The 48,319-nt window shown below is 62.0% G+C and carries 44 protein-coding genes and 1 tRNA gene (1 of these 45 only partly in view); 31 read left to right on the top strand and 14 right to left on the bottom strand.

Annotated features, from left to right (window positions below; all coding sequences use genetic code 11):
- Positions 1-13 precede the first annotated feature (13 nt).
- Positions 14-90 (top strand) — tRNA-Met (locus ACQZ5H_RS14415).
- 195 nt (positions 91-285) lie between these two features.
- Here ACQZ5H_RS14415 and ACQZ5H_RS14410 read toward each other — a convergent pair.
- Positions 286-1,059: a TIM barrel protein gene (locus tag ACQZ5H_RS14410; protein ID WP_449098098.1), complete on the bottom strand. Its 774-nt coding sequence runs from the start codon at positions 1,057-1,059 to the stop codon at positions 286-288.
- 172 nt (positions 1,060-1,231) lie between these two features.
- On the opposite strand from ACQZ5H_RS14410, the gene ACQZ5H_RS14405 reads away from it, so the two are divergent.
- Positions 1,232-2,770, top strand: coding sequence for a phospholipase D-like domain-containing protein (locus tag ACQZ5H_RS14405; protein ID WP_449098097.1), 1,539 nt, complete (start codon positions 1,232-1,234; stop codon positions 2,768-2,770).
- On the opposite strand, the gene ACQZ5H_RS14400 is transcribed toward ACQZ5H_RS14405, so the two are convergent.
- The gene (locus tag ACQZ5H_RS14400) at positions 2,720-3,688 is read right to left on the bottom strand and encodes a lysylphosphatidylglycerol synthase domain-containing protein (protein ID WP_449098096.1); all 969 of its coding nucleotides are present in this window, start codon (positions 3,686-3,688) and stop codon (positions 2,720-2,722) included. The two genes, ACQZ5H_RS14405 and ACQZ5H_RS14400, sit on opposite strands and share 51 nt — an antisense overlap.
- A gap of 68 nt (positions 3,689-3,756) precedes the next feature.
- On the opposite strand from ACQZ5H_RS14400, the gene ACQZ5H_RS14395 reads away from it, so the two are divergent.
- Complete coding sequence (locus tag ACQZ5H_RS14395) at positions 3,757-4,557, top strand: endonuclease/exonuclease/phosphatase family protein (protein ID WP_449098095.1); 801 nt, start codon at positions 3,757-3,759, stop codon at positions 4,555-4,557.
- On the opposite strand, the gene ACQZ5H_RS14390 is transcribed toward ACQZ5H_RS14395, so the two are convergent.
- The gene (locus tag ACQZ5H_RS14390; RefSeq protein WP_199628888.1) at positions 4,520-5,575 is read right to left on the bottom strand and encodes a LacI family transcriptional regulator; all 1,056 of its coding nucleotides are present in this window, start codon (positions 5,573-5,575) and stop codon (positions 4,520-4,522) included. The two genes, ACQZ5H_RS14395 and ACQZ5H_RS14390, sit on opposite strands and share 38 nt — an antisense overlap.
- A 314-nt stretch (positions 5,576-5,889) precedes the next feature.
- On the opposite strand from ACQZ5H_RS14390, the gene ACQZ5H_RS14385 reads away from it, so the two are divergent.
- From ACQZ5H_RS14385 to ACQZ5H_RS14370, 4 genes are all read left to right on the top strand, one after another.
- Positions 5,890-7,146, top strand: a complete 1,257-nt coding sequence (locus tag ACQZ5H_RS14385) for an ABC transporter substrate-binding protein (RefSeq protein WP_112537114.1) — start codon at positions 5,890-5,892, stop codon at positions 7,144-7,146.
- 83 nt (positions 7,147-7,229) lie between these two features.
- On the top strand, positions 7,230-8,183 hold the full coding sequence (locus ACQZ5H_RS14380; RefSeq protein ID WP_112719834.1) for a carbohydrate ABC transporter permease: 954 nt from the start codon (positions 7,230-7,232) through the stop codon (positions 8,181-8,183).
- On the top strand, positions 8,180-9,124 hold the full coding sequence (locus ACQZ5H_RS14375; RefSeq protein WP_199628891.1) for a carbohydrate ABC transporter permease: 945 nt from the start codon (positions 8,180-8,182) through the stop codon (positions 9,122-9,124). The genes ACQZ5H_RS14380 and ACQZ5H_RS14375 overlap by 4 nt, the downstream gene beginning before the upstream one ends.
- Before the next feature lie 3 nt (positions 9,125-9,127).
- A complete protein-coding gene (locus ACQZ5H_RS14370; protein WP_203427929.1) occupies positions 9,128-10,243 on the top strand; it encodes an ABC transporter ATP-binding protein in 1,116 nt (371 codons plus the stop codon).
- 4 nt (positions 10,244-10,247) lie between these two features.
- Here ACQZ5H_RS14370 and ACQZ5H_RS14365 read toward each other — a convergent pair whose 3' ends face one another.
- The 3 genes from ACQZ5H_RS14365 to ACQZ5H_RS14355 form a co-directional block, all read right to left on the bottom strand.
- The gene (locus tag ACQZ5H_RS14365) at positions 10,248-12,491 is read right to left on the bottom strand and encodes a glycoside hydrolase family 2 protein (RefSeq protein WP_449098094.1); all 2,244 of its coding nucleotides are present in this window, start codon (positions 12,489-12,491) and stop codon (positions 10,248-10,250) included.
- 105 nt (positions 12,492-12,596) lie between these two features.
- Positions 12,597-13,586, bottom strand: a complete 990-nt coding sequence (locus ACQZ5H_RS14360; RefSeq protein WP_112719830.1) for a LacI family DNA-binding transcriptional regulator — start codon at positions 13,584-13,586, stop codon at positions 12,597-12,599.
- A gap of 109 nt (positions 13,587-13,695) precedes the next feature.
- Positions 13,696-14,700 carry a Gfo/Idh/MocA family protein gene (locus ACQZ5H_RS14355; protein ID WP_449098093.1) on the bottom strand — a complete coding sequence of 335 codons (1,005 nt, stop codon included), beginning with the start codon at positions 14,698-14,700 and terminating at the stop codon, positions 13,696-13,698.
- Between the two features lie 199 nt (positions 14,701-14,899).
- On the opposite strand from ACQZ5H_RS14355, the gene ACQZ5H_RS14350 reads away from it, so the two are divergent.
- The 6 genes from ACQZ5H_RS14350 (at position 14,900) to ACQZ5H_RS14325 (ending at position 20,305) form a co-directional block, all read left to right on the top strand.
- Complete coding sequence (locus ACQZ5H_RS14350) at positions 14,900-16,192, top strand: ABC transporter substrate-binding protein (RefSeq protein ID WP_112719828.1); 1,293 nt, start codon at positions 14,900-14,902, stop codon at positions 16,190-16,192.
- 87 nt (positions 16,193-16,279) lie between these two features.
- On the top strand, positions 16,280-17,167 hold the full coding sequence (locus ACQZ5H_RS14345; protein WP_112719827.1) for a carbohydrate ABC transporter permease: 888 nt from the start codon (positions 16,280-16,282) through the stop codon (positions 17,165-17,167).
- 1 nt (position 17,168) lies between these two features.
- A complete protein-coding gene (locus ACQZ5H_RS14340) occupies positions 17,169-18,080 on the top strand; it encodes a carbohydrate ABC transporter permease (RefSeq protein WP_449098092.1) in 912 nt (303 codons plus the stop codon).
- 19 nt (positions 18,081-18,099) lie between these two features.
- Positions 18,100-19,179, top strand: coding sequence for an ABC transporter ATP-binding protein (locus tag ACQZ5H_RS14335; protein ID WP_449098091.1), 1,080 nt, complete (start codon positions 18,100-18,102; stop codon positions 19,177-19,179).
- Between the two features lie 14 nt (positions 19,180-19,193).
- Positions 19,194-19,940, top strand: coding sequence for a ThuA domain-containing protein (locus tag ACQZ5H_RS14330; protein WP_130282331.1), 747 nt, complete (start codon positions 19,194-19,196; stop codon positions 19,938-19,940).
- A 71-nt stretch (positions 19,941-20,011) separates the two neighbouring features.
- Complete coding sequence (locus tag ACQZ5H_RS14325) at positions 20,012-20,305, top strand: MurR/RpiR family transcriptional regulator (RefSeq protein ID WP_112719823.1); 294 nt, start codon at positions 20,012-20,014, stop codon at positions 20,303-20,305.
- Positions 20,306-20,308: 3 nt separating this feature from the next.
- Here ACQZ5H_RS14325 and ACQZ5H_RS14320 read toward each other — a convergent pair whose 3' ends face one another.
- The 3 genes from ACQZ5H_RS14320 to ACQZ5H_RS14310 all read right to left on the bottom strand — a co-directional run bounded on the left by ACQZ5H_RS14320 (position 20,309) and on the right by ACQZ5H_RS14310 (position 23,421).
- Complete coding sequence (locus ACQZ5H_RS14320; RefSeq protein WP_449098090.1) at positions 20,309-21,220, bottom strand: SMP-30/gluconolactonase/LRE family protein; 912 nt, start codon at positions 21,218-21,220, stop codon at positions 20,309-20,311.
- A gap of 101 nt (positions 21,221-21,321) precedes the next feature.
- Positions 21,322-22,143 carry an SDR family oxidoreductase gene (locus ACQZ5H_RS14315; RefSeq protein WP_449098089.1) on the bottom strand — a complete coding sequence of 274 codons (822 nt, stop codon included), beginning with the start codon at positions 22,141-22,143 and terminating at the stop codon, positions 21,322-21,324.
- A gap of 90 nt (positions 22,144-22,233) precedes the next feature.
- Positions 22,234-23,421 (bottom strand): phytanoyl-CoA dioxygenase family protein, encoded by a 1,188-nt coding sequence (locus ACQZ5H_RS14310; protein WP_449098088.1) that lies wholly within the window; start codon positions 23,419-23,421, stop codon positions 22,234-22,236.
- 95 nt (positions 23,422-23,516) lie between these two features.
- Between ACQZ5H_RS14310 and ACQZ5H_RS14305 the strand changes: the two genes are divergently transcribed.
- The 3 genes from ACQZ5H_RS14305 to ACQZ5H_RS14295 all read left to right on the top strand — a co-directional run bounded on the left by ACQZ5H_RS14305 (position 23,517) and on the right by ACQZ5H_RS14295 (position 26,588).
- On the top strand, positions 23,517-24,578 hold the full coding sequence (locus ACQZ5H_RS14305) for a LacI family DNA-binding transcriptional regulator (protein ID WP_449098087.1): 1,062 nt from the start codon (positions 23,517-23,519) through the stop codon (positions 24,576-24,578).
- Between the two features lie 15 nt (positions 24,579-24,593).
- A complete protein-coding gene (locus tag ACQZ5H_RS14300; RefSeq protein ID WP_449098086.1) occupies positions 24,594-25,817 on the top strand; it encodes an adenylate/guanylate cyclase domain-containing protein in 1,224 nt (407 codons plus the stop codon).
- A gap of 123 nt (positions 25,818-25,940) precedes the next feature.
- Complete coding sequence (locus ACQZ5H_RS14295; protein WP_449098085.1) at positions 25,941-26,588, top strand: methyltransferase family protein; 648 nt, start codon at positions 25,941-25,943, stop codon at positions 26,586-26,588.
- Between the two features lie 29 nt (positions 26,589-26,617).
- Here ACQZ5H_RS14295 and dgoD read toward each other — a convergent pair whose 3' ends face one another.
- Both dgoD and ACQZ5H_RS14285 read right to left on the bottom strand, forming a co-directional pair.
- Entirely contained in the window at positions 26,618-27,766 is a 1,149-nt protein-coding gene (gene dgoD / locus ACQZ5H_RS14290; RefSeq protein ID WP_449098084.1) for a galactonate dehydratase, read from the bottom strand.
- Positions 27,767-27,821: 55 nt separating this feature from the next.
- On the bottom strand, positions 27,822-28,577 hold the full coding sequence (locus ACQZ5H_RS14285) for a FadR/GntR family transcriptional regulator (RefSeq protein WP_112719816.1): 756 nt from the start codon (positions 28,575-28,577) through the stop codon (positions 27,822-27,824).
- Positions 28,578-28,789: 212 nt separating this feature from the next.
- Between ACQZ5H_RS14285 and ACQZ5H_RS14280 the strand changes: the two genes are divergently transcribed.
- From ACQZ5H_RS14280 to ACQZ5H_RS14240, 9 genes are all read left to right on the top strand, one after another.
- The gene (locus ACQZ5H_RS14280) at positions 28,790-29,773 is read left to right on the top strand and encodes an arabinose ABC transporter substrate-binding protein (protein ID WP_449098083.1); all 984 of its coding nucleotides are present in this window, start codon (positions 28,790-28,792) and stop codon (positions 29,771-29,773) included.
- 69 nt (positions 29,774-29,842) lie between these two features.
- Positions 29,843-31,348, top strand: a complete 1,506-nt coding sequence (gene araG, locus ACQZ5H_RS14275) for an L-arabinose ABC transporter ATP-binding protein AraG (protein ID WP_449098082.1) — start codon at positions 29,843-29,845, stop codon at positions 31,346-31,348.
- 16 nt (positions 31,349-31,364) lie between these two features.
- Positions 31,365-32,315, top strand: a complete 951-nt coding sequence (araH, locus tag ACQZ5H_RS14270; RefSeq protein WP_449098081.1) for an L-arabinose ABC transporter permease AraH — start codon at positions 31,365-31,367, stop codon at positions 32,313-32,315.
- Positions 32,316-32,329: 14 nt separating this feature from the next.
- Positions 32,330-33,184 (top strand): aldose 1-epimerase, encoded by an 855-nt coding sequence (locus tag ACQZ5H_RS14265; RefSeq protein WP_449098080.1) that lies wholly within the window; start codon positions 32,330-32,332, stop codon positions 33,182-33,184.
- Positions 33,185-33,194: 10 nt separating this feature from the next.
- On the top strand, positions 33,195-33,974 hold the full coding sequence (locus ACQZ5H_RS14260; protein ID WP_449098079.1) for an SDR family oxidoreductase: 780 nt from the start codon (positions 33,195-33,197) through the stop codon (positions 33,972-33,974).
- A 121-nt stretch (positions 33,975-34,095) separates the two neighbouring features.
- The gene (locus ACQZ5H_RS14255) at positions 34,096-34,527 is read left to right on the top strand and encodes an OsmC family protein (protein WP_112719810.1); all 432 of its coding nucleotides are present in this window, start codon (positions 34,096-34,098) and stop codon (positions 34,525-34,527) included.
- A 143-nt stretch (positions 34,528-34,670) separates the two neighbouring features.
- Positions 34,671-35,276 carry a TetR family transcriptional regulator gene (locus tag ACQZ5H_RS14250; RefSeq protein ID WP_112719809.1) on the top strand — a complete coding sequence of 202 codons (606 nt, stop codon included), beginning with the start codon at positions 34,671-34,673 and terminating at the stop codon, positions 35,274-35,276.
- Positions 35,277-35,325: 49 nt separating this feature from the next.
- Positions 35,326-36,462 carry an efflux RND transporter periplasmic adaptor subunit gene (locus ACQZ5H_RS14245; RefSeq protein WP_449098078.1) on the top strand — a complete coding sequence of 379 codons (1,137 nt, stop codon included), beginning with the start codon at positions 35,326-35,328 and terminating at the stop codon, positions 36,460-36,462.
- Between the two features lie 24 nt (positions 36,463-36,486).
- Complete coding sequence (locus tag ACQZ5H_RS14240) at positions 36,487-39,627, top strand: efflux RND transporter permease subunit (protein ID WP_449098077.1); 3,141 nt, start codon at positions 36,487-36,489, stop codon at positions 39,625-39,627.
- A gap of 40 nt (positions 39,628-39,667) precedes the next feature.
- Here ACQZ5H_RS14240 and ACQZ5H_RS14235 read toward each other — a convergent pair whose 3' ends face one another.
- Genes ACQZ5H_RS14235 through ACQZ5H_RS14225 form a run of 3 tightly spaced genes read right to left on the bottom strand, consistent with a single transcriptional unit; the run spans position 39,668 to position 42,629 of the window.
- Positions 39,668-40,579 (bottom strand): ROK family protein, encoded by a 912-nt coding sequence (locus tag ACQZ5H_RS14235; RefSeq protein WP_449098076.1) that lies wholly within the window; start codon positions 40,577-40,579, stop codon positions 39,668-39,670.
- Between the two features lie 59 nt (positions 40,580-40,638).
- Positions 40,639-41,973: an ATP-binding protein gene (locus tag ACQZ5H_RS14230; RefSeq protein WP_449098075.1), complete on the bottom strand. Its 1,335-nt coding sequence runs from the start codon at positions 41,971-41,973 to the stop codon at positions 40,639-40,641.
- Complete coding sequence (locus ACQZ5H_RS14225) at positions 41,970-42,629, bottom strand: response regulator (protein WP_130282305.1); 660 nt, start codon at positions 42,627-42,629, stop codon at positions 41,970-41,972. Before ACQZ5H_RS14225 ends, ACQZ5H_RS14230 begins: the two co-directional genes overlap by 4 nt.
- Before the next feature lie 268 nt (positions 42,630-42,897).
- Here ACQZ5H_RS14225 and ACQZ5H_RS14220 point away from each other — a divergent pair, with 268 nt between their 5' ends.
- The 6 genes from ACQZ5H_RS14220 to ACQZ5H_RS14195 form a co-directional block, all read left to right on the top strand.
- Entirely contained in the window at positions 42,898-43,476 is a 579-nt protein-coding gene (locus ACQZ5H_RS14220; protein WP_449098105.1) for an exopolysaccharide biosynthesis protein, read from the top strand.
- Between the two features lie 139 nt (positions 43,477-43,615).
- Positions 43,616-44,569, top strand: coding sequence for a sugar-binding transcriptional regulator (locus tag ACQZ5H_RS14215; protein ID WP_130282301.1), 954 nt, complete (start codon positions 43,616-43,618; stop codon positions 44,567-44,569).
- A gap of 145 nt (positions 44,570-44,714) precedes the next feature.
- Positions 44,715-46,025, top strand: coding sequence for an ABC transporter substrate-binding protein (locus tag ACQZ5H_RS14210; protein ID WP_199628914.1), 1,311 nt, complete (start codon positions 44,715-44,717; stop codon positions 46,023-46,025).
- Between the two features lie 139 nt (positions 46,026-46,164).
- Positions 46,165-47,037 (top strand): carbohydrate ABC transporter permease, encoded by an 873-nt coding sequence (locus ACQZ5H_RS14205; RefSeq protein ID WP_112719801.1) that lies wholly within the window; start codon positions 46,165-46,167, stop codon positions 47,035-47,037.
- A 1-nt stretch (position 47,038) separates the two neighbouring features.
- The gene (locus ACQZ5H_RS14200) at positions 47,039-47,869 is read left to right on the top strand and encodes a carbohydrate ABC transporter permease (RefSeq protein ID WP_449098074.1); all 831 of its coding nucleotides are present in this window, start codon (positions 47,039-47,041) and stop codon (positions 47,867-47,869) included.
- Positions 47,870-47,887: 18 nt separating this feature from the next.
- A protein-coding gene (locus tag ACQZ5H_RS14195) for an ABC transporter ATP-binding protein (protein WP_112719799.1) crosses the window boundary here: on the top strand, positions 47,888-48,319 show its 5' portion. Its footprint extends 567 nt past the window's final position; 432 of the gene's 999 nt are visible here — the first part of the coding sequence; it begins with the start codon at positions 47,888-47,890; its stop codon lies beyond the right edge, outside the window.

Below are 48,319 nucleotides of genomic sequence, written 5' to 3'. Positions count from 1 at the left end.
GTTTTGCGCTGGACGCGGGGTGGAGCAGCCCGGTAGCTCGTCAGGCTCATAACCTGAAGGCCGCAGGTTCAAATCCTGCCCCCGCAACCAAATCTCCCCGGAATCCTATCGACCTATCGATGGCGCAAAAGCTTCGCTTTCCCGGGCGATCGTAGATCATCGTCCTACGGACAATAACCTCAAGGCAGAAGGTTCAAAGCCTGACAGCCCGCCATCCGGCGGGTTTTACGCTTCTGGGGATGGCGGAGACAACTCCGTGCGTGCCGGCATGGGCCTATTCAAACACTATTCAGTCCCGAGCGCCCGCAGCGCCGCCTTCACTGCCGCCGCATCCGCCGTCAGCGGCCGGTACTCCATGCCAACGGCGCCGCGATACCCCTGATCAAACAGCCAATCCAGCCGATGGCGCAGGTCTATGCTGCCGGTGCCCGGGTCATTCCGGCCGGGGTGGTCGGCCACGTGGACGTGGATGATGCGGGAGATGCGGTTGGCGATGACGTCTTCGGTTTTCTCGTCCATCACGGCGGAATGGTAGATGTCGTAGGTGAGGCCGATTTCGGGGCGGTTTACCTCGTCGATGATGTCGAGTGCCTCGCGGGTTGAATCGAGGTAGTAGCCGATATGGTCGATGCGGGTGTTGAGCGGCTCGACGCCGAGGCGCACGCCGGTGCCCTGAAGGATGTCGGCGGCGGCGCGCAGCGTGCCGATCAGGGCTTCGCGCTGTTCCCGCCGGGAGAGGCCAGGAAGATCGTCTCCGGCCTGGGCGATCAGGACGAGGGCGCCGAGGCGTTTGGCGACGACGACGGATTGGGTGAGACCTTGGAGCCAGGTCTCGCGGTTGTTGACGTCGGTCAGCGGGATCATCGGTTCGGCGACAAGGCTAGAGACCTTGAGGCCGGTGCGGTTCAGCGCGGCCTCGATCGCGTCGAGATCCTTGTCGGTCCAGCGCCAGAATTCGATGAAGCCGAGGCCGGCCGCGGCGGCGCGGGCGATGCGGTCTTCGAAGCGGTCGTCCGGCGTGGCAAAGAGCCATTCGATGCAGGCTGAATAGTTTCGCATAGCGTGGTCCTCCCGATTTTCTCAAGGGATGGGCGAAATTTGCTGCCGGGGCAAGGCCGCTATTGCCGCAAGGCCTTGGACATCAGGAATTTTTTGCATCACGCGCCGGAACTTCGGCGAAGCCTCGCACGTTAAGGGACGCATCGAAAAAGCGTGGGGCAGCGGGCAAGGGATGACGGATTTTCAGGCGATCGGCGCAAGCCGCAAGACGGCGAATACCATGGAACTGATCGCCAGCGCCGCCCGGCGCACGGTGAAGGCTGCCATTCCCGCCGTGCCCGGCGGCATCATTCGCACCGGCCGCAACGCCTGGCGGTCCGGCAAAGCCTCGAAAGTCGCGTTCCTTGTCGATGGTGCTGCTTATTTCTCGGCGCTCGATCAGGCGCTGCGGCAGGCGCGCCAGACGATCTGGATCGTCGGCTGGGATTTCAATCCCGATATCCGGCTGCGGCCGAAGCAGAGCTCGGAAACGCTAGGCGAATTGCTGCTGTCGCTCGCCGATGAGAACCCGGCACTGCAGATCCGCATTCTCGTCTGGGGAATGGGGCCGGTTTACTCGGGCAAGTCGCTGCGGCTCTTCCGCGAGAGCGGCTTTTCTTCTCATCCGCAGATCACCATGCGTTTTGACCTCCGCCATCCGCTGCGCGGCTGCCATCACCAGAAGCTGGTGTCGATCGACGACAGTCTCGGTTTTCTCGGCGGTATCGACCTGACGGCGCGGCGCTGGGACGAACCGGATCACCGGGTCAGCAATCCGGTTCGCCGCTCTCCTGACGGCACGCCTTACGAGCCTGTGCATGACATGCAGTCGATGGTTTCCGGGCCGGCGGCAAGCCTGATCGGCGATGTCGCCCGTCGCCGCTGGAAGAAGGCGACCGGTCAGACGATCGAGCCGTCGCCGGTGCGGGATGCCGCGTGGCCGCTTGCTGTTGCCGCGGAGATGACTGATGCGACGGCGGCCATTGCGCTCACGGAGCCCGGCCTGATCGGCAAGCGCGGTCACTATGAGGCGTTTCGCCTGACGCGCGATGCGATCCGCGCGGCACGCAAGCATATCTATATCGAGACGCAGTATCTCGCTTCCTTCGGCGTTGCCCGCGAGCTTGCCAAGCGGCTGAAGGAGATCGAAGGGCCGGAGATCGCGGTGCTGGTCACCAAGAGTTCGCATGGTCTCATCGAGAAGCTGACGATGGGCAATAATCGCGACCGGCTGATCCGGCGGCTAAAGCGGATCGATCGCTATGACCGCCTTCGGGTGATGTATGCTGTGGTCCCCGATGAACGGGGTGGTGAGAAGGAAATCGTCATTCATTCCAAGCTGATGATCATCGACGATGCCTTCATCCGCATCGGTTCCTCCAATCTCAACAATCGCTCCGAGGGGCTGGATACGGAGTGCGATCTGGCGATCGAGGCGGAGACGGACGGACATCGCCAGGCTATTACCGCGCTGCGCCACCGGCTGATTGCCGAGCATCTCGATGCGGCGCCGGAGGATGTTCGGCAGATTGAAAGCGAAAAGCGGTCGTTGCTCGAGACGATCGAGGTGCTGAACTGCCGCGAGCGCGGGCTGCGCCATTTTGCCGTCGATATCGCCCATGGCGGCACGACGCCGTTGCCCGGTACCGCGATCGTCGATCCGCGCCGTCCTTACTGGCCGCTACATCGGCTGCGCCTGCGCGTTGGCCGTCTGGTCGGCGTGTTCTTCTGACGATGGTTTCCGGTTGCGGAGCACCAGCTCGCTGATCCCGAGGATCGGCAGGCCGATGAAGAGCGGCAGCAGGAAGTAGATCACCCGGAAAGCGACGAGAGCACCGATCGAGGCCGCACCCGGCAGCACGTGGCTGACGGTGGCCTCGAGGACGCCGAGGCCGCCGGGAACATGGGTCATGAGAATGGCGATGTTGGCGAGGACGAAGGCGGTTGCCGTCTGTACGAAGCTTGCCTCGCCCTCAGCTGCCAGCATCTGATGCAGGCAGGCGGATACGAAGATGAAGTTCAGCGTTCCGATGACGACCTGCCCGATCGCCAGCTTCAGCGCCGGCATCTCGAAACTCCATTTCCAGAGCCGGAGCGGGGCGCGGACCGTTGCCGACAGCACGACATAGACGGCGGGTATCGCCAGGCAGGCGAGGCCGAGACCGAACCGGCCTGATGGGCTAAGCTTCAGCAGATTGGCGGCATCCTCGGGATTGACGAGCAGCGCGATGCCGGCGAGGGCAGCAAGGCCGATACCGACGGTGACGCCGCAGAACAGGATGACCTTGGCGACCTCCTCCGTGCTGAGGCCCCAGCGCGAGTAATAGCGGTAGCGGACGGCGCCGCTGCTCAGCGCCGCGACACCGAGATTGTGGCCGATGGAGAGGCCCGTGAAGGAAGCGATTGCTGCCTTGGGGTAGCTGAGCGGCTTGCCGGCATAGCACAGGCCCATCCAGTCGAAACCGGTGAGGCAGAGGTAGGAGAGGGCGGCAAAGCCGATGCCGGCGGCCAGCCGTGATACCGGGATGGCGGCGATCGAGTCCATCACCTCGTCGAGCGAATAGCGGCTGAACACCTTATAGAGCAGATAGGCGGCCAGCAGCAGCCCGAGAACGAGGCTGGCGTTGATGATGAGGCGCTTGCCCGGCATGAGGTTTCCGTCTTGCTACGCAGTTTCCGTTGATGGAACGAAACAACGTGAAAACGGGTTCCCACGGCATGAGCACATTCTCAGACCCCGCGGCCGTTCAAGACGCCAAACTCATCAAGGTTCTCACATACAATGTTCATAGCTGCATCGGCACCGACCGGCGGCTCGATCCGCAGCGGGTTGCCGATGTCATTGCCGCATCGGGTGCGGATATCATTGCCTTGCAGGAGCTCGATGTCGGCCGCAGGCGGACGGGCGGGATCGATCAGGCGCATCTGATCGCCACGCTCCTGAAGATGGAGGCGCATTTCCATCCGGCCCTGCATGTCGAGGAGGAAAAATACGGTGACGCGATCCTGACGGCGCTTCCGACCAAGCTGATGCGCGCGGGTCCATTGCCGTCAGTTGGTGAAACCCGTGGTGCGATATGGCTGCAGGTCATTGCGAACGGGCTGCAGTTCAATGTGCTCAACACGCATCTCGGCCTGCGGGGCATCGACCGGTCTAGGCAGGTCGCGACGCTGCTTGGGGGTGAATGGATCGGCTCGCCGGAGTTTCAGGCGGCACCGGCAATCATCTGCGGCGATCTCAACGCCATCCCCCTGTCGCCTGCCTACCGGATGTTGGCGCGGCAGTTTCGCGATGTTCAGCTGCTTGCGGGCGGTAAGCCGCGTCCAACATATCCGTCGCGGCTGCCGGTGCTGCGGATCGATCATGTCTTCGTTTCAGAAGGCCTCGGCGTCAGGCGGGTGGCGGCGCTTGCCGATCCGCTCGCACGGCGGGCGTCCGACCACCTGCCGCTGCTGGCGGAGATCGAGCCGTCGGCGGCGCTTATAAGGGCGGGAATGCGATCTGCGGCGTCTGCATGAGCTGCATGCCGGTGGTCGCCTCGGGATCGTTGATGCGCTGGATCAGCATGCGGCCGAGCTCTTCGCCGGCGGCGACCAGATCCTCGTAGATCGTCTCGACCTTGGGCTGCAGCTGCGTCAGCAGGCGCGAATGTTCCTTGGCGACGATGTCGTAGTCCTCGGCCAGCTGCTTTCCGGCGTCGCTCATGCCGGTGATGGTGGCGAGAGCAGAGACTTCGCCGGGACAGATAAAGCCGTCGGGGGCGTCAGGTCCGGCGGCGCGGCTGCGCACATAGTCTCGGATATCGCTGGCGGAAGAATCAAGCGTGATCGCCTCGGAGATTTCGTAGCTCGCGCCTGCTTCCCTGACTGCGGTCATGAAGCCATGCAGAAGGTGCTGGTAGAAGGTCAGCCGGCGCGGCGGCAGAAGGATGGTCACCTTCGTGCGGCCCTTGGCGATCAGCCGGGCGGTTGCCTCGTAGGCGAAGGCGTAGTTGTCGTAATCGACATAGGGATGCTGCGTCGAGAATTCGGTGCGGCCGTGGCTGACGAAGGGAAAGCCCGTCTCGATCAGCATGCGCACGCGCGCATCGAAGGGTTCGGTGCGGGTGAAGATCACGCCATCGGCGAAATTGTTGCGGACGATGTATTCGGCGGCCTCGAGCTCGGTCGTCGACAGGAAGTTCGGCGCGACCACCAGATGGTAAGAGGTTTCTTTCAGAGCCTTGGCGATACCGTACATGATCGAGGTGCCGAAGCCGACGACCTCCTGATGGGAGTCGAGCAGGATGCTGATGACATTGGTGCGGCCGGTCTTCAGGCGCTGTGCGGCGCGATCCGGCAGGTAGCCGATCTCGCGGGCGATCTTGTGCACGCGCTCGCGGGTTTCCAGCGAGATCTGCGGCGCATCGCTCAGCGCGCGCGATACCGTCGTCACCGCCAATCCCGTCAGGTTGGCGATCGTGCGCAATGTCGGCTTGCCACGTCTCAGCAGGCTGTCTTGGTTTTCGCCGCGGGGCGGCTTTATCGGATCGGTCAACTTGGCCTTCCTGGGGCTGCGGCAATCAACATAACGGGCAGATGCATTGCAAGCAATAAAGTTATGAAAACGTTTTAAATTTTTGGGATTTCTGACGAAAAATAGGCATTACATAATAATTTCAGTATCTTGTGTCATTAATAATCTTTTTTCTCGGAAGTCGAGAAAGACTTGACGGCGGGTAATTTATATCGTTTTAAATTGTCAACCGCGGCCGGATCGGCTTCGGCATGTTTTCCCGCCCGGGGTGGCGGGAGGCATTCAGGGTGGCGGAGGGAGGCTTTCGCTGCCGACTTGCAAACGGGAGGAAGACTATGCGCAAGTTTTTGGGCTCGGTGGCTGCTGCTGCCGTGATGATGGCTGCGTTCGGCGCCCATGCTGCCGACGTCAAGGAAGTGCAGATGCTGCACTGGTGGACTTCGGGCGGTGAAGCTGCTGCTCTCAACGTGCTGAAGGGCGACCTTTCCAAGGAAGGCTACGCCTGGAAGGACGTGCCGGTTGCCGGCGGCGGCGGTGACGCTGCAATGACCGCACTCAAGGCAATGGTTGCTGCCGGTACGTATCCGACCGCTTCCCAGATGCTCGGCTACACCGTCCTCGACTACGCTCAGGCCGGCGTCATGGGCGACCTGACCGAGACCGCGAAGAAGGAAGGCTGGGACAAGTCCGTTCCGGCGGCTCTGCAGAAATTCTCCGTCTATGACGGCAAGTGGGTCGCTGCACCCGTCAACGTTCACTCCGTCAACTGGCTCTGGATCAACAAGGCCGTGATGGACAAGATCGGCGGCACCGAGCCGAAGACCTTCGACGACCTGATCGCCCTGCTCGACAAGGCAAAGGCAGCCGGCGTCATCCCGCTCGCTCTCGGCGGTCAGAACTGGCAGGAAGCCACGATGTTCGACTCGATCGTTCTGTCGACCGGCGGTCCTGAATTCTACAAGAAGGCCTTCAACGATCTCGACGAAGACTCTCTGAAGTCGGACACGATGAAGAAGTCCTTCGATAACCTCGCCAAGATCATCAAGTATGTCGACCCGAACTTCTCGGGCCGCGACTGGAACCTGGCAACCGCCATGGTCATCAAGGGTGACGCGCTCGTTCAGGTCATGGGCGACTGGGCGAAGGGCGAATTCGTCGCCGCCAAGAAGACCCCGGACAAGGACTTCCTGTGCTACCGCTTCCCGGGTACCGATGGCAGCGTGATCTACAACTCCGACATGTTCGGCATGTTCAACGTTCCTGAAGACCGCAAGGCAGCCCAGGTCGCTCTCGCAACGGCAACGCTGTCGAAGAGCTTCCAGTCGGCCTTCAACGTCGTCAAGGGTTCGGTTCCGGCCCGTACGGACGTTCCGGATACGGCCTTCGACGCCTGCGGCAAGAAGGGTATCGCCGACCTGAAGAAGGCAAACGACGGCGGCACGCTGTTCGGTTCGCTCGCTCAGGGTTACGGCGCGCCTCCGGCAATCGCCAATGCCTATAAGGACGTCGTTTCGAAGTTCGTTCACGGCCAGATCAAGACCTCCGACGAAGCTGTGACCCAGCTCGTTCAGGCGATCGACGACGCTCGCTAATACCTGTTCGACATCCGGCCTCCCCGCACAGTGCGGGGAGGCCTTTGCGCCCTGCAGGAATGATGCGGGGAGGAGATTGATTTATGAGCACTGTTGCGACCACCGATCCGGTCCTGACGTCCAATCCTTCGACCCGCGCGTCCATTCGCGGCCGGTTGCAGGATGCCCTGCCGAAGATCGTGCTGGCGCCGAGCTTCCTGATCACCATCATTTTCGTCTACGGCTTCATCGTCTGGACGGCCTATCTGTCCTTCACCAATTCCAAGACCTTCCCGTCTTATGACCTGACCGGGCCGCGCGCCTATCAGCGGCTTTGGCGCTGGACCTTCGAGAGCGATCCGCCGTCGTCCTGGTACACGTCGATCACCAATATGGGCATCTTCGGGTTCCTCTATATCGGTATCTGCCTGGCGCTCGGGCTATTCCTGGCGATCCTTCTCGATCAGAAGATCCGCGGCGAAGGCATTCTTCGGCCGATCTTCCTCTATCCAATGGCTCTGTCCTTCATCGTGACGGGCGTTGCCTGGAAGTGGTTCCTCGATCCGGGTCTCGGCCTGGAACAGACGCTGCATCAGTTCGGCTGGACGAGCTTCCATTTTGACTGGATCAAGAACAAGGATTTCGTCATCTACACCGTCGTCATCGCCGGCGTGTGGCAGGCGTCCGGCTTCGTCATGGCGATGTTCCTGGCTGGCCTGCGCGGCATCGACGGCGAGATCATGAAGGCGGCCCAGATCGATGGCGCCTCGACGCTGCAGCTCTATCGCCGGATCATCATTCCGCTGCTGCGGCCGGTGTTTCTCTCGGCCTTCATCGTTCTCGCGCATATGGCGATCAAGTCCTACGACCTTGTCGTGGCGCTGACCTCGGGCGGCCCCGGCGGCTCGGCCTGGCTGCCGTCCAACTTCATGTATGAATACACGTTCAAGCGAAACGAAATGGCCGTCGGCTCGGCGAGCGCGATCATCATGCTGATGACGATTTCGGCGATCATCGTTCCCTATCTCTATTCCGAACTGAAGGAGAAGGCGCGATGAGCAGCGTGACCTCCTCGACAATCGCCGTCTCGCAGGGTAACGGCAGCCGGTGGATCAGCCGTACGGCCATCTACGGCCTGCTGATCATCTTTGCGGTTCTCTACCTGATGCCGCTCTTCGTCATGCTGGTCACCTCGTTCAAGACCATGGACGAGATCCAGAACGGCAACATGCTGTCGCTGCCGCAATCGCCGACACTCGATCCCTGGTTCAAAGCCTGGGGCGAGACCTGCGTCGGCCTGACCTGCGCCGGCATCAAGGGCTACTTCTGGAACTCGATCAAGATGGTGGTGCCGGCGGTGGCAATCTCCACTGTACTCGGCGCTCTGAACGGCTACGTGCTGACCAAGTGGCGTTTCCCCGGCCATACGCTGGTCTTCGGGCTGATGCTGTTTGCCTGCTTCATCCCCTTCCAGTCGGTGCTGCTGCCGATGGCAACGATCCTCGGCGCCTTCGGCCGGTTCGGGATGACGCTGCAGAATGCGACAGGCATGAGTTTCGGTTTCGGCAATCCGACCGTGAACCTGGTTTTTGTGCATGTGGTCTACGGTCTCGGCTTCACGACGCTGTTCTTCCGGAACTTCTATGAGGCCTTCCCGACGGAACTGGTGCGTGCAGCGCAGGTCGATGGTGCAAGCTTCTTCCAGATCTTCCGCCGCATCATGCTGCCGAATTCGCTGCCGATCATCGTCGTCACGGTGATCTACCAGTTCACCAATATCTGGAACGACTTCCTGTTCGCCTCGGCTTACGCAGGCACCGGTGAATCCATGCCGATGACCGTGGCGCTGAACAACGTCGTCAACACCTCGACCGGGGTGGTCGAATACAATGTCAACATGGCTGCTGCGATGATCGCCGCCGTGCCGACGCTTATCGTTTACATTCTCGCCGGCCGCTATTTCGTGCGCGGTCTCATGGCGGGCGCCGTCAAAGGGTGATCCATGGCTTTCCTTGAAATTTCCGGTCTCAAGAAGCGCTTCGGCGCCGTCGACATCCTCAAGGGGATCGACCTCGAGCTCGAAGAGGGCGGCTTCCTCGTGCTCGTCGGCCCTTCCGGCTGCGGCAAGTCCACGCTGCTCAACACCATCGCCGGCCTGGAGTCGATCACCGAGGGCGAGATCCGCGTCAACGGCCGGGCGATCAACGACCTGCATCCGTCGAAGCGCGATATCGCCATGGTGTTCCAGAGCTACGCGCTCTACCCGAACATGACCGTTGCCGGAAACATCGCCTTCGGCATGGAAATCCGCGGCGTGCCGAAGGCCGAGCGCGACAAGGCGATCAAGCAGGTTTCGGAAATGCTGCAGATCGGCCATCTGCTCGATCGCAAGCCGAGCCAGCTTTCCGGCGGCCAGCGTCAGCGTGTTGCCATGGGCCGCGCGCTGGTGCGCAATCCGCAGGTCTTCCTGTTCGACGAGCCACTCTCCAACCTCGATGCCAAGCTGCGCGTCGACATGCGCACGGAAATCAAACGCCTGCATCAGCGCATGGGCACGACGATCGTCTACGTCACCCATGACCAGATCGAGGCAATGACGCTGGCGACCAAGATTGCCGTGCTGCGCGATGGCGTGCTGCAGCAGTTCGGTACGCCCGCCGAGATCTATAACAGCCCGGCCAATGTGTTCGTGGCCGATTTCATGGGTTCGCCGGCGATGAACCTGCTGAATGCCACCGTCGAGAACGGTTCGGGTGGCCTGCAGGTCTCGCTCGACCGTCCGAATGGCGAGCCGCTGAAGCTGCCGGTTCCGGCAGGCAATAACAGCCTGACCAGCTACAATGGCAAGCCGGTGATCTTCGGCATCCGCCCGGAAGCGCTGACCGATCTCGACGGCGTCGATCGCAAGGCGAAATCGGTGTCGCATGGTGATTGCATGATCGAAGTTGTCGAGCCCGCGGGCGCGGATACGTTTGCCGTTACCAAGCTTGGCGGAAAGTCCGTCGTCGCGCGCCTCGGCGCCGATGCCGGGATCGAAGCCGGGCAGAACACCCGCCTTGCCTTTAATCTCGACAAGGCGGTGTTCTTCGATCCGCAGAGCCAGCTGCGGATCGCCTGATCTCTCAGCCGGCGGTAACGCTGAAGCTGACGGCGGGGAAGCGGCTTGAGGTCGCTTCCACTGTGATCGTGCCTGTAAGCCCGGTCGCCTCCAGCCAGAAGCCGGCCGTGCCGCCCTGCAGCGGCACGCTCGTCGGGCCGACGATCTTTGCCGGCCCCTCGACGCGCAGGCTGATGCTGTCTTCCATGAAGGGCAGGCGCTGGCCGCGCTGATCGAGCGCGCGGATGATGACGCGCGTGCTGTCGCGTTCGCGGGCCTTCAGGACGGTGCTGTCAGGCGCAAGTTCCAGTTTTGCCGGAAGCGGATCGGCTGCAAGCGTCAGATGGGCGACCGGCTCGCCATCGATAAAGCCCGTAAATTCGCCATCGATCCATTCCAGACCCCAGGTGCCGAGCTCGTCCGCCGTGAAATGCCGGTGGTCGAGAACGACGGGCGGATGCGGCAGGTGCGGATAGTTCTCGCGGTCCGGGCCGATGCGCTTGGTCAGCGTTCCGTACTTGAGCTCCACCTCTTCGCAGTTGGTGAGGATGATCAGCGGCAGTACGCCGCCGATGCTGCGTTCGCCCCGCGCCCAGAAGGTCACCGGCTTCATGATGATCTCGTCGGACGGATCACACTGGCTGGAATAGACGTAGGCTGCGAATTTTGGCTCGCGGAACATGTCCATGACGCCGTGGTAGCAGATGCGGTCGCCCGAGCCAAAATCCTTGTGGGTGTTGTAGTCGAACATGCACCAGCCGATCGCGCCTGAAATATCCGGGTCGCCATAGGCGGCGTTCAGAACTTCGAGATGGCGGCGGACATGCTCGGCCTGGCGCTGCTCGGGATCGTGCATCTTCGTCGGATGCATGTGGCCGTTATATTCGGTGATCAGGTAGGGCACTTTGTGGGCGAGGCCGGTGTTTTCCTGCTGCGGGCGAAGCGCGGTGCGCGGGCGGTTGGCGCCGGGCAGTTCCTCGTTGCCGAGGATGAAGTCGTTCATCGTGTAAACGTCTTCCAGCAGCTCGCTTTCCGTCAGATAGCGGACGCCACCGGTCTGGCGGGTGGTATCGAGCTCGCGGGCGAGGCGGTTGGTCTCGGCGTAGAAATCGTGGCTGTCGAGCGACTCGTTGATGCGCACGCCCCAGATGATGATCGACGGGTGGTTCCAGTCGCGCTCGATCATGCGGCGGACGTTTTCGATCGATTCCTTCTGCCACTCGAGATCGCCGATATGCTGCCAGCCGGGGATCTCCTCGAAGACGAGCAGGCCGAGCCGGTCGCACTGATCGAGGAACCACTTCGACTGCGGATAATGCGAGGTGCGGACGATATTGCACTTCAGCACCGTCTTCATGATCGTCGCGTCGAGTTCCTGCGCGGAGCGGCCGGCGGCATAGCCGACATAGGGATAGGCCTGGTGACGGTTGAGGCCGCGCAGTTTCAGCGGCTGGCCGTTCAGCAGGAAGCCCTCGGGCGTGAACTCGGCGGTGCGGAAGCCGAAATTCGAGGCGAGGCGATCCGAGCCGTGGCTGGTCTTCAGATCGACGGTGAGCTCATAGAGCGCCGGATTGGCGATATCCCAGAGGGCGATGCCTGTCAGGTCACCGAAGGCGAGCGTCACGTCTTCGCCGGTGGTCTCGGCCGTCGCGGTGGCGATCACCACGCCTGAGGCGTCACGGATCGTGCCCGTGACCGTACCGAGGAAGGTGGCATGCTGTGGGTTCGACAGTTGGCAGCGCACCGTTGCCGATTTCACGTCGGCGAGCACGTCCTGCGTCTCGATCTTGATATTGCGCAGCGAGACAGTGCCGGTGACTTTCAGCCAGACGTCGCGGTAGATGCCGGCATAGGTGAGGTAGTCGATGCGGCCGCCGAAGGGCGGGATGGCGGGGTTTTCGCTGCCGTCGATCTTGACGGTGATAAGGTTGTCGCCCTTGACGAGCTTGCCTGTCAGGCGCGCCTCGAAAGGCGTGTAGCCATCCTTGTGGGCGATGATCTCTTCGCCGTTTAGATAGACGACGCTATCGGCCATGGCGCCATCGAAGACGATCGAGACTTCGCGGCCGTCGAATTCCGGCATCCAGCGCAGGACCTTCTGATAGGTGAAGGCGCGCTGATAGCTCTTCTCGTCGAAATAGTTGAACGGCAGCTCGACGGCGGTATGCGGCAGGCTGATCGTGGTATTGCCGTCGAAGGCGTCGAGCAGGCGCTGGCCGAAGCCCTCGTGAAAGCTCCAGGATTCGTTGAAGGAGACGACGGAACGCATATCAGACTTCCTTGCTGCAGCCGTGGGCAATGGTTCGGCGCAAAGTGCGCGCGCATGAAATGATGGTCACGGAAATTCCTCCTCGATGCAATGAAAAGCGCTGCCTCAGGCGGTGGAGCCCCAGCGGGGCGTGCAGGCAAGCGTGATGTTGTGCGGGCCTTCGATATCCTGCTCGTGGCGTTCGATCACCTCGACCACGGCGTCGATGAAGGCGACATGGTCCAGGCCGAGCGTCGTGAGGTCGTTGCAGTCCCAGGCGGCCATGGCGATGCCGTCCTGGCCGACGATGGCGATATCGCCGGGCGTGTTCTTGCCGAGCACGCGGCGGGCCGCGTCGCGCGCACCGATCGCCATCACGTCGTTGCCGCAGATGATCGCATCGACCTTCGAGCGGTGCAGCAGCATGACGGCTTCCTTGAAGCCTGAATCGTAGGAATAGTCGCCGAAGGCTTCGGCCTCGAAATCGAGACCGTGCTTGGCCAGCGCATCGGCAAACCACTTGCGGCGCAGCTTGTCGATCCAGCTCGACTTGGTGCCGGAGAGATAGGCGAAGCGCTTCTTCCCGTCCTTGACGATCTTGTCGATGATCTCGGCAGCGCCGACGGCGCCATCGATGCGGATGCTCGAGACGTTCTCGTTTTCCAGCGGCTCGAAGGAGACGATGATCGGCTTGGTCGTGTGAAAGATGTCGACGGCATCCTGCATCGAGACCATGTCGGAGAAGACGACGACGTGATCGACCTGGTAGGTCGAGGCGAGCCGCATCAGCTGCAGGCGGTCGGAGTGATCGGCGCAGCAGAGAATGATCGGCAGGAGCTGGCGGGCCTGCAGGCGGTGGACGAGCAGCTGCTGTTCTTCCGCCTCGCAAGGGTTGCCGATCGCGTTGACGACGAGGGCAACGAGCCGCGAGCGCTGGTTGTTCAGCGAGCGGGCAATGGCGTTAGGCTGGTATCCGTGTTCACGGGCGACCGCCAGGATGCGGTCGCGGGTGGCGCTGCCGATGCGGGAATCCGGCGAGAAGGCGCGCGAGATCGTTGCCGAGGATACGCCGGCGAGCTTTGCCAGCTCCTTGGAGGTGATGCGTTTCCTGCTCATGCCTGCTCCCGTCCAGACCCATTCCGCTCTTCTTCGAGTGGCGGAACGGTGTATCCCTTGTTACGCAATTCCGGACGCAAAACCGCTGCGCAGTTTTGCTGGAATTGCCTTAGTCGGCGATCCTGACGGGCACTCCCTCCGCCGCTGCCGATTCCTTGATTGCGTCCCAGAGCTTAGCGAATCGCAAACCCATTTCAACGGAGCCGGAGTTTTCCATGCTTCCGGCGCGGATTGCGAGGAAGTTCTTCATGGGATTGCCGAGGATTTCGGCCTCTTCGCGGGCTTCGCTGGTGCGGCCGAAGCTTATTTCACGCCAGCCGCCCCAGGCGTCGATGCGAACGATCGCCTTGGAATAGAAGAAGGTGATGTAGGAGGCGCAGCCGGGAGGGCCTTCGCCGGCGGCCGTCAGCGTCGCCAGCGCGCCGTTCTTCAGCCGGGCGGAGACGGCGGTTGCGATATCCACCTTCCGGCCGTGATTGTGCATGTAGGCCGAGACGCTCTCGAAATCCGAGTTCGCCAACAGGCAGACGGTGTTCATCATGTGCGCACCGGTATCGAACATGAAGCCGCCGCCGGAGACTTCCGGCTGCTGCTTCCAGTGGCCGCTATAGTTCGATGCCCAGTTTTCCCAGATCATGCCGGAGATGGCGATGAGATCGCCGAACTCGCCGGCCACCGCGCGCTTGCGGGTGTCGAGGACCAATGGCGAGAGCCCGCCCTGGAAGGCGGTGACGATGGTGACGCCGGATTTCTTCTGCGCCGCGATCAGCCGCTCGGCTTCGGCAACCGTCGTCACCATCGGCTTTTCGAGGAAGAGATCGAGGCCCGCTTCGGCGACGGCAACAGCCTGTTCGCCGTGGAAGGCGTGCGGCGTGGAAATGTAGATGATATCGAGCGCATCACGGCGCGTCGCCAGCATCTCGCGATAGTCCTCAAACGCCTCGGGCGCCGGTGCTCCGGCTGCCGTGCAGACGTCCATCAGCCGCTGGCGTGAGGCCGGAATCGTATCGGCGAGAGCGACGAATTCGATCTCGGGCATGCGTGCCCAGCTGGCCGCATATTCGGCCGCTTTCAGCCCGGCGCCAATGACGCCGAGGCGCAGTTTCTCAACCATGAAAAATCCTCCCGAAACTCATTGTGCAAACGATTACACAAAGCAATCACGACTGGCAAGCTATAAATAATAATTGAAAATCAATGCATTAAAATTTGGATAGAGATCGCCGTGAAAATCGACTTGTCAGATATAGGAATGCGTGTACATTTTCCGCAGGTGCTGGAGGGCGCCATGTTTTAAAGAGGGAGGACTTCCGTTGAAGAAGACGGTTATCGGTGGCCTTTGCGCCATTTTGCTCAGCGCGGTTTCGACGCTGGCGCATGCTGAAACGATCCGCATCGCCAACCATGGTCAGTCGGGCATCGACGCCATGAAGTCGACGGTCGAGCGCATCGAAAAGAAATATGGCGTGACGGTCGAAGTCGTCGAATATCCGGCGCCGGACAAGGATTATCTCACCAAGCTTCTGACCGAACTCGGCGCCGGTAATGCGCCCGACCTGTTCTCGATCCCGACGGCATCGGCCGTTGCCGATATGGTCGAGGCGGGCTACCTCGCTCCGGTCACCAAGGAATTCAAGGCCTGGGAAGGCTATAACGGTCTTTATGACGTCGCCAAGCAGCTGGCCGTCAGCCCCGATGGCGAGACCTATGTGATGCCCTTCATGCTGGGCATTCAGGAAATCTACTATCGCAAGGACGTTCTCGAAAAGGCCGGCATCTCGACTGACCAGCCGAAGGACTGGAAGGACCTGCTCGACCGCGCCGCTGAGATCAAAAAGAAGACCGGCGCATACGGCCTGCTCTTCCCGGCCGGTGTTGCCTGGGGAGGCGGTGCGTTCGACGAAGGCTTCCAGCATCTGATCGTCGGCTCCAAGACGCCGCAGATCGTCGATGCCGACGGCAAGCTCGATCTGAACGGCGAGGGCGTCAAGGATGTCTTCGACGTCTACAAGCAGCTGATTGATAACGACTTGATGCCGGTTCAACCGCTGCTCGGACCGGAGCCGTGGGTCGTGCCGAAGTATGAAATGTTCCCGCAGGGCAAGCTTGCCGCCACCACTTGCGGCTCCTGGTGCTACATCTTCGACTGGGGCCGCGAGAGCAAGAACCCGATCCCTGACGTGACCAAGGTCGTTGGCACCTGGACCGTTCCGGGCCAGAGCGGCGGTCAGTACGTTCTCGCCAACCTTGCCGCCCCGTGGGCCGTCAATGCCAAGTCCGCCAATGCCGAACTGGCGATCAAGGCGCTGATGGAAATCGGCTCGGTCGAAACGCAGGTCTCCTACGCTGCCCGCATCGGCAACATTCCGGCCAGCAAGGATGCGGCCAAGAATGCCGACTTCCAGAAGCTGACGGAGCTCGTGCCGATCCATGCGGCTGCCGGAAACGGTGTGTTCCTGAAGCAGGCTTCCGGCTTCGGCACCGTCTCGGAAGGTGTTGCCCGCGCAACCGAAGCGCTGCTGCGCAAGGAAACCGATGCGGCTGGCGCCCAGAAAATCCTGGTCGACTATGTCAAGGAAACGCTCGGCGACGACGCCGTGAAGTAAGCTTGGGTTACTTTCTCCCGCCCAAGATTGGGGAACGCGGCGCTCTTGCCGCGTTTCCCGGTTCATTCGATAAGGTTGTGAGCTTCGATGATCAGAAACTCTCATGAACGCCGCGCCGAGCGCCAGCTTCTCATCATCCTGCTGCCCTCGCTCGTGCTGCTGCTGGCGTTCGTCATCTATCCTGCGCTCTATTCGCTCTATCTGAGCTTCACCAACGAGGCCCTGACGGGTGCTGCAGCGCTCCGCCCGCGCTTCGTCGGCCTGCGCAATTACGCGCGGCTTTTCAACGACGCGAAGTTCTGGAACTCGCTGCTCGTCACCTTCTTCTTCGTCATGGGTTCGGCGATCATCGGGCAGTTCGTGCTCGGGCTCGTCTCTGCCATGGCGCTTCGCCGCGAAATCCGTTTCCGGCGCATCTTCTCGTCGATCATCCTGCTGCCGAATGCGGCGCCTGAAGTCGTTGCCGGCTTCATGTGGATCTCGATGCTGGCCGGCGGCGAACACGCGACGCTGTCGCGCATCGTCAGCTTCTTCGGTATCACGCCCGCCGACTGGCTGAATACGTTCCCGCTGGCGATGATCATCATCGTCAATACCTGGCGCGGTATCGCAACCGCCATGATCCTGCTCACCGCCGGTCTCAGCACCATTCCCAACGAAATCTACGAGGCTGCCCGTATGGATGGCGCGACCCCGTCGCAGATGTTCCGCCGCATCACGCTGCCACTGATGATGCCGACGATCCTGCTCTACATGTTGATCTCCGCCGTCTCGACGATTGCCGTCTTCGGTCTCGTCTATGCGCTGACCCGCGGTGGTCCGGGTGGAGCGACTGAGCTCGTCAGTATCTATATCTACAACCAGTCCTTCACGGCTTTCCAGCTCGGCTATGGCGCTGCGGTCGCAGTGGTTGCCTTGGTCATCTCGCTGATCCTCGGCATTGCCTATGTGCGGGCCATGAAGGTGGAGATCTGATATGGCCGTCATCTCTCCAAGCGAAAGCGCCAACAAGACGCGTTCCGACCTTCTCGCCTATGCGACGCTGTCGCTGATCTCGATCTTCTGTGCCGTGCCCTTCTTCTGGGTGCTGCTCGCCTCCTTCGATGGCAATGCGCAGCTTTTCCTGCGCTGGCCGGAGCAATGGACGCTTGCCAATTATGCCCGTGTCTTCGTCAAGGAGGACGGCGCGAAGTGGCTGTTCAACTCGCTCTTCGTCGTTGGCGGCGCGACCTTCATCGTCATGGTGTTGGCCGGTCTCGGCGGCTACGCGCTGTCGCGCACCCGGGCCTGGTGGAAGCTGCCCTTCCTCTATGCCATCCTGCTGATCCGCGTGCTGCCGCCGACGGCGCTTGTCGTGCCGCTCTATAAATTCCTGCTGACGCTGAACAATGCCGAGGGCGCGGTGCTGCGACCGGTGTTCTTCAGCTTTGCCCGCGACATCATGCGCTGGACCGGCTTCATCGATGGTTATCTCGGCATCATGCTGGTGCTCGCCACCATGCAGCTGCCCCTGGCGCTCTGGATTATGAAGACATTCTTCGATGGGCTGCCGCGCGATTATGAAGAAGCGGCTGTCATGGACGGCGCCACCATGATCCAGCGCATCCGCCGGGTGCTGATCCCGCTGGCGCTGCCGGGTCTGGCCGCTGCCGGTCTCTTCACCTTCATGTCGGCCTGGGGCGATTTCCTGCTGCCGCTGATCTTCCTGTCGTCGCCGGAGCTGCAGACGCTGCCGCTCGGTCTCTTCCGCGCCTTCCTGCGCATCAACGAGATCGATTACGGCCTGCTGGCGGCCCTTGCCTTCATCTACCTCCTGCCTGCCGTCATCGCCTTCGGCTTCGCGCGGCGCTTCCTCGTCCAGACATTCTCTGGCGGCGTGAAGGGCTGAGACAAGAAAGAGAAACCGAATGATCAATCTCAAGAACGTCCGCAAATTCTACGGTGCGCTGGAAGTCATCAAGGGCGTCGACATCACCGTCGAGGATGGCGAGTTCGCCGTGTTCGTCGGCCCGTCGGGCTGCGGCAAGTCCACGCTGCTGCGCATGATCGCCGGTCTGGAAGGCATCGACGAGGGCGACCTGATCCTCAATGGCCAGCGCATCAACGACGTGCCGCCGGACAAGCGCGGCATCGCCATGGTGTTCCAGTCCTACGCGCTCTATCCGCATATGACGGTCGCCGAGAATATCGGATTCTCGCTCAGTCTGAAGAAGGTGCCGGAGGCGGAGATCCGCAAGCAGGTTGAGGGTGTCGCCGAGATCCTGCAGCTCACCGATTACCTCGATCGCCGCCCGGCAGCTCTCTCGGGTGGTCAGCGCCAGCGCGTGGCGATCGGCCGGGCGATCATCAAGAAGCCGTCGCTGATCCTGTTCGACGAGCCGCTCTCCAACCTCGATTCCGCGCTCCGCGTGCAGATGCGCGCCGAGCTGCAGCGGCTGCACCGCGAGCTCAAGGCGACCGTCGTCTATGTCACCCACGACCAGGTCGAGGCGATGACGATGGCTGACCGGATCGTCGTCCTGAACAAGGGCACGGTTGCGCAGCAGGGCGCGCCGATGAGCCTCTATCATCAGCCGGAGAACGAATTCGTCGCGACCTTCATCGGTTCGCCGAAGATGAACGTGATCCCGGCGACCGCAACGCGACAGGCGGGCCGGATCGCACTCGATAGCCCGATCGGGCTGAGGATGGACATGCCCGATGCCGCATCGGTGCCGCAGGGCGAAGTGCGCCTCGGCGTGCGGCCCGAACATCTGAAGATCGTCGGCGAGGGGCAGGGCAATTTCAATGCGGAGGTGGCGATCGTCGAGCGGCTCGGCGTCGAAACCTACATCACCGTTGGCACCACGCAGGACCCGATCATCGTTCGCGCCGATGGCGATATTGCCGTCCGGCCCGGGGATCGGGTCTCGCTTTCGGCCGATCCGGCTGCCTGCCACCTCTTCGACGCGTCGGGCCGGGTCATCCGCTCGGCCAATCTTTCTTAACATCGAGGACTATCATGACGATCAAGGTAACGATCTGGAACGAGGGCCGGCACGAGCAGGTGCACAAGGAAGTGCAGGATATCTATCCTGACCGGATCGATGGCGCGATCGCGGCCGGCATCAAGCATCCCGACTTCGAGATCCGCCGCGGCACGCTGGATGATCCGGACGAAGGTTTGCCGGATTCATTGCTCAACGATACCGATGTGCTGCTCTGGTGGGGCCACATGGCGCATGAGGAGGTCAGCGATGGGCTGATCGACCGCATCCAGCAGCGGGTGCTGAAGGGCATGGGTTTGGTCATCCTGCATTCCGGCCATCACTCCAAGCTCTTCCGCCGCCTGATGGGCACCAATGCCAATCTCTCGTGGCGCGAGTCGCCGGCGGGCGATCTGGAGCGCGTCTGGGTCATCAATCCCTCGCATCCGATCGCCGAGGGTCTGCCGCCCTTCTTCGAGGTCAATGCCTCGGAAATGTACGGCGAGCCCTTCGATATCCCGCAGCCGGACGAGCTGGTCTTCATCTCCTGGTACTCAGGCGGCGAAGTGTTCCGCAGTGGCTGCACCTGGCAGCGCGGCCGTGGGCGCATCTTCTTCTTCAGCCCAGGCCACGAGACCTATCCGATCTATCACGACAAGACGATCCACAAGGTCATCTCCAACGGCATCCGCTGGGCGGAGCAGAAGCACAGGGATGGCCGGATCCTGGAAAACTGGCACCGCGCCGAAGCGCTGCATCCGCGCCCTGACGGCAAGGTCTGAGCTTCCTCCCGTGTGGGCTGGGGCGGTCTCGCCCCGGCCTCCGCGGGCGGCATTCATCGAGGAGGAATGCGATGCAGCTGATTTCGCTGAAGGCTGAAAGCGACGTCCACGAATTCCTGATCAGCAAGAATTTCTGGGCGGCGGTGCATCGCAACGTGCCGGAGCGGCTGGCCGCACTCGCCCGGCTCGCGGCCGAACGGCCTGACGTTTTCGCCTTCGAAAGCAGCCAGAAGATCGCCGAGCGCTGCAAGGTCTCGCAGACCAGCGTTGTGCGGTTCGCCCAGCATCTCGGCTTCGATGGCTTTGCCGAGATGAAGCAGGGCTTTCAGCACGGCCTGCGCCAATCGGCCCGCCGCGCCTCCTGAGCCTTACGGATACTGCGCGCCGTTGGTGGTCGTGTAGATCGAATAAACGGACTGGGTGGCCGTGATGAACAGCCGGTTCGTCTTGAAGCCGCCGAAGCAGATGTTCGAGACCGTCTGCGGGATGAGGATCTTGCCGAGCAGGGTGCCATCGGGCGCAAAGCAGTGAACGCCGTCGGCCGCGCTACTCCAGAGATTGCCTGAAACATCGAAGCGGAAGCCATCGGGAACGCCCTTGTCGATCGTGCAGAAGAAGCGGCTGTTGGCCAGCGTCTTGCCGTCGATCACGTCGAACACCCGGATGTGGCGCGGAACCTCGTGGTTGGACGAGCCTGAATCGGCGATATAGAGCTGCTTTTCATCCGGCGAGAAAGCGAGGCCGTTCGGCTGGATGAAATCTGTCACCACGGCTTCGACTTTGCCGCTCTGCGGATCGATGCGGTAGACGTTGCGCGTCTCCTGCTCCTCGTCCGCCTTATGCCCTTCATAATCCGACATGATGCCGTAGCTCGGATCGGTGAACCATACCGAACCATCCGACTTGACGACGACGTCGTTGGGCGAGTTCAGCCGTTTGCCGTTGTAGCTGTCGGCGAGAACGGTGATGCGGCCGTCGGCCTCGGTGCGGGTAACCCGCCGCCCGCCATGTTCGCAGGAAACCAGCCGGCCTTGGCGATCCCTGGTGTTGCCGTTCACATAGTTGGACGCCGAGCGGAAGACTGAGACGCCGCCGTCCGGAACCCAGCGCATCATCCGTTCGTTCGGAATGTCGCTCCAGATCAGGCAGTTCATGTCGGAGAACCAGACGGGACCCTCGGCCCAGCGGCAGCCGCTATAGAGTTCCTCGAGCCGGGCGCTGCCGGCGATCAGGCCACGGAAACGTTCGTCACGGATGTCGTAGAGCGGGGTTTCGGACACTGAATTGCTCCTCCCAAAGCGATTGGCCGTGTCTTTCGTAAACGCAAACGGTGAGCGGTGCCAGAGCCCGGTGCCGAAAATTACCGGGCTCCGGCAGTCACTTAGAGGGCGGCGACCGGATGCGGCGAGCCGTCATAGGCGCCCCAGATCGACTGGTCGAAGCAGATGACGGAGCCGGTCATCAGGCCGGATTCGGCAGAGGAAAGATAGGCGCAGGCGCGGGCCACCTCTTCCGGGTCGACAAGGCGGCCGAAGGGCTGGCTTGCGGCGGCCTTTGCCAGCCAGTCTTCCGCCGCGCCGTGATACTCCCGCTGAATGCGGTCCTCGCCCTCTGAAGACATCCAGCCGATGTTGAGGCCGTTGACGCGGATGCAGTTGCGCAGCAGGGCATAGGCGGTGTTCTTCGTCAGCGTTTCCAGCGCGCCCTTGGATGCGCAGTAGGCGGCGATGAAGGGCTGGCCGGCTTTTGCCGACATCGAGCCGATATTGACGATCGTTCCCTCGATCTTCTCGCGCCGCATCACCTTCACGGCCTCCTGCATCAGGAAGAACGGGGCCTTCACGTTGACGGCGAACATCTGGTCGAAGAGTTCGGGGCTGGTGTCGAGGATCGTGCCGCGGTCGGTGATCGCCGCGGCATTCACCAGCGCATCGACGCGGCCGAAAATCTCGTCGCAGGCGCGCACGACATTCTGCGCGTCCTCGACCTTGCCGAGATCGGCCTTGACATAGACGACCCTGGCGCCGGTCTTCGATGAAAGCTCCTCGGCCTTCGCCTTGCCCTTCTGTTCGTTGCGGCCGCAGATGACGATGCCCTTGGCGCCGCGCTCGGCGAACAGGCGGGCGATGGTGGCGCCGAGGCCCTGGGTGCCGCCGGTGACGATGGCGATCTTGCCGTCGAGGCGGCTGGTATCTGTGCTCATATGGTTCCTCCGATGTGTTGAATGGTGATCTCACGGCAAAAGCCCCTCGTCGAAACGAGAGGCTTCAATGGTGTCGTTCTTATGAGCTGATCAGGTCAGCTTCTTCTCCGCCTGATCGGCGAGTGCCTTGGTGAAGGCCTCGTCGCTCCAGCCTTCCTTCAGCGCCTCATGCATCAGCTGCGCCTGCGTCTTCGGCGCCAGGCCGCCGACTGGCGGGTCGCGGTCGAGATTGGTGGGGAAGGAATAGCCTTCGGCGCAGGAGGCGACGGCGTTGGCGATGCCCGTTTCCGAGAGCTTGCCTTTCAGCGTCTTCAGCGCCGGGAAGAGTTTGGCGCTCATCCGCTCGCGGTTGACCGTCTCCATGGCGCGGCCAAAGGCGGAGGAGACCTGCAGCAGGTTGGCGACGCGCTTGATGTCCGCCGAGCGGTTGGTGCCTGCGGCATGGAAGAGCGCCGGATTGAAGAACACGACGTCGCCCTTTTTCAGCGGCAGTTGGATGTGGTGCTTGTCGAAGTAGTCGCGGAACTCCTGGCGCTTGAGCGCGAGGTAGCCGGGCACATAGGTCTGGCTGTGCGGCAGGAAAAGCGTCGGGCCGCTTTCGATCGGCATGTCGCAATGGGCGACGGCGCCCTGCAGCGTCAGCACCGGCGAGAGCTTGTGAACATGAGCGGGAAACTGCTCGATCACCTTGGAGGACTGGAAGCCCAGGTGATAATCGCGATGCGCAGACTGCGCGGCCCCGCCTGGATTGACGCGGTTCACCTGCGCCGTCATCTGATAGCTCGGGCCGAGCCAGGCTTCGCTGGCGATCGCGACGATCGGGTTGGCGTAGTAGAGCGCGAAATTCTTGGGATCGGCGAGGCAGTGCTTTTCGAGCGAGTTCCAGATGCGGTCGTTGGCGCCGGGCTTTGCGAAATGGTCACCGCCGCCCGTCGAGGTGCGGTGCTGCTCCTCAATGATCTCGTCGAAAATCTGGCTGGCGCGGTCGATGATCGAGGTATCCTCGTAAGCGCGCTTGAAGACGACGACGCCTGGGCCTTCGCCAAAGGCTTCGCAGATCTCTGCCAGCACGGCGCGGCGGCCTTCCGGATCGGCGATCGCTTCGGTGACCTTGCGGCTGTCATAGATCAGGACGTTCTTCTCGACGCTGTCGGCGGTGGGGTAGTCGGCCAGTGCCGTGGTCTTTTCGGCCAGCGCGCGGAAATCGCCGAGATCGCAGGCATCTTCCGTCAGCCAGACGCGGTCGGCGCGCATTTTCTGCAGGTTGTCGGTTTTCATCAGGTGCTCCTCCAAAATCTGATGAAGCAACTATACGCCGCAGGATTTGCTGATATAGATCAGAAATCCATCAAAAAACCATCAGAACAGCAGCCATGGCCCATCCCTTTCTCGTCAAGGACATCGCCTTTCAGGCTGGTCTCAGCACAGCAACCGTCGACCGGGTACTGAATGGACGGGCCGGCGTGCGCCGCCAGACGGAGCAGCGGGTGAAGGCGGCGATTGCCGAGCTGGAGAAGCAGCAGGCCGGTGCCGAAGTGGCAGGGCGAAAGCTGGCGATCGATATCGTCATGGAAACGCCGGTGCGGTTCAGCGATGCCGTCCGCGCCGCCTTTGAGGCGGAAGTCGCAACGCTGCTGCCGACCGTTTTCCGCTGCCGGTTCCATTTCGCCGAGGTGATGAAGCCCGCTGAACTTGTGCAGCTGCTCGACCGCATCCGGCTGCGCGGCACGCATGGCATCGTCCTGAAGGCGCCGGATGTCCCGGAAGTGGTCGCCGCCGTCCGGCGCGCCGATGAGGCCGGTATCCCCGTCGTGACGCTGGTGACCGATCTGCCGAACTCGCCGCGAGTTGCTTATACCGGTGCGGACAACAGGGCTGCGGGCGAGACGGCGGCCTATCTGATCGGCTCGGTCTTCGGGGGCACTCCGGGGCATGTGCTGGTTACTCTCTCGAGTGGGCGGTTCCGCGGCGAGGAGGAGCGGGAGATCGGCTTTCGCCGCGTGATCCGCGAACGTTACCCGGCTATCGGTATCGCCGAGATCAGCGAAGGGCATGGCACGGATGCGGCAACGGGCTCGTTGGCGGCAAGGGCGCTGGCATCGGATGCGACCATCGATGCCGTCTATTCGATCGGTGGCGGCAACCGCGCGGTGCTGGCAGCCTTCGAGGCGGCGGGCCGGAAGCTTCGCGTTTTCGTGGCGCATGATCTCGATGCCGATAACCGGTCGCTGCTTGCATCCGGAAAGATCAATTTCGTGCTGCACCACGATCTGCGCAGCGATGCGCGATCGGCGTTTCGCGCCATTCTCGACCGGTCGTCGAAGCCGGTGCGCAGCGGACATGGGCCGCTCTCCGCGGTCGAGATCGTCACGCCGTTCAACATGCCGGACCACCATGCTTCCGCAAAGGGTGAAATCGGGGTAGTGGTGGGCTGAAGCGAGGTGGACGGGATGGAATATAGCGACATCGGAACCATTGCGACCTGGTTGACGGAGCAGGGGCTCAAGGGCGCGACCGAGTCCGAGTTGCTCGACGGCTTCTGCATCGCCTGCCGCGAGAAGGGCCTGCAGATCGACCGCGGCATGGCGCTGATGGATACGCTGCATCCCGTTCACGAGGGGCGCGCCTTCCGCTTCGACAGCGAGCAGGAGGTCGAGTCCGAATTCGAATATGGCCCGACCGGCGAAGGCGAGGCGCTGGAGAGCTGGAAGCGCTCGGCCTTCTACTATCTCTGGGCCGGCACCGAGAATGAGGTCCGCCGCCGTCTCGGCTTCGGTGATCCCGCCGATTTCCAGATGCTCGAGAAGATGGCCGAGCTGGGTCATACCGACTATGTCGCGATGATCCACCGCTTCGAGAAGCAGGGCACGATCGGCGAGATGGACTGCTTCTTCTCGCATTTCTCGACGCGCCATCCCGAAGGCTTCTCGGACCACGATCTCGTCATCCTGCGCAAGTTGGTGCCGGTGCTCGGTCTTGCCATCAAATGCATCGGGCTCGGCCGCATCGCCCGCACCATTGCCGAGGTCTATCTCGGCGAGGATGCGGCTCGCCAGGTGATGGAAGGGAAGATCAGCCGCGGTAAATCGGAACGGATTTCGGCGGCGCTGTGGTTCTCAGACCTCTTGAACTACACGAAGATTTCGGACAACGCCTCGCCCGAGGAAATCCTGCCCTTCCTCAACGAATATAGCGAAGTCGTCATCTCGGCGATCCATGAGGCGGGTGGCAATGTCTTGAAGCTGATCGGCGACGGCGTGCTGGCGATCTTCAAGGCGGATGATCCATCGGACGCCTGCTGTGCGGCGCTGGAGGCGGAGCGGCTATTGCGCGGCAAGCTCGCGGCGCTGAACGCGGCGCGCCAGATCGATGGCCGCCCGACGACCGATGTCTATCTCGGCCTGCATATCGGCGATGTCTTCTACGGCAATATCGGCAGCCAGGAGCGGCTGGATTTCACCGTCATCGGTCCGGCAGTCAACGAAGTCAGCCGCATCGCATCAATGTGCCGGTCGGTGGATTTCAACGTGCTGATATCCTCGGAATTCGCCGAGACCATTCCGCAGGCGGATCGCGACGTGCTTGCCTGCATCGGCCGCTACGCGCTGCGCGGCGTCAAGCGGGCGCAGGCGCTCTATACGCTGGAGACGGCGCGGCTCGGCGCCGATCTCTGAGCGATCGTCATTCTGTCCATGCCTGCCCGCTTTTCCCTGGCGGCGATAGGGAACAATACGGTGCGGCGAATGGTTCGGTGTTCGTGATCATCGCATAGCAAGGCCATGGAAAATTCATCTGCATTGACACTGACGCTTCTGTCGCTGTTCGGGACCTCCGTCTTTCTCATTCTCGCGATTACGGGGCTCGGAGGTTTCGGAGCGTTCTTCAGTCACCCGCCGCTGGTGGCGCTGACGGTGGTGACCATTGCGCTGGCGGTCGCGGCCGGTTTCAGCAAGGGCAATCTCAGTGGTGGCGAGCGGGAGGACAGATCGAACCGCTGGGTGCTTGTGGCATTCGCTATCCTCGGTTTTCTGCTCGGCTACCTGCCTGCCTACACGGACAGGCTGGATTTCTGGACATTCGGCGGAGACGGCGTGCGTTGGGCCGGCGTCATCATCTATGCCGTCGGCGGCTCGTTGCGGCTCTGGCCGGTCTTTGTGCTCGGCCGCCGGTTCAGCGGCCTTGTGGCCATCCAGCCAGGGCATGAACTGGTGACGGCAGGGCCTTACCGGTTTATCCGGCATCCGAGCTATGTCGGGCTGCTGGTCACATCGCTCGGCTGGGCGCTGGCCTTCCGTTCGATGGTTGGAGTGATCCTGGTGCTTGTGACACTATGGCCGGTGATCGCGCGAATCCGTGCGGAAGAAGCCTTTCTGAAATCGCAGTTCGGTGCAGAGTATGAAGCCTATCGCAGCCACACCTGGCGGCTCATCCCCGGCATCTACTGAAAAGGGCCGCTTTCGCGGCCCTTCCTGTCTTACCATTCGGCGAAGCTGCCATCTTCGTGGCGCCAGATCGGATTGCGCCAGCGGTGGCCTTGCTTGGCGCGCTCGATGACATAGGCTTCGTCCACCTCGACGCCGAGGCCGGGGCCCTGGGGGATCGAGACGAAACCGTCGGCATACTGGAACACCTCCTTGTTGGAGATGTAATCGAGGATGTCGTTGCCCTTGTTGTAGTGGATGCCGAGGCTCTGTTCCTGGATGAAGGCGTTGTAGCTGATCGCGTCGACCTGCAGGCAGGCGGCAAGCGCGATCGGGCCGAGCGGGCAATGCGGGGCGAGCGCCACGTCATAGGCTTCCGCCATCGACGCGATCTTGCGGCATTCGGTGATGCCGCCGGCATGACTGAGATCCGGCTGGATGATGTCGACATAGCCGTCAGCCAGGACCGACTTGAAGTCCCAGCGCGAATAGAGCCGCTCGCCGAGCGCGATCGGCGTCGAGCAATGATTGGCGATTTCCTTCAGCGTCTCGCGGTTCTCGGAGAGGACGGGCTCTTCGATGAACATCAGCTTGTAGGGCTCGAGTTCCTTGGCGAGCACCTTGGCCATCGGCTTGTGGACACGGCCGTGGAAATCGACGCCGATGCCGACATGCGGGCCGATTGCCTCGCGGATGGTGGCGATGGTCTCGACCGCCTTGTCGATCTTCTCGTTGGTATCGACGATCTGCATTTCTTCGCAGCCGTTGAGCTTGATCGCCTTGAAACCGCGGGCGACGACTTCCTTAGCGTTGCGGGCGACATCGGACGGGCGGTCGCCGCCGATCCAGCTGTAAACCTTGATGCGGTCACGCACCTGGCCGCCGAGCAGCGAGTGGATCGGCTGGCCGAGCGCCTTGCCCTTGATATCCCAGAGCGCCTGGTCGATACCCGACAGAGCCGACATGTGGATGGCGCCGCCGCGATAGAAGCCGCCGCGATACATCACCGTCCAGTGGTCTTCGATCAGGAAGGGATCCTTGCCGATCAGGTAATCGGCGAGCTCATGCACGGCGGCCTCGACGGTCAGCGCACGGCCCTCGACGACAGGCTCGCCCCAGCCGACTACGCCCTCATCGGTTTCGATCTTCAGAAACAGCCAGCGCGGCGGAACGATGTAGGTCGTGAGCTTGGTGATCTTCATGGAATGGGGCTTTCGCTATTGTCGTGTTGCGTCTGCGGCGGTGCCGCCTACCTGTCTATTTGGTCCGGCCGATCGCCTTTTCGGCAGCCGCGAGGTCGCGCACGGCAAGATCCAGCATGCGGTTGGCGCATTCGCGGGCCTTGGCGCGGTTGCGCAGTCGCAGGGCCTCGACGAGCTCGCCGTGGACGGCGACGGCATCCTCGCGGCTCTCTACGGCGATGTTCGAGGCGTGGAGCGCATATTTGAGTGCGGCGTGGATGGCGCTCAGCAGCCGGCGGAAGACCTGATTGTGGCTCGCCTTCAGCAGCACGGCGTGGAACATCACGTCGGCATCGGTGAAGGCTTCGGGATCGCCGGCGGAATCGCGCATCTGGCGCCAGGCGCTGTCGAGATCGGCGATCTCCTGGGTGGAGGCGCGCTCGGCGGCATATTCGGCAGCAGCAGGCTCGATCGTGCGGCGCGCCTCGAGGATGCAGCCGAGCAGGTCGAAGTCCTTGATATAGGGACCCATCCATTCGAGCACTTCGGCATCTAGGATGTTCCAGTCGTCTCGGTCGCAGACCGAGGTGCCGATCCGCGGCTTGCCGCGCACCAGGCCCTTCGATTCCAGGACCTTCAGGGACTCGCGGATGACGGTGCGGCTGACACCATAGATCTCGCAGAGATCGTTCTCGCGCGGCAGCGGCGAGCCGGCCGGATAGCGCTCCGAGAAGATGTCTTCGGCAATGGCCGCCGTTACGCTTTTGCGCACGCGTGGACGGCTTCCCGTGCGTGGATTTGCATCCCCACTCTGCCGCTCGATGGAATCCAAAATGAACCTCTCCGCTTTCTCTGCCCGCGAAGCAAACCGAACCCTCTTAGCTGAATTCGATTGCCTTTGCGACGCCTCCTCCTGGCAGGCTTGATATTATCTTATTATTCCAATCATCATACAAAGGCAATTGACTGGTATGATGATTTAACTTAATTCTAGCGCACTGCCTGGGAGGCAGATGCTCATTTTTGAGAGTTAGGGAGAGAGACATGCGCTTGTTCAAAGCAGCCATCCTGGCTGGCACGTTTGCCATTCTGGCCGCCGGCTCCGCATTCGCCGAGGACGTCAAGATCGGCTTCATCGTCAAGCAGCCGGAAGAGCCGTGGTTCCAGGACGAATGGAAGTTCGCCGACCAGGCCGCCAAGGAAAAGGGTTTTACCCTCGTCAAGATCGGCGCTGAGGACGGCGAAAAGGTCCAGTCGGCGATCGACAACCTCGGCGCCCAGGGCGCGCAGGGCTTCATCGTCTGCACGCCGGACGTCAAGCTCGGCCCCGGCATCGTCGCCAAGGCCGCTGCCAACCAGCTGAAGCTGATGACCGTCGATGACCGTCTCGTCGATGCCGAAGGCAAGCCGCTGGAAGACGTTCCGCATATGGGTATCTCCGCCACCAAGATCGGCGAAACCGTCGGTCAGGCGCTGGTCGACGAAATCAAGAAGCGTGGCTGGGACATGAAGAATGTCGGCGCCATCCGCATCTCCTACGATCAGCTTCCGACCGCCGTCGACCGCGTCGAAGGCGCGATCTCCGTGCTGAAGGCTGCCGGCTTCCCGGCCGAGAATATCTATGACGCGCCGCAGGCAAAGACCGATACGGAAGCCGCCCTCAACGCCGCGACTACCGTTCTCAACAAGCATGCCGACGTGAAATATTGGGTTGCCTTCGGCCTCAACGATGAAGCCGTTCTCGGCGCAGTCCGCGCTTCGGAATCGGTCGGCATTGCCGCCGACAACATGATCGGCGTTGGCATCGGCGGCGCGGATTCGGCGATCAACGAGTTCAAGAAGCCTTCGGCCACCGGCTTCTTCGGCACCGTCATCATCTCGCCGAAGCGTCACGGCTACGAAACCGCGCTCAACATGTACGACTGGATCGCCAACGGCAAGGAGCCGGCAAAGCTGACGCTGACTTCCGGCTCGCTGGCGCTGCGCGGCGACTATGAAAAGGTTCGCAAGGACCTCGGCATCCAGTAATCATCCTCCCAAGGTGATTTCACCCCGGCGGCCTTGAAAGCCGCCGGGCTCTTTCTCCATGGAGCTGGCATGGCTTTCCTCGAATTCAACAACATCTCCAAAGGCTATCCCGGCGTCCGGGCGCTTTCCAATGTCTCCTTCGACGTTGAAAAAGGTGCCGTCCACGGGCTGATGGGCGAGAACGGCGCTGGCAAGTCGACGCTGATCCGCGTGCTCTCCGGCGACCAGTCCGCCGACGAGGGCAGCATCGTCATCGATGGCGAGGAGCAGAAATACGGCTCCGTGCGCGATGCCTTCCATGCCGGCGTCATCGTCATTCACCAGGAACTGCAGCTGGTTCCGGAACTGACGGTTGCCGAAAATCTCTGGCTCGGCCGCTTCCCCGCCAAGGGCGGCGTCATCAACAGCAAGACGCTGATCGAGACCGTTCGCGCCAAGCTTGAGGAAATCGGCATCGATGTCGATCCGTCAGCGAAGGTCGCGACGCTGTCGATCGGCGCGCGGCAGATGGTCGAAATCGCCAAGGCCGTCATGCTCGATGCGCGGGTCATCGCGCTCGATGAGCCGACGTCGTCGTTGTCGTCGCGGGAGAGCGAAATCCTCTTCTCGCTGATCGAGAAGCTGAAGGCCAAGGGCACCGTCATCCTCTATGTCTCGCATCGGCTGGATGAAATCTTCCGGCTTTGCGACAGCCTCACCGTTCTTCGCGACGGCAAGCTTGCAGCGCATCATCCCAAGGTCGCCGAGACGACACGTGACCAGATCATCGCCGAAATGGTCGGACGCGAGATCAGCAATATCTGGGGCTGGCGCGAGCGCTCGGTCGGCGAAATCAGGCTGGACGTCAAAAACCTCTCCGGCTCGAAGCTTCGCAATCCGATCAGCTTCTCCGTCTGCAAGGGTGAAATTCTCGGCTTCTTCGGCCTGATCGGTGCCGGGCGCAGCGAAATGGCCCGACTGCTCTATGGCGCCGATCATCGCCATCAGGGCACGGTCGAGATCGATGGCGTCGCCGTCTCTCCCGACAATCCGAAGGCGGCGATCAATGCCGGCATGGTGCTCTGCCCCGAAGACCGCAAGTTCGACGGCATCATTCAGGGGCGATCGATCGAGGAGAATATCGCGATCTCGTCACGCCGCCATTTCTCGCCCTTCGGCATTCTGAACCCGAAGAAGGAAGCCTCGGTCGCCGACCAGTTCATCGCCAAGCTCCGGGTTCGCACGCCCTCGCGCAAACAGGACATCATCAATCTCTCCGGCGGCAACCAGCAGAAGGTCATTCTCGGCCGCTGGCTTTCGGAGCAGGGCGTCAAGGTGCTGGTAATCGACGAGCCGACGCGCGGCATCGATGTCGGCGCCAAGTCGGAGATCTACGAGATCCTCTATGAGCTCGCGGCGGGTGGCATGGCGATCGTCGTCATCTCCAGCGAGCTGCCCGAGGTTATGGGCATTTCCGATCGCATCATGGTCATGTGCCAGGGCCGCGTCGCCGCCAATGTGGCGCGCGCCGATTTCGACGAACGCAGCATTCTGACCGCGGCTCTGCCCGACAAGAATGCCGCCGGCACACTCTAATTCAGGAACGGTAGTGATGAACTCGTTGAAAAAAATCCTTCTCGGCGAACAGGGCCTCGTGGTGATCTTCGCGATCGCCTTCGTCATCGTCTCGCTGACCGTTCCGAGCTTCCTGACGGAACGCAACATGCTGGGCCTGCTACAGTCCGTCGTGACGATCGGCATCGTCGCTTGCACCATGATGTTCTGCCTGGCCTCGCGCGACTTCGACCTCTCGGTCGGCTCGACCGTCGCCTTCTCCGGCATGATCGCCGTCATGGTGTCGAACTCGACGGGTTCGATCCCACTCGGTCTGCTGGCAGCGCTGATCTGCGGCAGCATCGTCGGCGTCGTCAATGGCGTGGTCATCGCCAAGTTTCGCATCAACGCGCTGATCACGACGCTGGCGACCATGCAGATCGTTCGCGGCCTGGCGCTGATCGCCTCGGATGGCCGCGCCGTCGGCATCAACGATCCGGCATTCTATCAGCTGGCGCTGTCGCGCGTCCTGACGGTGCCGACGCCGATCTGGATCATGATCGCGCTGTTCATCGTCTTCGGCTTCGTGCTGAACCGCACGGTCTTCGGCAAGAACACGCTGGCGATCGGCGGCAATCCGGAGGCCTCCCGGCTTGCCGGCGTCAATGTCGTCAATATGCGCATCTGGATCTTCGCGCTGCAGGGGCTTGTCTGCGCCATCGCCGGTATCCTGCTTGCCTCGCGCATCACGTCGGGCCAGCCGAATGCGGCGACCGGCCTCGAACTCTCGGTCATTTCGGCCTGCGTTCTCGGCGGTGTGTCGCTGGCCGGCGGGCGCGCGGCGATGACCGGCGTCATCGTCGGCGTTCTGATCATGGGCATTGCCGAGAACGTCATGAACCTGCTGAATATCCAGGCCTTCTACCAGTATGTCGTGCGCGGCCTGATCCTGCTGATCGCGGTGCTGCTCGACAATCTCCGGTCGTCCGCAGCGGGCCGGCGCGGGTGAGCGGGGTCGCGGGCATGGACGAGATCAGGATCGCCGACGGCGGTCTCGAAATCTCCGTGTCCCGGCAGGGCGGCGCGATACGCAGCGCAGCATTCCGCGGCCGTCCCTTCCTGCAGCCGCGGGGCGGACCTGATGGCGGCATGGCGAGCTTTCCGCTGCTGCCCTTCGGCAATCGCGTCGAATACAACGTGATGACCGTTCATGGGCGCGACTATTCGTTCCAGCCGAATACGGATGATCCGCTTTACCTGCATGGTGATGGGTGGCTTGGGCTCTGGAATATCCAAGCGCAGGACGAGCGATCGCTGACGCTGAGCTATGAGCATGAAGCGGGGCGTGTCTCGCCCTATCGCTACTCGGCATCGCAGGGCTTTTCGGTTTATGACCGCCGTCTTGAGAATGTCCTGTCCGTAACCAATCGCGGTGACGCGTCGATGCCCTTCGGGCTCGGCTTTCATCCGTTCTTTCCGCTGACGCCGAACGCGACGCTGCTCGCTCCGGCATCACTGCTCTGGACGGAGCGGCAGGGCTATCTGCCGGATGAGCCGGTTGCCATTCCCGCAGAGCTCGATTTCTCGACCCCGCGACCGGTGCCCGATCGATGGATCAACAATGCCTTCGAGGGTTGGAATGGCGCTGCGTCGATCCGGTGGCCGGAGCTTGATCTCGGCGCCGACATCGAGATGGATGGGATCTTCGGAAACTACATGATCTATACGCCCGGGAATGCGGACTTCTTCTGCTTCGAGCCGATGAGCCACTTGCCGAACGGCCATCATATGCGGGATTTTGGCGGGCTGGTTTTGCTGGCGCCGGGTGAGAGCCTTGCGGGGCGAATGACGATCAGCCTTTCGGCTGCGGGAATTTGAGGAGAGAGCTTTGGTAGGACGTCTGGCAGGCAAGCGCGTGTTCATCACTGGCGCGGCGCAGGGCATCGGGCTGGCGATCGCCGAGGCTTTCGTTCGCGAAGCGGCGGCCGTCTTCCTCATCGATATGGATGGCGCCCTCCTTGCGGCTGAGGCTGAAAGGCTTCGGGCACAGGGCGCTGCAGTCGGCCATATGGCGGCTGATATCACCGATGCGAAGGTGATCGGCGACGCAGTTGCCCAAGCCGAACGCGAGATCGGGCGGATCAATGCGCTGGTTAACAATGCCGGTGTCAACGTCTTTGCCGAACCGCTGGAAACCAGCGACGAAGAATGGAACCGCTGCTTCGATATCAATCTGAAGGGCGCCTGGAACTGCTCGAAGGCCGTTCTGCCGGGGCTGATCGGGAAGGGGGGCGGCGTCATCCTGAATATCGCCTCGACCCATGCCTTCACGATCATTCCACATACCTTTCCCTATCCGCTCGCCAAGCATGCGCTTCTCGGGATGACCAAGTCCCTTGGTCTCGAATATGCGCCGAAGAATGTTCGCGTGAATGCGCTGGCACCGGGCTATGTCGCGACGCAAAAGGTCATCGACTACTGGAACGGCTTTGCCGATCCGGAGGCGGCGAGGGCCGAGACGATGAAGCTGCATCCCGGCGGGCGGATCGCAACACCGCAGGAGATCGCCATGGCGGCTGTGTTCATGATCTCCGACGAGTGCCCGTTCATGAACGCCACCTGCCTGACCGTCGACGGCGGCCTCAGCGTCCAGCAGCATCCCGCCTGAATGATTTTCGTATAGCTGTGTTCAACACGCGATAGAGCCTTATATTGCCGGGCAGGAAGGTTTCGCCTTCCCAGGGTGGCGGCGTTGACCGCCTTAAGCTTCAATCGCAACGGAGGACGGCATGCAGATCAATCGTACAGCTTCAGCCCAATGGTCCGGCGGGCTCAAGGACGGCAAGGGCAAGATTTCGACGCAGAGCGGCGCGCTCAAGGAGCAGCCCTATGGCTTCGCCACCCGCTTCGAAGGCGTTCCCGGCACCAACCCGGAAGAACTGATCGGCGCGGCCCATGCGGGATGCTTCACCATGGCGCTGTCGCTGATCCTCGGCGAAGCCGGGCTGACGGCGGAAAGCATGGAAACCACGGCAAAGGTGACGCTTGAAAGCGTCGAGGGCGGCTTTGCGATCACCGCGATCCATCTGGCTCTCACCGGCAAGGTACCCGGTGCCGACCAAGCGAAATTCACCGAGCTTGCCAACAAGGCAAAGGCCGGTTGCCCGGTCTCCAAGGCGCTGTCGGCGGTTCCGATCACGCTCGACGTCACGCTCTCCTAACTGCTTCAAAACCGCCTGTTGAATGCCGCGCGCCTTTGGCCGCGGCATTTTTGTATTCGCCAATTCTATTGACATCTGACGGGTGATATCTTACGACTGACGAAATTCAAAAATCGTCAGTCGTAAGTGAGGCCGCCGAAAATATGATCGAAACCGCCGAGAACATATTGGACAGCACCCGCCAGGAGAATGTCACACGCATTCTCGACTCGGCTGAAAAGCTGTTCCGGCACTACGGATACGCCAAGACGACGGTTGCCGATGTGGCGCGCGATCTCGGCATGTCGCCAGCCAATATCTATCGCTTCTTTGCCTCCAAGGTGGAAATCCACCAGGCGGTTTGCGGACGCATGTTGGTTGCGAGTTACAAGCAGGCATACGACGTCTGCCACATGCCGATCAGCGCTTCCGAGCGGCTACGGCTCTTCGTGCATGGGCAGTATCAGATGACCGTGGACACCATGCTCGACCGGGAAAAGGTTCACGAGATGGTCGTCGTCGCGATCGAGCGCGACTGGCATGTCATCGACAAGCATATCGACAGCATTCAAGCATTGACTGCCGACGTGATCCGCGAGGGGATTGCCGCCGGTGAGTTTGCCGAACAAGACGCGGATGCGGCTTCGCGTTGTTTCGGTGCGGCGACGGTGACCCTGTGTCACCCGCAGATCGTGGCCCAGTGTCTTGCAAAGACCAATCGGGCGACGATCGACGAACTCGTCGAATTCTCTCTGAAAGCACTGAAATAACAGGCGGCTCGGCCGTCTGAGAACATCAAAAAAGATTGGGAGTGCGAACATGATTTCGCAAGAAAGCCGCCGCGTGCCGTCCATCCTCAGCATTGCGCTCGTTGGCGCGCTCGGCTTCGGGCTTGCCGCCTGCAGTGACGAGAAGAAAGCCGAGGCTCCGGAGATCATCCGTCCGGTCAAGGTCGTTGAGATCGCCAAGGCCGGTGACACGCGGGTCCTCGATTATTCCGGCGCCGTCAAGGCGCGCACCGAGATGAACCTCGGCTTCCGCGTTGCCGGCAAGATCACCGAGCGCCGCGTCAATATCGGCGACAGGGTGAAGCCCGGCGATATCCTCGCCACTATCGATTCCACCGATTACGAACTTGCCGTGAAGAGCGCCGAGGCCAATCTGGCCGCCGCCGAAAAGGGCGTGCAGACGGCCGATCTCGCCAACAAGCGTGCCGAGCAGCTGTTCGACAAGAGCGTCGCCTCCAAATCCCAGCTGGAACAGGCTTCGCTGAGCTACGACCAGTCGGTATCGACGCGCGATGCGGCGCTCTCCTCTCTCGATCAGGCCAAGAACCAGGTTAGCTATTCGCAGCTGAAGGCCGACCAGAACGGCATCGTCACCACGATCAACGCCGATACCGGTCAAGTGGTCTCGGCCGGTACGCCTGTTGTCACCGTCGCGGTCGATGGCGAAAAGGAAGTGCAGATCGCGGTGCCGGAAAACGACATCGCCGAGTTCAAGCCGGGCAAGAAGGTCAAGGCGAGCTTCTGGTCCGATGACAAGCTGGTTCTCCAGGGCAAGGTTCGCGAAGTCTCGGGCGCTGCCGATCCGCAGTCACGCACCTTCTCGGTCCGCGTCAGCCTGCCGAACGATCCCCGTGTGCTCCTGGGCATGACGGCGACTGTCGAAGCCAACGTCACCAATGCCAATCCCTACGTCGCCGTGCCGCTCAGTGCGCTGGCCGAGAAGGAAGGCAAGAAGATCGTCTGGGTCGTCGACCGCCAGGCGGCGACGGTTCATGCCCGCGAGATCAAGGTTGCCGATTTCACCGGTGACGGCGTCAACGTCACGGAAGGCCTTTCGACTGGCGACATCGTCGTTGCGGCCGGCACGCAGTTCATGAGCGAAAACCTCAAGGTCAAGCTGCCGGAATTGCAGGCCGCCTCGGCCGATGTGACGAGCTCCGTCGAGTAAAGCGCCGGGAGAGGGATCAAGGTCATGGACAACAACACCACCGAGAAGCGCCCGTTCAACCTGTCGCGCTGGGCAATCGGCCATCCGAGCATCGCCCGCTTCCTCTTCGGCCTCATCCTGATCACCGGTGTGCTCGGGCTGATGCGCATGGGCCAGAAGGAAGACCCGGATTTCACCTTCCGCGTCATGGTCGTGCAGGCCGTCTGGCCGGGCGCCTCCATTCAGGAAATGGAAGACCAGGTCACCAACAAGATCGAGCGCAAGCTGCAGGAAACGCCACACCTCGACTGGGTGAAGTCCTATACCCGCGCCGGCAGCTCGATCATCACCGTGCAGGTGAAGGGCGATACCAACGCGGCTGACGTTGCCGACGCCTTCTACCAGGTGCGCAAGAAAGTCGGCGATATCTCCAGCGAGCTGCCGCAGGGTCTGCTCGGGCCGTATTTCAACGATGAGTTCGGCGATACATTCATCACGCTGCATTCGATCAGCGGCGATGGCTATTCCTATCCGGAGCTCAAGAAATTCGCGATCCAGGCGCGTGACATGCTGCTGACGACGCCGGGCGTCGAGAAGGCGGTTATCATCGGCGACCAGCCGGAGAAGATTTATATCGACGTGTCCTCCAAGGCGCTGGCCGAGCGCGGCCTGACGGTCGTCGACCTGCAGAACGCTATCAAGGGTCAGAACAGCGTCGATCCCGCCGGCTCCGTCGATACCGGTCTGCGGTCTGTGCGGATTTCCGTCGAGGGCGATGTGCGCAAGCTGGACGATATCCGCGAGCTGCGGCTGCGCTCCGGTAATCAGGTGACCCGCCTTGGCGATATCGCCACCGTCTATTCCGGTCTCGAAGATCCCTATCAGCGCAAGTACCGCTTCAACGGCCACGAAAGCGTCCAGGTCGGCGTCGTCATGGCCAAGGGCTTCAAGGTCACCGATGTCGGCAAGGATGTCGAAGCGACCTATGAGCGCTTCGAGAAGTCGCTGCCTTACGGCGTGGCTGTCGATCAGATTTCCAACCAGCCCGATGTCGTGACCGATGCGATCAGCGAGTTCATGCATGCGCTCGGCGAGGCACTGGTCATCGTTCTCATCGTGTCGTTCCTGTCGATCGGCTGGCGGTCGGGTCTGGTGATTGCGATCGCAATCCCGCTGGTGCTCGCCGCGACATTCGCGATCATGTACGAACTCGGCATCGATCTGCAGCGTATCTCGCTCGGCGCGCTGATCATTGCGCTCGGCCTTCTGGTCGATGACGCGATGATCGTCGTCGAGATGATGGAGCGAAAGCTCGAAGAAGGGCTCGTCAAGATCGAGGCGGCAAGCTTTGCCTATTCGTCGACCGCCTTCCCGATGCTGACCGGCACGCTGATCACCACGGCGGGGTTCATCCCCGTCGGCTTCGCGGCCTCGACGGCCGGTGAGTATGTGCGCTCGCTGTTCTATGTCGTCGGCATCGCTCTCATCGTTTCGTGGTTCGTCGCGGTCTATTTCACGCCGTGGCTCGGCTACATGATCTTGAAGCAGCGCCACCATGCGGGTGAGCATCACGATGTTTTCGATACCCGCTTCTATCGCGGCCTGCGGGGCAGCGTCGGCTGGGCGGTGCGCCATCGCGCGATCGTGCTCTTGATCACTGTCGGTGCCTTCGTCACCAGCCTCTGGAGCTTCCAGTTCATTCCGCAGAACTTCTTCCCGCAGTCCTCGCGGCCGGAAATCCTGGTCGATCTCTGGCTGCCAGAGGGTACCAGCATCAAGGATGTCGAGACCAAGGCAAAAGCCCTCGAAGCCAAGATGATGGACGACAAGGACAAGAAGTTTATCGCCACCTATATCGGCGAGGGTGCGCCGCGCTTCTTCCTGCCGCTCGACCAGCAGCTTGCCAATCCGAACTTTGCCCAGCTGCTGATCATGGCGAATGACGAGCCGGCCCGTGAGCGGCTTATCACCAAGCTGCGCACCATCCTGGCCGAAGACTTCCCGGATATCCGTGGGAAGGTAGATCGCCTGTTCCTGGGACCGCCGACCGGCTGGCCCGTGCAGATGCGCGTCATGGGTCCGGATCGCCAGGAAGTGCGGCGCATCGCCGATCAGGTGAAGGCGAAGTTTGCCGAGAACCCTGAGCTTGGCGCCATCCACGACGACTGGCTCGAGCCGGTGCCGGCCATGAAGCTGGTCATCGACCAGGATCGTGCCCGCTCGCTCGGTGTGACCTCGCAGCGCGTCCGCCAGATGCTGCAGACGGCAATGTCGGGTGCACCGCTCGACGACTTCCGCGATGGCGAGGAGACGGTTTCGATCGTTGCCCGTGAGCCGGAAACCAGCCGCTCGCTGCTGTCTGCCGTCAACTCGGTCTATGTGCCTACGGATTTCGGTGGTTTCGTGCCGGTCTCGCAGATCGCCAAGGTCGTGCCTGTGATGGAGCAGGGCGTCGAGTGGCGGCGTGACCGTCTGCCGACGATCACCGTCCGCGCCACGTTGCCTGACGGCGTTCAGCCGAACGACGTGGCGATGAAGATGTATGCAGACATGAAGGGTCTGCGTGACAGCCTTCCGGCCGGCTATCAGGTCCAGATCCAGGGCGGGGCGGAAGATGCCGCCGAGAGCCAGGATTCGATTGCCGCCAAGGCGCCGATCATGCTGGTGGTGATCATGATCCTGCTGATGGCGCAGCTGCAGCACTTCGGCAAGGCGATGCTGGTCTTTGCGACCGGTCCGCTCGGTATCATCGGCGCGGCAAGCGCGCTGCTGATCAGCGGTGCCCCGTTCGGCTTCGTGGCGATCCTCGGCGTCATCGCGCTGCTCGGCATCATCATCCGCAACTCGATCATCCTCGTCGACCAGATCGACCAGGATATCAAGGCGGGGATGCATCGCCAGGAAGCGATCGTCGGCGCTGCAGTCCGCCGTTTCCGGCCGATCATGCTGACGGCGCTGACGGCCGTGTTGGCGCTGATCCCGATCTCGCGGGGCGTGTTCTGGGGTCCGCTTGCCTATGCGATGATGGGCGGCATTCTGGTTGCCACCCTGCTGACGATCTTTGTTCTGCCCGCAGGCTACGCACTGTTCTTCGGCCGGGAGCCGAAGGACGCGACGAGCGGGCAGGCCAGCGCCGACCAGGAAGACGCGGATGAGCATCATCCGCCGGCGATGGCTGCTGAGTGAAGATGGCGCGGCTTCGGCCGCGCCGTTTTCGCTTTTGGCGTTAGGCGGCCTCGGCCTTCAGGCCGAGGATGGCCGCACCGATGAGGCCGGGCTCGACGCGGCATTCGCTGCGAACCACCAGCGGACGGTTGAACTTGCGCAGGATCCGCTGGCGGACCGCTTTATCGAGTTCGGCAAGCAGCTGCTCGACATTCGACAGGCCGCCGCCGACCGGCACGATGGTCGCGCCGGTGATGTTGACCGTCAGCGCCAGCGGCGAGGCGACGAGGTCGGTATAGACGTCGATCGTGTGCGTCGCTTTCTCATCGCCCTGCTGCCATTGCGTGATGATCTCCTCGCTGGAGAAATCGAGATCGTGCAGCGTCTTGTGCAGACGCTCGAGGCCGCGAGCGCCGCCGACCGTGTCGACGCAGCCCTTCTGGCCGCAGCCGCAGGGATAGGCGGGGATCTTCGCAGGCGGGTTTCCGGCTTCCGACGCGATGATCGGGCCATGGCCCCATTCGCCGGCAAAGCCGCCCGAGGCGTTGATCAGGCGGCCATCGGAAACCAGACCGCCGCCGACGCCGGTGCCGAGGATGGCGCCGAGAACGATGCGGTGACCGCGACCGGCGCCGAGCTCGGCTTCGGCCATGGCGAAGCAATCCGCATCATTGGCGATCAGCACCGGCAGGCCGAGTTCGGCCTGGAGATCGGCGGCAAGGTCGCGGCCATGAATGCAGGGGATGTTGGCGCACGTCAGCCGCTGCGTATCGGGATCGACGACGCCGGCGATCGACAGCGCGACGCGCGTGGGCTTTTCGCCGCTCTCGGTAATGAAGCTGCGGATGGTTTCGACGAAGGCGGCAAAATTATCCTTCGGGGTCGGCTTGCGGCCCATGGGAGTGATGTCCGCTTCCGAGCGGGCGATGCCGCCCTTGATAGCCGAGCCGCCGATATCGAAGGAAATAATCATGTCTTGCCGCCTCGCGATTGCTGGCGTCTGCTCGCACCGTTTGATGTGATTTGCAAGTCCTATGCGGGGAGCGTGATCCGCGCTTCGAAACCGGATCGGCTGCCGCTCGCGGGCGAGATCAGCTCCAGCGTGCCGCCCATCTGCGTGGTGATGCGGTCGGCGATCGCCAGGCCGAGGCCGGAGCCCGGCGCGTTGGTCGCGCCGCGGCGGAAGCGGCGCTTCAGATTTGCAAGATCGGCTGCGGCGATGACGGAGCTGTCGTTGACGACCCGGATCGTGCCATTGCCATCGATCGAGACCTCCACCGGCTGTTCGGGATCGCCATGAGAGAGCGCGTTCTCGACGAGATTGCGGATGACGATGCCGAAGGCGTCGATATCGGCATTGCGCACCATGGCAGCACCGGGTTCTGCCTGATAGGCGACGCGGCCTTCGGTGCGGCTGTCGCGGGCGTAGTCGACCATCAGCATGTCGAGGATCGCCTTGAGATCGGATGGCGTATCGCTTCTGCCGATTCCGGCCTCAGCGCGGGAGAGCTGAAGCAGCTTTTCGGCAAGACGGCCGAGATTGGCAAGCGATGCTTCCACCTGCTGCGCCCGCTGGCGGACCGGGCCTGCAGGCAGCTCCTGCGCAAGGCGCTGTGTCTGCGCCAGCGCACCGGCGATCGGCGTGCGCAGCTCGTGGGCGCTGTTGGCGGTGAATTCGCGCTCGGCTTCGAGGGCTGCGCGCAGCCGGGCAAGCAGCAGGTTGACGGAACGGGCGATCGGCTTGATCTCGCGCGGTAGGCGGCCGCTCTCGATCGGCGCCATGTTGCCGCCGTCCTTTGTGGCAATGTCCTGCCGCAGGGTCTCGATCGGTTTCAGCGCGCGGCCGACCACGAACCATACGGCGAAGATGCTGGCGGGGATCAGGACGATCAGCGGCCAGAGAAGCGTCGCGGCACTTTCGCGCACGGCTTCGCGGCGATTGCCGAAGCGGTCGGCGACCTGCATGAACAGCGTGCCATCCGCCGTCGCCTCGGTGTAGATGCGGTGCGATTGCGTGTCGTGGAAGCCTTGGGTAAGCGGCGCGCTGAAGGGCTCGGACGGCGCGTCGTTGGAGCGCAGCACGACCTTTCCGGTCTTGTCGCGCAGCTGATAGGTCAGGTATTCGCGGCTGGCGGCCGTGTTCAGCATGGCGATACTGCGCGGGTCGCTGACGGTCCGCTCGCCGAGATCGTCGACGATCAGCGCCAGCAGGCGCTGCGTCGTTTCTTCCTGCGCGCTATCGAAAATCTCCGAGAACTCGTGCTGCATGACGCGGATGCTGAGGCCGATGGCGATCAGCCAGAAGAGCACGAGGATGCTCGTCAGCGCCAGGATCAGCGGCCGGGTGATGCTCGGTTCACGTCTCATGCTTCGCCCAGTGTGTAACCGATGCCGCGGGCGGTACGGATGCGGTCCTTGCCGATCTTCTTGCGCAGGCGGCTGACATAGACCTCGACCGTATTGCTCTCGATCTCCGAGCCGAAGGCATAGAGCGCCTCCTCGATCCGGTCCTTGGGAACGATGGCGCCCGGCCTTGCGATCAGAAGATCGAGAACGGCCCATTCACGGCTCGTCAGCACGATCGGCTCGCCGGCGACCGCAAGCTTGTGCTGCGGGCGGTCGATCTCGATGTCGGCGATCTTGATGATCGGGTGCGGGTTGGCGCCGTAGCGGCGCGCGACGGCCATGATGCGGGCCTCGAGCTCGCCGAGATTGAAGGGTTTGACGAGGTAGTCGTCGGCGCCGGCGTTCAGCCCTTCGATGCGGTCGGAAATCTGGTCCCGGGCGGTCAGGATGATGACGGGAACCGATGAGCCGCGGCCGCGGATCTCCTTGAGGAAGGCGATGCCGGTGCCGTCAGGCAGCTGCAGGTCGAGCAGGATCAGGCCGTAGTCGACAGATTTCGCCGCCACATGCGCGTCGGTGATGGTGCGCATCCAGTCGATCGCGTGACCGGCGGCGGCGACATGGTCGCGCACCGCTTCGCCGATCATTCCGTCGTCTTCAACCAGCAAAATCCGCACGCAAATTTCTCCTTGGCGAATGAGTAACGCCCGGTCGCGGCACGGGTCAAGCGGCGCGTGACGGCGAAAAATGGCCTTGCAATGGCCGTGATCGCGAACCCCTGCCGTCATGATGGCGGCACATTCAGCAGAGAAGCTTCATATTTGGATGGTATCAGTAAGCCGAAATCGAGAAGCTGGGGTTTTTATGACGATCGATAGCATGGACATGGCGCGGGGGCGCCTGCCGCGTAATCCACGTCCGCGGGCGCGCCGCCTGTCGGCAATTTTGAGGCAGATGGCGAACGACCGTTCGCGCGAACGCATCTCCATCCGGGATATTTTCGAGACCATGGGTGACCGGGCAATCGGCGCTCTGATGCTGGTCTTCGCATTGCCCAATCTCGTGCCGACACCGCCGGGAACCTCGGCGATCCTCGGCGCACCGCTGCTTTTTCTTGCCGCGCAGCTGACGTTCGGCCTAAAGCCCTGGCTGCCGAAGGTGATTGCCGACCGTTCGATGCGGCGGGAGGATTTCGAGGCGATCATTTCGCGGATCCATCGTTGGCTGGCCTTTGCAGAGCGGATGCTGAAGCCGCGGCTTTCCGTGCTGGTCGAGCCTCCGGCGGAATATGTCGCGGGCTTCCTCTGTCTTGTCATGGCGATCATTCTGACGCTGCCGATCCCGCTCGGGAACATGCTGCCGGCGCTGGCGATCGGCCTGTTCTCCTTCGGCATTCTCGGGCGTGACGGGCTGTTTGTGATCCTCGGCGTAATTGCCACGGCGCTGTCGGCGACGATTGTCGGCGGCATGGTCTACGGGATCGTCAAAGCGGCGGCTTTCGTCATCGCGAACTGGTTTGCGTGACGGCCCAGACAACGAAATCTGTCACGCATTTCTTCAACGCACTCGACATTTGCCCATTTTTGTTTTGATCTGGCGCATTAGAGATTCATGGTCATTTCACCCGGTAAAGCACCGGCTTATTTTGCGCGGTAGAAGCTAGATGGCAAAGAGAACCGATACTCCTGGACGGCTGGACGACGCGGCGCGGGCGGGTTGGCTCTATTACGTTGCCGGCCGCACGCAGGACGAGATCGCCTCCACCATGGGGATTTCGCGCCAGTCGGCGCAGCGGCTGGTTTCGCTCGCCGTTGCCGAAAAGCTGATCAAGGTGCGGCTCGACCATCCGATCGCCGCCTGCCTCGAACTCGGCAACCAGCTGCGCAAGAAATTCGACCTGCGTTATGTCGAGGTCGTGCCCAGCGATCCGGGCTCCTCCTCGACGACGATCGGCATTGCCGAGGCGGCGGCGGCGGAGATCGAGCGCTGGCTGAAACGGCCGGAACCGATCGTGCTTGCCGTCGGTACCGGACGTACGCTGAAGGCCGCGGTCGATCAGCTGCCGCTGCTCGAATGTCCCGATCACCGCATCGTCTCGCTGACCGGCAACATCACGCCCGACGGGTCGGCCGCCTATTACAACGTCATCTTCAGCATGGCCGATGCCGTCAAGGCGCGGCATTTCCCGATGCCGCTGCCGGTTCTCGTCACCTCTTCGGAAGAGCGAGAGATGCTGCACAGCCAGCAGCTGGTGCGCTCGACGCTGGAGATCAGCTCGCAGTCGGATGTCACCTTCGTCGGTATCGGCGAGCTCGGCATCGACGGCCCGCTCTGCGTCGACGGTTTCCTCGAGAAGGACGAGATGATGGAGCTGATGCGCAACGGTGCCGTCGGCGAGATCTGCGGCTGGATTTTCGACGGTGACGGCAAGCTTCTTGATAATCCGATCAACGAGCGGGTGGCGTCTGCGCCGATCCCGCCGCGCGAGTCTTCGACGGTGATTGGAATCGCCAAGGGAAAGCGTAAATTCAAGGCGATACGGGCGGCGATCGTTGGCAGGCAGATCAATGCTTTGATCACCGATGAGGCAACTGCCGAGTTTTTGCTCACGGGCTGAGCAAAAATTATTTTGTTTTAAATCATATAGTTAAGTGTGCCGTTCGCTGATGCAGCAACGAATGCGGATTGACATTTTGTAATGTTTTGTGAGTAATTGCCCATGAGCAAAGCGAATGCTCACACTCATCTTCTGGGAGGAAGATATGACATTGAGAACTCTCCTGCTGGGCGCCTGCTCGGCACTTGCGTTTGCGGGCATGGCTTCGGCTGAAACGCTCACGATCGCGACCGTGAACAACGGCGACATGATCCGGATGCAGAAGCTGACGGACGACTTCAAAAAATCCAACCCCGACATCGATCTGGAATGGGTCACGCTCGAAGAGAACGTGCTGCGCCAGAAGGTCACCACCGACATCGCGACCAAGGGCGGTCAGTATGACGTTCTGACCATCGGCACTTACGAAGTTCCGATCTGGGCAAAGCAGGGCTGGCTGATGCCGCTCGACAATCTCGGCGCCGACTACGATGCCGACGACCTGCTGCCGGCTATCCGCAGCGGCCTGACCGCAGACGGCAAGCTCTATGCAGCTCCGTTCTACGGCGAAAGCTCCATGGTCATGTACCGCAAGGATCTGTTCGACGCTGCCGGCCTGAAGATGCCCGACGCTCCGACCTGGGACTTCATCGCAGACGCTGCGAAGAAGATCACCAACAAGGACAAGGAAATCTACGGCATCTGCCTTCGCGGCAAGGCTGGCTGGGGCGAAAACATGGCCTTCCTGACGGCTATGTCGAACTCCTTCGGCGCTCGCTGGTTTGACGAAAAGTGGGCACCGCAGTTCGATCAGCCCGAGTGGAAGGACACGCTGAACTTCTACGTCAACCTGATGAAGGAAGCCGGCCCTCCGGGTGCCTCTTCGAACGGCTTCAACGAAAACCTGGCGCTCTTCCAGACCGGCAAGTGCGGCATGTGGATCGACGCGACCGTTGCTGCATCTTTCGTCAGCAACCCGAAGGAATCGCAGGTCGCTGACAAGGTCGGCTTCGCTCTGGCTCCGGATAAGGGCCTCGGCAAGCGCGGCAACTGGCTCTGGGCCTGGAACCTCGCCATCCCGGCAGGCTCGCAGAAGGTCGAAGCGGCTGAGAAGTTCGTCGCCTGGGCTACCAGCAAGCACTACACCGAGCTGGTCGCCGAGAAGGAAGGCTGGCTGAATGCACCTCCCGGTACGCGCTCTTCGCTCTATGCGAATGCCGATTACCAGAAGGCAGCTCCTTTCGCGAAGATGACGCTGGACTCGATCAACTCGGCTGACCCGACCAAGCCGACCGTAAAGCCGGTCCCCTATGTCGGCGTCCAGTTCGTGGCGATCCCGGAATTCCAGGGCATCGGTACGGCCGTTGGCCAGCAGTTCTCCGCAGCGCTTGCCGGCCAGATCTCGGTCGACCAGGCTCTCCAGAGCGCACAGCAGCTGACCACTCGCGAAATGACCAAGGCTGGTTACATCAAGTAATAACCTCCTGAGAACGGGTTGGAATGCTTGACATTCCACTCAACTGGGCCGCCGAATTGCCCGAACTGCATCGGCGGCCCCTTTTTTTCTTTGCTGCCCTGCAGCCGTTCGCCACTCCAAGACAAGATCGGTAATTGCCATGGCAACGTTACACACCCGCTCTGCGGCGCGCATGATGATGGCGCCTTCGGTCATCCTCCTGCTGCTCTGGTCGCTCATCCCGCTGGCGATGACGATCTACTTCTCGCTGCTGAACTACAATCTGCTCAGCCCGGGCATGGAAACCTTCGTCGGCTTCCTGAACTACAAGTACTTCCTCACGGATCCGGCCTTCTTCTCGGCGCTTGGCAATACGTTGCTGCTGGTGCTTGGGGTGCTGTTGATCACAGTCATCGGCGGCATTGCCTTCGCCATCCTGCTGAACCAGGACATCTACGGGCAGGGCATCGTGCGCATCCTGGTGATTGCGCCGTTCTTCGTCATGCCGACGGTCGCAGCGCTCGTCTGGAAGAACATGTTCATGAACCCGGTCAACGGGCTCTTCGCGCATCTCGCCAAGGCGCTCGGATTGCAGCCCTATGACTGGCTGGCGAACGCGCCGCTGTTCTCGATCATTCTGATCGTTGCCTGGCAGTGGCTGCCCTTCGCGACGCTCATCATGCTGACGGCCCTGCAGTCGCTCGACGAAGAGCAGCAGGAAGCCGCCGAAATGGACGGCGCCGGCGTCGTTTCGAAATTCATCTATATCGTGCTGCCGCACATGGCCCGTGCCATCACCGTGGTCATCCTGATCCAGACGATCTTCCTGCTGTCCGTCTTCGCCGAAATCCTGGTCACGACCAATGGCGGTCCCGGCACGCAGAGCACGAACCTGACCTACCTGGTCTATGTGCAGGCGCTTCTGCAGTTCGATATCGGCGGTGCTTCGGCAGGCGGTATCGTCGCTGTCATCCTCGCCAATATCGTCGCGATCTTCCTTGTCCGCCTCGTCGGCAAGAACCTGGAGGCGTAAGATGGCTCGCAAAGTCACAACACAGCGCAAGGTCATCATGACCGCGATTGCCTGGACGCTCGGGATCCTGATCTTCTTCCCGATCCTCTGGACCTTCCTCACAAGCTTCAAGTCGGAAGCCGATGCAATCGCCTCGCCGCCGCAGTTCCTGTTCTTCCACTGGACGACCGAGAACTATTCGGAAGTGCAGAGCCGGTCGAACTATCTCGGCCACTTCATGAACTCGGTGATCATCTCCTTCGGCTCGACGCTGCTTGGCCTGATCATCGCCATCCCGGCCGCCTGGGCCATGGCGTTCTCGCCGACCAAGCGGACCAAGGATGTCCTGATGTGGATGCTGTCGACGAAGATGATGCCGCCGGTCGGCGCGCTCATCCCGATCTACCTGATGTTCCGCAACAGCGGCCTGCTCGACAGCCGCTTCGGACTGGTGATCGTGCTGACGCTGATCAACCTGCCGATCATCGTCTGGATGCTCTACACCTACTTCAAGGAAATCCCCGGCGAAATCCTCGAAGCCGCCCGCATGGACGGCGCCTCGCTCGCCAAGGAAATCATCTACGTGCTGACGCCGATGGCCGTTCCCGGAATTGCCTCGACGCTGCTGCTCAACATCATCCTTGCCTGGAACGAAGCCTTCTGGACCCTCAACCTCTCTGCCTCAAGGGCGGCGCCGCTGACGGCCTTCATCGCTTCCTATTCCAGCCCCGAAGGCCTGTTCTACGCAAAGCTTTCGGCAGCATCGACAATGGCGATCGCCCCGATCCTTATCCTCGGCTGGTTCTCGCAGAAACAACTCGTCCGCGGCCTGACCTTCGGCGCGGTGAAATAAGACTACAGGGAGAGAAACATGGGCAGCATTACCCTTCAGAAAGTCTCGAAGGTCTTCGGCGAAGCCAAGGTCATCCCTTCGATCGATCTCGATATCAAGGACGGCGAGTTCGTCGTCTTCGTCGGCCCCTCAGGCTGCGGCAAGTCCACGCTGCTCCGGCTGATCGCCGGGCTTGAGGACGTCTCGGGCGGCAAGATCGTCATCGACGGCAAGGACGCGACCGAAAGGGCCCCGTCCGAACGCGGTCTGGCGATGGTCTTCCAGTCCTACGCGCTCTATCCGCATATGAGCGTGCGCAACAACATCGCCTTCCCGCTGAAGATGGCGGGCATGGACAAGGCCGAAATCGACAAGAAGGTCGCCGATGCGGCCCGGGTTCTGAACCTCACCGACTATCTGGAGCGCAAGCCGCGCCAGCTTTCGGGTGGTCAGCGCCAGCGCGTCGCCATC

The organism is Rhizobium sp. 21-4511-3d (genome assembly GCF_053522545.1).
The sequence above is the reverse complement of the archived record's forward strand: the minus strand, read 5'-3'. Positions and strand labels throughout refer to the sequence as shown.

Coding starts and splice junctions, on each gene's coding strand:
- ACQZ5H_RS14410 (WP_449098098.1), bottom strand. CDS start 1,059: ATGCGAAACTATTCAGCCTGCATCGAATGGCTCTTTGCCACGCCGGAC.
- ACQZ5H_RS14405 (WP_449098097.1), top strand. CDS start 1,232: ATGACGGATTTTCAGGCGATCGGCGCAAGCCGCAAGACGGCGAATACC.
- ACQZ5H_RS14400 (WP_449098096.1), bottom strand. CDS start 3,688: ATGCCGGGCAAGCGCCTCATCATCAACGCCAGCCTCGTTCTCGGGCTG.
- ACQZ5H_RS14395 (WP_449098095.1), top strand. CDS start 3,757: ATGAGCACATTCTCAGACCCCGCGGCCGTTCAAGACGCCAAACTCATC.
- ACQZ5H_RS14385 (WP_112537114.1), top strand. CDS start 5,890: ATGCGCAAGTTTTTGGGCTCGGTGGCTGCTGCTGCCGTGATGATGGCT.
- ACQZ5H_RS14380 (WP_112719834.1), top strand. CDS start 7,230: ATGAGCACTGTTGCGACCACCGATCCGGTCCTGACGTCCAATCCTTCG.
- ACQZ5H_RS14375 (WP_199628891.1), top strand. CDS start 8,180: ATGAGCAGCGTGACCTCCTCGACAATCGCCGTCTCGCAGGGTAACGGC.
- ACQZ5H_RS14370 (WP_203427929.1), top strand. CDS start 9,128: ATGGCTTTCCTTGAAATTTCCGGTCTCAAGAAGCGCTTCGGCGCCGTC.
- ACQZ5H_RS14365 (WP_449098094.1), bottom strand. CDS start 12,491: ATGCGTTCCGTCGTCTCCTTCAACGAATCCTGGAGCTTTCACGAGGGC.
- ACQZ5H_RS14360 (WP_112719830.1), bottom strand. CDS start 13,586: ATGAGCAGGAAACGCATCACCTCCAAGGAGCTGGCAAAGCTCGCCGGC.
- ACQZ5H_RS14355 (WP_449098093.1), bottom strand. CDS start 14,700: ATGGTTGAGAAACTGCGCCTCGGCGTCATTGGCGCCGGGCTGAAAGCG.
- ACQZ5H_RS14345 (WP_112719827.1), top strand. CDS start 16,280: ATGATCAGAAACTCTCATGAACGCCGCGCCGAGCGCCAGCTTCTCATC.
- ACQZ5H_RS14340 (WP_449098092.1), top strand. CDS start 17,169: ATGGCCGTCATCTCTCCAAGCGAAAGCGCCAACAAGACGCGTTCCGAC.
- ACQZ5H_RS14335 (WP_449098091.1), top strand. CDS start 18,100: ATGATCAATCTCAAGAACGTCCGCAAATTCTACGGTGCGCTGGAAGTC.
- ACQZ5H_RS14330 (WP_130282331.1), top strand. CDS start 19,194: ATGACGATCAAGGTAACGATCTGGAACGAGGGCCGGCACGAGCAGGTG.
- ACQZ5H_RS14325 (WP_112719823.1), top strand. CDS start 20,012: ATGCAGCTGATTTCGCTGAAGGCTGAAAGCGACGTCCACGAATTCCTG.
- ACQZ5H_RS14315 (WP_449098089.1), bottom strand. CDS start 22,143: ATGAGCACAGATACCAGCCGCCTCGACGGCAAGATCGCCATCGTCACC.
- ACQZ5H_RS14310 (WP_449098088.1), bottom strand. CDS start 23,421: ATGAAAACCGACAACCTGCAGAAAATGCGCGCCGACCGCGTCTGGCTG.
- ACQZ5H_RS14305 (WP_449098087.1), top strand. CDS start 23,517: ATGGCCCATCCCTTTCTCGTCAAGGACATCGCCTTTCAGGCTGGTCTC.
- ACQZ5H_RS14300 (WP_449098086.1), top strand. CDS start 24,594: ATGGAATATAGCGACATCGGAACCATTGCGACCTGGTTGACGGAGCAG.
- dgoD (WP_449098084.1), bottom strand. CDS start 27,766: ATGAAGATCACCAAGCTCACGACCTACATCGTTCCGCCGCGCTGGCTG.
- ACQZ5H_RS14280 (WP_449098083.1), top strand. CDS start 28,790: ATGCGCTTGTTCAAAGCAGCCATCCTGGCTGGCACGTTTGCCATTCTG.
- araG (WP_449098082.1), top strand. CDS start 29,843: ATGGCTTTCCTCGAATTCAACAACATCTCCAAAGGCTATCCCGGCGTC.
- araH (WP_449098081.1), top strand. CDS start 31,365: ATGAACTCGTTGAAAAAAATCCTTCTCGGCGAACAGGGCCTCGTGGTG.
- ACQZ5H_RS14265 (WP_449098080.1), top strand. CDS start 32,330: ATGGACGAGATCAGGATCGCCGACGGCGGTCTCGAAATCTCCGTGTCC.
- ACQZ5H_RS14255 (WP_112719810.1), top strand. CDS start 34,096: ATGCAGATCAATCGTACAGCTTCAGCCCAATGGTCCGGCGGGCTCAAG.
- ACQZ5H_RS14250 (WP_112719809.1), top strand. CDS start 34,671: ATGATCGAAACCGCCGAGAACATATTGGACAGCACCCGCCAGGAGAAT.
- ACQZ5H_RS14245 (WP_449098078.1), top strand. CDS start 35,326: ATGATTTCGCAAGAAAGCCGCCGCGTGCCGTCCATCCTCAGCATTGCG.
- ACQZ5H_RS14240 (WP_449098077.1), top strand. CDS start 36,487: ATGGACAACAACACCACCGAGAAGCGCCCGTTCAACCTGTCGCGCTGG.
- ACQZ5H_RS14235 (WP_449098076.1), bottom strand. CDS start 40,579: ATGATTATTTCCTTCGATATCGGCGGCTCGGCTATCAAGGGCGGCATC.
- ACQZ5H_RS14230 (WP_449098075.1), bottom strand. CDS start 41,973: ATGAGACGTGAACCGAGCATCACCCGGCCGCTGATCCTGGCGCTGACG.
- ACQZ5H_RS14215 (WP_130282301.1), top strand. CDS start 43,616: ATGGCAAAGAGAACCGATACTCCTGGACGGCTGGACGACGCGGCGCGG.
- ACQZ5H_RS14210 (WP_199628914.1), top strand. CDS start 44,715: ATGACATTGAGAACTCTCCTGCTGGGCGCCTGCTCGGCACTTGCGTTT.
- ACQZ5H_RS14205 (WP_112719801.1), top strand. CDS start 46,165: ATGGCAACGTTACACACCCGCTCTGCGGCGCGCATGATGATGGCGCCT.
- ACQZ5H_RS14200 (WP_449098074.1), top strand. CDS start 47,039: ATGGCTCGCAAAGTCACAACACAGCGCAAGGTCATCATGACCGCGATT.